Annotated in this window: 61 protein-coding genes, 1 tRNA gene and 1 riboswitch (1 of these 63 running past the window's edge); of the genes, 23 read left to right on the forward strand and 39 right to left on the reverse strand. The window is 47.8% G+C overall.

Annotated elements, in window-relative coordinates:
* Nucleotides 1–169 precede the first annotated feature (169 nt).
* Together M3630_RS21480 and M3630_RS21485 are read right to left on the reverse strand one after the other, a co-directional pair.
* Nucleotides 170–245 (reverse strand) — tRNA-Thr (locus M3630_RS21480).
* A gap of 176 nt (nucleotides 246–421) precedes the next feature.
* Entirely contained in the window at nucleotides 422–1291 is an 870-nt protein-coding gene (locus tag M3630_RS21485; RefSeq protein ID WP_221868006.1) for a YitT family protein, read from the reverse strand.
* Nucleotides 1292–1532: 241 nt separating this feature from the next.
* Between M3630_RS21485 and M3630_RS21490 the strand changes: the two genes are divergently transcribed.
* Complete coding sequence (locus M3630_RS21490; RefSeq protein WP_221868005.1) at nucleotides 1533–1829, forward strand: Fur family transcriptional regulator; 297 nt, start codon at nucleotides 1533–1535, stop codon at nucleotides 1827–1829.
* 70 nt (nucleotides 1830–1899) lie between these two features.
* On the opposite strand, the gene M3630_RS21495 is transcribed toward M3630_RS21490, so the two are convergent.
* Nucleotides 1900–2742 (reverse strand): aldo/keto reductase, encoded by an 843-nt coding sequence (locus M3630_RS21495; RefSeq protein WP_173610231.1) that lies wholly within the window; start codon nucleotides 2740–2742, stop codon nucleotides 1900–1902.
* A 174-nt stretch (nucleotides 2743–2916) separates the two neighbouring features.
* On the opposite strand from M3630_RS21495, the gene M3630_RS21500 reads away from it, so the two are divergent.
* Together M3630_RS21500 and M3630_RS21505 are read left to right on the forward strand one after the other, a co-directional pair.
* Complete coding sequence (locus M3630_RS21500) at nucleotides 2917–3276, forward strand: winged helix-turn-helix transcriptional regulator (RefSeq protein WP_173610230.1); 360 nt, start codon at nucleotides 2917–2919, stop codon at nucleotides 3274–3276.
* 75 nt (nucleotides 3277–3351) lie between these two features.
* Nucleotides 3352–4296: an aldo/keto reductase gene (locus M3630_RS21505; RefSeq protein WP_251253597.1), complete on the forward strand. Its 945-nt coding sequence runs from the start codon at nucleotides 3352–3354 to the stop codon at nucleotides 4294–4296.
* A gap of 13 nt (nucleotides 4297–4309) precedes the next feature.
* Here the strand turns inward: M3630_RS21505 and M3630_RS21510 are convergent, their stop codons facing one another.
* Entirely contained in the window at nucleotides 4310–5116 is an 807-nt protein-coding gene (locus tag M3630_RS21510) for a serine hydrolase (protein WP_251253453.1), read from the reverse strand.
* Nucleotides 5117–5282: 166 nt separating this feature from the next.
* Between M3630_RS21510 and M3630_RS21515 the strand changes: the two genes are divergently transcribed.
* Entirely contained in the window at nucleotides 5283–6395 is a 1113-nt protein-coding gene (locus M3630_RS21515; RefSeq protein ID WP_251253454.1) for a GerAB/ArcD/ProY family transporter, read from the forward strand.
* Between the two features lie 20 nt (nucleotides 6396–6415).
* Here M3630_RS21515 and M3630_RS21520 read toward each other — a convergent pair whose 3' ends face one another.
* Nucleotides 6416–7096 (reverse strand): copper homeostasis protein CutC, encoded by a 681-nt coding sequence (locus M3630_RS21520; RefSeq protein WP_251253455.1) that lies wholly within the window; start codon nucleotides 7094–7096, stop codon nucleotides 6416–6418.
* Between the two features lie 18 nt (nucleotides 7097–7114).
* Complete coding sequence (locus tag M3630_RS21525) at nucleotides 7115–8122, reverse strand: asparaginase (protein WP_251253598.1); 1008 nt, start codon at nucleotides 8120–8122, stop codon at nucleotides 7115–7117.
* A 172-nt stretch (nucleotides 8123–8294) separates the two neighbouring features.
* Nucleotides 8295–8338, forward strand: a riboswitch (PreQ1 riboswitch).
* 95 nt (nucleotides 8339–8433) lie between these two features.
* Between M3630_RS21525 and queC the strand changes: the two genes are divergently transcribed.
* The 10 genes from queC to M3630_RS21575 all read left to right on the forward strand — a co-directional run bounded on the left by queC (nucleotide 8434) and on the right by M3630_RS21575 (nucleotide 13944).
* Entirely contained in the window at nucleotides 8434–9102 is a 669-nt protein-coding gene (gene queC / locus M3630_RS21530) for a 7-cyano-7-deazaguanine synthase QueC (RefSeq protein ID WP_173610257.1), read from the forward strand.
* Nucleotides 9102–9590 (forward strand): 6-carboxytetrahydropterin synthase QueD, encoded by a 489-nt coding sequence (queD, locus tag M3630_RS21535; RefSeq protein WP_251253456.1) that lies wholly within the window; start codon nucleotides 9102–9104, stop codon nucleotides 9588–9590. The genes queC and queD overlap by 1 nt, the downstream gene beginning before the upstream one ends.
* Nucleotides 9587–10306, forward strand: coding sequence for a 7-carboxy-7-deazaguanine synthase QueE (gene queE / locus M3630_RS21540; RefSeq protein WP_251253457.1), 720 nt, complete (start codon nucleotides 9587–9589; stop codon nucleotides 10304–10306). The genes queD and queE overlap by 4 nt, the downstream gene beginning before the upstream one ends.
* Nucleotides 10307–10345: 39 nt before the next feature.
* Entirely contained in the window at nucleotides 10346–10843 is a 498-nt protein-coding gene (gene queF, locus M3630_RS21545; protein WP_007729714.1) for a preQ(1) synthase, read from the forward strand.
* A 138-nt stretch (nucleotides 10844–10981) separates the two neighbouring features.
* Nucleotides 10982–11185, forward strand: coding sequence for a hypothetical protein (locus tag M3630_RS21550; RefSeq protein ID WP_016738696.1), 204 nt, complete (start codon nucleotides 10982–10984; stop codon nucleotides 11183–11185).
* Between the two features lie 131 nt (nucleotides 11186–11316).
* Nucleotides 11317–11682, forward strand: a complete 366-nt coding sequence (locus tag M3630_RS21555; protein ID WP_251253458.1) for an HsmA family protein — start codon at nucleotides 11317–11319, stop codon at nucleotides 11680–11682.
* Nucleotides 11683–11911: 229 nt separating this feature from the next.
* A complete protein-coding gene (locus M3630_RS21560; protein ID WP_251253459.1) occupies nucleotides 11912–12589 on the forward strand; it encodes a hypothetical protein in 678 nt (225 codons plus the stop codon).
* A 142-nt stretch (nucleotides 12590–12731) separates the two neighbouring features.
* Nucleotides 12732–13088 (forward strand): group I truncated hemoglobin, encoded by a 357-nt coding sequence (locus tag M3630_RS21565; protein WP_251253460.1) that lies wholly within the window; start codon nucleotides 12732–12734, stop codon nucleotides 13086–13088.
* A 179-nt stretch (nucleotides 13089–13267) separates the two neighbouring features.
* A complete protein-coding gene (locus M3630_RS21570) occupies nucleotides 13268–13447 on the forward strand; it encodes a hypothetical protein (protein ID WP_173610220.1) in 180 nt (59 codons plus the stop codon).
* Nucleotides 13448–13473: 26 nt separating this feature from the next.
* Nucleotides 13474–13944 carry a GNAT family N-acetyltransferase gene (locus tag M3630_RS21575; protein WP_251253599.1) on the forward strand — a complete coding sequence of 157 codons (471 nt, stop codon included), beginning with the start codon at nucleotides 13474–13476 and terminating at the stop codon, nucleotides 13942–13944.
* A 233-nt stretch (nucleotides 13945–14177) separates the two neighbouring features.
* On the opposite strand, the gene M3630_RS21580 is transcribed toward M3630_RS21575, so the two are convergent.
* On the reverse strand, nucleotides 14178–14318 hold the full coding sequence (locus M3630_RS21580) for a hypothetical protein (protein WP_251253461.1): 141 nt from the start codon (nucleotides 14316–14318) through the stop codon (nucleotides 14178–14180).
* A gap of 87 nt (nucleotides 14319–14405) precedes the next feature.
* Here M3630_RS21580 and lepB point away from each other — a divergent pair, with 87 nt between their 5' ends.
* Entirely contained in the window at nucleotides 14406–14969 is a 564-nt protein-coding gene (lepB, locus tag M3630_RS21585) for a signal peptidase I (RefSeq protein ID WP_251253462.1), read from the forward strand.
* 125 nt (nucleotides 14970–15094) lie between these two features.
* On the forward strand, nucleotides 15095–15433 hold the full coding sequence (locus tag M3630_RS21590; RefSeq protein WP_251253463.1) for a YmaF family protein: 339 nt from the start codon (nucleotides 15095–15097) through the stop codon (nucleotides 15431–15433).
* A gap of 44 nt (nucleotides 15434–15477) precedes the next feature.
* On the opposite strand, the gene cydC is transcribed toward M3630_RS21590, so the two are convergent.
* From cydC to M3630_RS21620, 6 genes are all read right to left on the reverse strand, one after another.
* Nucleotides 15478–17235 carry a thiol reductant ABC exporter subunit CydC gene (gene cydC, locus M3630_RS21595; protein ID WP_251253464.1) on the reverse strand — a complete coding sequence of 586 codons (1758 nt, stop codon included), beginning with the start codon at nucleotides 17233–17235 and terminating at the stop codon, nucleotides 15478–15480.
* Nucleotides 17232–18977: a thiol reductant ABC exporter subunit CydD gene (gene cydD / locus M3630_RS21600; protein ID WP_251253465.1), complete on the reverse strand. Its 1746-nt coding sequence runs from the start codon at nucleotides 18975–18977 to the stop codon at nucleotides 17232–17234. The genes cydC and cydD overlap by 4 nt, the downstream gene beginning before the upstream one ends.
* Nucleotides 18977–19990 (reverse strand): cytochrome d ubiquinol oxidase subunit II, encoded by a 1014-nt coding sequence (gene cydB / locus M3630_RS21605; RefSeq protein ID WP_251253466.1) that lies wholly within the window; start codon nucleotides 19988–19990, stop codon nucleotides 18977–18979. Before cydB ends, cydD begins: the two co-directional genes overlap by 1 nt.
* Nucleotides 19980–21395, reverse strand: coding sequence for a cytochrome ubiquinol oxidase subunit I (locus M3630_RS21610; RefSeq protein ID WP_251253467.1), 1416 nt, complete (start codon nucleotides 21393–21395; stop codon nucleotides 19980–19982). The genes cydB and M3630_RS21610 overlap by 11 nt, the downstream gene beginning before the upstream one ends.
* 392 nt (nucleotides 21396–21787) lie before the next feature.
* Nucleotides 21788–22543 carry a hypothetical protein gene (locus tag M3630_RS21615; protein WP_251253468.1) on the reverse strand — a complete coding sequence of 252 codons (756 nt, stop codon included), beginning with the start codon at nucleotides 22541–22543 and terminating at the stop codon, nucleotides 21788–21790.
* Nucleotides 22533–23117 (reverse strand): sigma-70 family RNA polymerase sigma factor, encoded by a 585-nt coding sequence (locus M3630_RS21620; RefSeq protein WP_232774633.1) that lies wholly within the window; start codon nucleotides 23115–23117, stop codon nucleotides 22533–22535. Before M3630_RS21620 ends, M3630_RS21615 begins: the two co-directional genes overlap by 11 nt.
* Before the next feature lie 219 nt (nucleotides 23118–23336).
* Between M3630_RS21620 and M3630_RS21625 the strand changes: the two genes are divergently transcribed.
* The gene (locus M3630_RS21625) at nucleotides 23337–23666 is read left to right on the forward strand and encodes a hypothetical protein (RefSeq protein WP_251253469.1); all 330 of its coding nucleotides are present in this window, start codon (nucleotides 23337–23339) and stop codon (nucleotides 23664–23666) included.
* Nucleotides 23667–23710: 44 nt separating this feature from the next.
* Here M3630_RS21625 and M3630_RS21630 read toward each other — a convergent pair whose 3' ends face one another.
* From M3630_RS21630 to M3630_RS21640, 3 genes are all read right to left on the reverse strand, one after another.
* Entirely contained in the window at nucleotides 23711–24577 is an 867-nt protein-coding gene (locus M3630_RS21630) for a pentapeptide repeat-containing protein (protein ID WP_251253470.1), read from the reverse strand.
* 75 nt (nucleotides 24578–24652) lie between these two features.
* Nucleotides 24653–26389 (reverse strand): stage II sporulation protein P, encoded by a 1737-nt coding sequence (gene spoIIP / locus M3630_RS21635; RefSeq protein WP_251253471.1) that lies wholly within the window; start codon nucleotides 26387–26389, stop codon nucleotides 24653–24655.
* Between the two features lie 222 nt (nucleotides 26390–26611).
* Entirely contained in the window at nucleotides 26612–27556 is a 945-nt protein-coding gene (locus M3630_RS21640) for a GNAT family N-acetyltransferase (protein ID WP_251253472.1), read from the reverse strand.
* A 490-nt stretch (nucleotides 27557–28046) separates the two neighbouring features.
* Between M3630_RS21640 and M3630_RS21645 the strand changes: the two genes are divergently transcribed.
* Nucleotides 28047–28580, forward strand: coding sequence for an acyl-CoA thioesterase (locus tag M3630_RS21645; protein WP_221867989.1), 534 nt, complete (start codon nucleotides 28047–28049; stop codon nucleotides 28578–28580).
* Between the two features lie 85 nt (nucleotides 28581–28665).
* On the opposite strand, the gene M3630_RS21650 is transcribed toward M3630_RS21645, so the two are convergent.
* On the reverse strand, nucleotides 28666–29163 hold the full coding sequence (locus tag M3630_RS21650) for a GNAT family N-acetyltransferase (RefSeq protein ID WP_251253473.1): 498 nt from the start codon (nucleotides 29161–29163) through the stop codon (nucleotides 28666–28668).
* A gap of 37 nt (nucleotides 29164–29200) precedes the next feature.
* Between M3630_RS21650 and M3630_RS21655 the strand changes: the two genes are divergently transcribed.
* Entirely contained in the window at nucleotides 29201–29383 is a 183-nt protein-coding gene (locus tag M3630_RS21655) for a hypothetical protein (RefSeq protein WP_016740334.1), read from the forward strand.
* Nucleotides 29384–29434: 51 nt separating this feature from the next.
* Here M3630_RS21655 and M3630_RS21660 read toward each other — a convergent pair whose 3' ends face one another.
* The gene (locus M3630_RS21660; protein WP_251253474.1) at nucleotides 29435–32347 is read right to left on the reverse strand and encodes a WG repeat-containing protein; all 2913 of its coding nucleotides are present in this window, start codon (nucleotides 32345–32347) and stop codon (nucleotides 29435–29437) included.
* Nucleotides 32348–32550: 203 nt separating this feature from the next.
* Here M3630_RS21660 and M3630_RS21665 point away from each other — a divergent pair, with 203 nt between their 5' ends.
* Entirely contained in the window at nucleotides 32551–33612 is a 1062-nt protein-coding gene (locus M3630_RS21665) for an AI-2E family transporter (protein ID WP_251253475.1), read from the forward strand.
* 48 nt (nucleotides 33613–33660) lie between these two features.
* Here the strand turns inward: M3630_RS21665 and M3630_RS21670 are convergent, their stop codons facing one another.
* The gene (locus M3630_RS21670) at nucleotides 33661–34545 is read right to left on the reverse strand and encodes an NAD(P)-dependent oxidoreductase (protein WP_251253476.1); all 885 of its coding nucleotides are present in this window, start codon (nucleotides 34543–34545) and stop codon (nucleotides 33661–33663) included.
* A 191-nt stretch (nucleotides 34546–34736) separates the two neighbouring features.
* Here M3630_RS21670 and M3630_RS21675 point away from each other — a divergent pair, with 191 nt between their 5' ends.
* Both M3630_RS21675 and M3630_RS21680 read left to right on the forward strand, forming a co-directional pair.
* Nucleotides 34737–35138 (forward strand): cyclic nucleotide-binding domain-containing protein, encoded by a 402-nt coding sequence (locus M3630_RS21675; protein WP_251253477.1) that lies wholly within the window; start codon nucleotides 34737–34739, stop codon nucleotides 35136–35138.
* A 23-nt stretch (nucleotides 35139–35161) separates the two neighbouring features.
* Nucleotides 35162–35590: a DMT family transporter gene (locus M3630_RS21680; RefSeq protein ID WP_251253478.1), complete on the forward strand. Its 429-nt coding sequence runs from the start codon at nucleotides 35162–35164 to the stop codon at nucleotides 35588–35590.
* A gap of 25 nt (nucleotides 35591–35615) precedes the next feature.
* Here the strand turns inward: M3630_RS21680 and M3630_RS21685 are convergent, their stop codons facing one another.
* The 12 genes from M3630_RS21685 to M3630_RS21740 form a co-directional block, all read right to left on the reverse strand.
* Complete coding sequence (locus tag M3630_RS21685; RefSeq protein ID WP_173610202.1) at nucleotides 35616–36728, reverse strand: aminopeptidase; 1113 nt, start codon at nucleotides 36726–36728, stop codon at nucleotides 35616–35618.
* 579 nt (nucleotides 36729–37307) lie between these two features.
* Complete coding sequence (locus tag M3630_RS21690; protein ID WP_173610201.1) at nucleotides 37308–37781, reverse strand: MgtC/SapB family protein; 474 nt, start codon at nucleotides 37779–37781, stop codon at nucleotides 37308–37310.
* Between the two features lie 74 nt (nucleotides 37782–37855).
* Complete coding sequence (locus tag M3630_RS21695; RefSeq protein ID WP_251253479.1) at nucleotides 37856–39544, reverse strand: DUF4127 family protein; 1689 nt, start codon at nucleotides 39542–39544, stop codon at nucleotides 37856–37858.
* 30 nt (nucleotides 39545–39574) lie between these two features.
* Entirely contained in the window at nucleotides 39575–40918 is a 1344-nt protein-coding gene (locus M3630_RS21700; RefSeq protein WP_251253480.1) for an FAD-dependent oxidoreductase, read from the reverse strand.
* 44 nt (nucleotides 40919–40962) lie between these two features.
* Nucleotides 40963–41820: a carbohydrate ABC transporter permease gene (locus tag M3630_RS21705; protein ID WP_064203104.1), complete on the reverse strand. Its 858-nt coding sequence runs from the start codon at nucleotides 41818–41820 to the stop codon at nucleotides 40963–40965.
* Nucleotides 41810–42748 carry a carbohydrate ABC transporter permease gene (locus tag M3630_RS21710; protein ID WP_221867981.1) on the reverse strand — a complete coding sequence of 313 codons (939 nt, stop codon included), beginning with the start codon at nucleotides 42746–42748 and terminating at the stop codon, nucleotides 41810–41812. The genes M3630_RS21705 and M3630_RS21710 overlap by 11 nt, the downstream gene beginning before the upstream one ends.
* An 11-nt stretch (nucleotides 42749–42759) precedes the next feature.
* Nucleotides 42760–43446, reverse strand: a complete 687-nt coding sequence (locus tag M3630_RS21715; RefSeq protein ID WP_251253481.1) for a hypothetical protein — start codon at nucleotides 43444–43446, stop codon at nucleotides 42760–42762.
* A 58-nt stretch (nucleotides 43447–43504) separates the two neighbouring features.
* Nucleotides 43505–44797, reverse strand: coding sequence for an ABC transporter substrate-binding protein (locus M3630_RS21720; protein WP_221867979.1), 1293 nt, complete (start codon nucleotides 44795–44797; stop codon nucleotides 43505–43507).
* A 91-nt stretch (nucleotides 44798–44888) separates the two neighbouring features.
* A complete protein-coding gene (locus M3630_RS21725; protein ID WP_173610194.1) occupies nucleotides 44889–45647 on the reverse strand; it encodes a response regulator transcription factor in 759 nt (252 codons plus the stop codon).
* On the reverse strand, nucleotides 45619–47475 hold the full coding sequence (locus tag M3630_RS21730; protein ID WP_251253482.1) for a cache domain-containing sensor histidine kinase: 1857 nt from the start codon (nucleotides 47473–47475) through the stop codon (nucleotides 45619–45621). The genes M3630_RS21725 and M3630_RS21730 overlap by 29 nt, the downstream gene beginning before the upstream one ends.
* Nucleotides 47476–47559: 84 nt before the next feature.
* On the reverse strand, nucleotides 47560–48096 hold the full coding sequence (locus M3630_RS21735; RefSeq protein WP_251253483.1) for a GNAT family N-acetyltransferase: 537 nt from the start codon (nucleotides 48094–48096) through the stop codon (nucleotides 47560–47562).
* A 91-nt stretch (nucleotides 48097–48187) separates the two neighbouring features.
* Nucleotides 48188–48580, reverse strand: coding sequence for a hypothetical protein (locus M3630_RS21740; protein WP_197238071.1), 393 nt, complete (start codon nucleotides 48578–48580; stop codon nucleotides 48188–48190).
* Nucleotides 48581–48766: 186 nt separating this feature from the next.
* On the opposite strand from M3630_RS21740, the gene M3630_RS21745 reads away from it, so the two are divergent.
* Nucleotides 48767–49735 carry an MraY family glycosyltransferase gene (locus M3630_RS21745; RefSeq protein WP_047074138.1) on the forward strand — a complete coding sequence of 323 codons (969 nt, stop codon included), beginning with the start codon at nucleotides 48767–48769 and terminating at the stop codon, nucleotides 49733–49735.
* Nucleotides 49736–49800: 65 nt separating this feature from the next.
* Here M3630_RS21745 and M3630_RS21750 read toward each other — a convergent pair whose 3' ends face one another.
* The 8 genes from M3630_RS21750 to M3630_RS21785 form a co-directional block, all read right to left on the reverse strand.
* Nucleotides 49801–50664, reverse strand: coding sequence for a GNAT family N-acetyltransferase (locus M3630_RS21750; protein ID WP_251253484.1), 864 nt, complete (start codon nucleotides 50662–50664; stop codon nucleotides 49801–49803).
* Between the two features lie 27 nt (nucleotides 50665–50691).
* On the reverse strand, nucleotides 50692–51411 hold the full coding sequence (locus tag M3630_RS21755; RefSeq protein WP_173610190.1) for a 3'-5' exonuclease: 720 nt from the start codon (nucleotides 51409–51411) through the stop codon (nucleotides 50692–50694).
* Between the two features lie 135 nt (nucleotides 51412–51546).
* A complete protein-coding gene (locus M3630_RS21760) occupies nucleotides 51547–52971 on the reverse strand; it encodes a serine hydrolase (RefSeq protein ID WP_251253485.1) in 1425 nt (474 codons plus the stop codon).
* Between the two features lie 5 nt (nucleotides 52972–52976).
* Nucleotides 52977–53867, reverse strand: coding sequence for a serine hydrolase (locus M3630_RS21765; protein ID WP_251253486.1), 891 nt, complete (start codon nucleotides 53865–53867; stop codon nucleotides 52977–52979).
* Between the two features lie 69 nt (nucleotides 53868–53936).
* Nucleotides 53937–55580, reverse strand: coding sequence for a peptide ABC transporter substrate-binding protein (locus M3630_RS21770; RefSeq protein ID WP_251253487.1), 1644 nt, complete (start codon nucleotides 55578–55580; stop codon nucleotides 53937–53939).
* 221 nt (nucleotides 55581–55801) lie between these two features.
* Nucleotides 55802–56083: a DUF2325 domain-containing protein gene (locus M3630_RS21775; RefSeq protein ID WP_237899129.1), complete on the reverse strand. Its 282-nt coding sequence runs from the start codon at nucleotides 56081–56083 to the stop codon at nucleotides 55802–55804.
* Nucleotides 56084–56119: 36 nt separating this feature from the next.
* Nucleotides 56120–56314 (reverse strand): YezD family protein, encoded by a 195-nt coding sequence (locus M3630_RS21780; RefSeq protein ID WP_251253488.1) that lies wholly within the window; start codon nucleotides 56312–56314, stop codon nucleotides 56120–56122.
* Nucleotides 56315–56650: 336 nt separating this feature from the next.
* Nucleotides 56651–57494, reverse strand: the 3' portion of a protein-coding gene (locus tag M3630_RS21785) for an ABC transporter ATP-binding protein (protein ID WP_353057255.1). The gene runs 122 nt beyond the window's last position; 844 of the gene's 966 nt are visible here — the last part of the coding sequence; its start codon lies beyond the right edge, outside the window; its stop codon occupies nucleotides 56651–56653.

The raw sequence follows: 57494 nt of genomic DNA on the forward strand, positions 1-57494 counted from the left end.
CGCCGCCAGCGTTCGTCCTGAGCCAGGATCAAACTCTCCAATAAAGTTTGTTACTGGTTCAAAGCTGGCAAATCATTTAATGATAGACTCATTAACGCTTTCGCTGTTCAGTTTTCAAAGAGCATTTCGCGCTATCAAGCGCTCCGTTTCCAACTACATAATTTTGTAGTGGTGCCGGCGATAGGACTTGAACCCACAACCCCCTGATTACAAGTCAGGTGCTCTACCAATTGAGCTACACCGGCATTTGATTCATTCGTTTTCGTTGTGTGCGTTTCGTGTGTGTCCCGCTCACGAAATTTAATATAGCACGTATAAAATTTAAATGCAATAGAAAATCTAAAATAATTTCATTCAAAATAAAAATCGAACAAAAAAAGAGCAGTGGGATCGATTCCCCACTGCTCTTTTCTTCTATATATTATCCCGCTCGAAAACCCTCTCCCAACACTTCCTGAGCAGGGCACAAAATAATGAATGCATCGGGATCCACCGAACGCACCATAATTTTCAGCTTGCTTACTTCACTTTGGCTGACAACTGCCATGAGCACCTTGCGCGCGTCTCCGGTATATCCACCTGCACCATCCAGCAAAGTGACACCACGGTCCAAATCGTACAAGATGGTTTCTCTCAGCGTATCTGTTTCATTCGAAATGATATAAGCGACTTTGGAGGTATTCCACCCCATCTGAACAATATCAATCGTCTTGCTGGTCACAAACAACGCAATAAGTGCATACAATGCTTTTTCCGGATCGAATACAATCCCCGCAAACAAGATCACTAGCCCATCAAACACAGCTACACATGCGCCTAAGCTAATTCCTGAGTATTTGTGGAGGATTTGCGATGCAATTGAAAAGCCACCCGTTGATCCTCTCCCCCGAAACACGATACCAATCCCTAGCCCAACCCCGATTCCTCCATAAATACTTGCAAGCAGAAGATTTGTGGTTAACGGTTGCAGGTGACTGGTCAGCATGACACACAAAGGGAGAACAATCGAACCAACCGCCGCCTTCATACTGTATTGCCGATCGAGAAGTCTGAAGCCTAATAGAAACAAAGGAATATTCAATGCCCATTGCACTACTGCTGGAGAAAACCCAAACAAGTTATGCAAAATCGTAGACAGCCCAGAAACTCCACCAGAAGCAATTTGGTTTGGATTCAGAAACAAATTGAAGCTAGTTGCCAATACAAGCGATCCTAGAACCAGCATGCCGTATTCGAGTATTTTTCGCTGAGGACTGTTCATTTGGATTGCGGTTCGTCTTTTTCGTGCCACATGGTTCCACTCCTGACATTATCACGTAAGCAAAATCCGCACATACACTACCATGTTTTGGTGGAAAAGAAAACCCCTATTTCCTCATCCCTTCTATGTAAGATTTACGCATCCCCCAGAAACATGCACCCTCAAACCATGAGCCGGATAAGATATGGAAAGAAAAAGTTGACTGCACACAAAATAAAAAAGATAATTACAATATAGTAATTATTACAAACTAAGAACGGGGTGACCTGTAATGGATCATCATATTGTCAGTGTCACACAACAAGCCAAGCATCTAGGAAAAAGATTGACCGTCCAAAGAAGAGCCGTACTCCTTCTTATGCTTACTACTCAGAAATACTATACAGCCAAAGACGTTTATCATGCTTTGAAAAACGAAATGCCAAACATCACACTCTCAACCGTTTACACCAGCCTGCGCTTTTTCGTGAAAATGGGTATTCTCAAGGAGCATGTTCACCACGACTCCCCCAATCAATTTGAATGTGTGGTAACGATGGACGACATTCAGTTGCCAGAAGTCATTTGATTCCTATTCCTTTTCCACAACGCAAAAAACTCCTGAAGTCATCAGGAGTTTTTTTGTATGCCGTCAGCTATTAAAAATCAAAGTTATCCGGGTCTGGACCAACTCGGTGATTTTGGTTCAACGCATGAATCATTTCCATGTCCTCTTTCGACAGTTCGAAATCAAATACGGATGCATTCTCGACGATTCGATGCTCTTTGGTCGACTTTGGAATAGTTACGACGCCATTTTGCAAATCCCAGCGAATAATGATTTGGGCAATGGACTTCCCGTATTTTTCTGCAATTCCTTTTAGTACTGGATTGTCCAATAGTTGGCCTTGCATAAGCGGAGACCATGCTTCAAATTGAATCCCTTGATCCTTGCAGAAAGCACGCAGTTCATCTTGGGACAAGCGCGGATGGAATTCCACTTGGTTGACCATCGGCTTAATTTCAGCGTCTTTAAGCAGTTCCTCTAAATGATGAACGTGGAAATTACTTACCCCGATTGCTTTTACCAACCCTTTTTTGTACAGCGCCTCTAATGCTCTCCATGCTTCTTTGAACTTTCCTTCTACCGGCCAGTGAATGAGGTACAAGTCCAAGTATTCCAGTCCGAGTTTTTTTAGGCTCGTCTCATATGCTTGCAACGTGGATTCATACCCCAAATCCGCATTCCATACTTTCGAGGTAACAAAAAGATCTTCTCGAGTGATGCCCGCTTCCTGCAAACCTGCACGGATTCCACGGCCAACACCTTCTTCATTATTATAAATAGCAGCTGTATCGATACTGCGGTAGCCATGCTTGATTGCTGTTTTTACCGCTTGCTCGAGCTCCTGGCCTTCCTCTACTTTAAAAACACCCAGACCCAACCAAGGCATTTTTACTCCATTGTACAGTGTAGTCGTATCTTGCAAATTTTTAGGCATAACTTGTCTCCTCCATTCTTGGACTCTATGTTAGTATGACTGTTTCCAGTCACCTAATGTGCTTCATGTCGTTTGACAAGTGTTATTATGAGATAGACTAACGAAAAGGAAAAGTACGCACTTTTTTGTGTGATAGGCACTAATAAGTACCTATCATTCAGGGGGAAATCAACAATGAAGAAGAAGTATAACATTTCAGTGGAAGCTACACTTGAGGTCATCGGCGGTAAATGGAAATGCGTTATTTTGTGTCACCTGACTCACGGAAAAAAACGTACAAGCGAGTTGAAACGACTAATGCCGGGCATTACGCAGAAGATGCTGACGCAGCAACTTAGAGAGCTTGAAGAGGATGGCATCATCAACCGCATCATTTACAATCAAGTTCCGCCAAAAGTGGAATATGAGCTCAGCGAGTACGGCTGGACCTTGAAAAGTATTCTCGATTCGCTCTGCTTATGGGGCGAAAAGCATATCATTAAGGAATACGGCGATAAGTATGCTGTATTGGAAGAAAGTATCTTAAATCGTTAATCGAACGGGAGTAGGTGGAGTGCCTTGGGAGCAATCGAAACGCCTGTCTTGCGAAAATTGGGAAGCTCAGACCTGATGCTTTCTCCTCTCGGCCTCGGCTGCTGGCAGTTCAGCAATGGACACGGAATGGTGGGGAAGTTTTGGCCTGTCATTGGACCTGACGATGTTTTAAAAATTGTGCAGACGAGTTTGCATGGGGGCATTAACTGGTTTGATACGGCAGAAGTATACGGCAAAGGTCAATCAGAACAGATGCTGGCAAAAGCATTAAACGACACCGGCCCACTAGCCGATTTCGCTCATATTGCGACGAAATGGTGGCCTGTACTGCGCACCGCCAAAAGCATCGGGAACACAATCGACGAGCGCATTCGTTTGCTCGACAACCGTACCATCCATTTGCATCAAGTCCACCAGCCCTACTCCTTGTCCTCGGTTGCAAGCGAAATGAATGAAATGGCCAAGCTCGTCAAGCAAGGCAAGATTCAGAACGTGGGCGTCAGCAATTTTTCCGCCAAAAGCATGCGAGAAGCCGATCGCGTATTGCGCGAGCATGGTCTCCGTCTCATCTCCAATCAAGTGAAATACAGCCTGCTGGACAGACGAATCGAACAAAACGGGATTCTGGATACAGCAAAAGAGTTGGGTATTGCAATTATCGCCTATTCTCCGCTTGAGCAAGGGATTCTAAGCGGCAAGTTTCATAAAAATCCTGCCCTTGTCCAGTCCATTACAGGACCCCGAAAATGGACAGCCCCCTTTCGTTCCGCCGGACTCAAAAAATCCCAGCCGCTTATCACGGTCTTGGAGGAGCTTGCACGCAAATACGATGCATCCGCTACACAAATTGCTTTGAACTGGTTGATCCACGCTCATGACGAAACGGTCTTTGCGATTCCAGGCGCGTCCAAAGTCCATCATGCAAAGGAAAATGTCAAAGCCATGCGATTTTCTTTGACCTCATCAGAATTGCAAGAGATCGATGAGGTTTCCAAACAAGTTCTGTCCTTCAACAAGTAAAAAAGCTGCCGATCTAATCGACAGCCAAAATGGTGTAGTCATACACAGCTCTTCCCAGTAATCCTAGTGTGTTCAGAGCGGATTGAGCGGTTACATCTTTGGATAAGGCCGTAATGGAAAAGCAGCGATTGTTCGTATACAGCAAGCCTACATCATGCTGTCTTCCGGTATCCCAGCCCGATTTACACGGCATTTCCCATGCAGGATAATTGGATTCTTTCTCATTTGGCAATTGGGACGGCAGACCATTACGGACTTGCTGCTTTTTCATAATGGCAATCATCTCTTTGCAGGCACGCTGAGACAGATAACTACCCGTTGCCAAATGACCTAGCATACTCGCAACATCCCCAGCGGTTATCTTATTGTTTTCTGTGATATCAAGTGGATAAATCATGAGTTTTCGTGAATAGCAGCTTTGGCGCATGCCCAAATCAATCATGGTCTGATCAATCTGCGCTTTTCCTACCAAATCAATCAGCATGTTTGTCGCCGTATTGTCGCTCTGAATAATCATGAGGGTCACCAAGTCGCGAATCGAAAGCTTCAAGCCTGGAGATAGCACGTACAACACCCCCGATCCCCCCACCAGATCCTCTTGGCGTAAAACAAGCTGATCATCCAATTGAAAATGCCCCTGCTCACTTGCTGCGTAAACGGCAGCCATGATCGGCACTTTAATGACACTCTCCGCAATAAACAGCTCGTCCGGTGCATATTCAAAACGGATTCCTTTAGCTGAACCCTGTTCCTCCACAACGACGCCCCAAGTACCCTCCGCTTGTCCGATAATGGCCGACAACCTTTTTTCCAGCTCCACAGCTTTTCTTCCCTTCTCCCGTTGCTCGTAGTTTCTTGACGCTTCCCTATTATCATACTATTGCGAAAACAATTCGAACAAGAGACGGTACCAGCTTGCGGTTCGTTTATCCATCCTGAATTTGGAAATAATACGTAAGATAAACCTACGGACAAGGTGAGGCATCATGCAGAACTCCGATAAGATTGGCAGCCGTCAATTTGTCATTCTCGTCACATTCATCACCATAGGAGACTCCATCTTGATCTTGCCTTCCGTACCTGCGACTGAAGCGAGTCACGATGGATGGCTATCAGGATTAATCGGCATGGTGCTGGGGCTGGCCATCGTATACTTGTTTTGTGTAGTCGGTCGCATCTACCCCGAACAAACGCTAATTGAAAAGAACAAGCTCATATTTGGACGGTGGATCGGCGTGTTCTTTTCTCTCTTCTTTTTGGGAGCTATATTAATAAACGGCGCTGTCTATATACGGACGATCGGAGAATTCATGACCACACACATAATGAAAGCAACCCCCATCCACGCTGTCATGTTTTTACTCGTTGCCTGCGCCATATACGCCGTTCGATTAGGTCTTGAAGCTTTTGCGCGTACCAGCGAAATCTTTTTCCTCTGGTTTGTCCTTACGTTCGTTACATTTTTTCTTTTGTTAAGCCCTCAGTTTCAATTCGAGAATCTTTTCCCCTTCTTGGAAAATGGCTTTAAGCCCGTCATAAGAGGTGTATTATCCGTGACCGCTTTTCCCTTCTCGGAGCTGGTTATTATCCTCATGATTACTCCACTCCTGGATGCAAAGCAAAAGCTCACGTCTGCTTTTTTGCGAGGAGCTATATACGGTGGAGTTTGTCTGCTTGCCATCATCTTTTTATCACTATTGGTACTCGGCCCGGAATTGGTTTCTCGTGAGACTTTTCCGAGCTACTCCCTCGCCAAACGAGTCCAAGTAGGAGAGTTCTTTCAAAGGCAGGAAGCGATGATGGCTCTCATGTGGTTTGTCTCCATTTATTTCAAAGTCGTACTGTATATGTATGGTTTCTGTGTAGGTATAAAGCAGCTTCTCCATTTAAAGGAGCATCAGCCGCTCACCTTGCCCATATGCATCTTATTTGTCGCCATCGCGATTATCATCGTTCCAAACGAAGCTTTTTTATACGAAACGTATACGTACTGGCCGTTCTTTGATTTAACAATAGGGTTCTTGTATCCGCTGATTCTCCTCGTCGGTTACTGGATACGAAAGCAAATGAACAACAAGCCGACTCCCCTCCAGAAGTAAGGTGTCGGCTTGTTTTATGCTTACAGTAGTTGTTTGATGGCTGCCACCCGCTCTGCATCGACGTATCGGAGAGCCTGTCCTTCTTCTCGTACTGCTGATCCAAAATGAACCTCTTTGACACCCGTACGTTTCACGAGGTCTCCCACGTTAGCCAGCGACAATCCGGTTCCTGCCAAAATCGTGAGTTGTGTGTTCTCTGTCAGCTTGACGAGCTGCTCGATGCAATCAGCTCCCTCAACAGCCGTTTTTTTGCCCCCAGAAGTAAGAATGGTACGGACTTGGGGATATTCCATGAGAATACGCGCTGCTTCGATTTGATCCACAGCATCATCAAACGCACGATGGAACGTCACATTCAACGCACCTGACTCTCCAAGCAACAGCTCCAACCCCCGCTGATCGAGCTTATATTCTGGAGTCAGCATGCCGAATACGACACCTGTAGCGCCAAGTTCACGGATGATACGTACATCCTGTCGCATGACCGCAAGTTCTTCTGCTGTATAGCAAAACGATTGGCTATGCGGTCGTACCATGACGTTTACCGGGATAGAAACCGCCTTGACCACTGCCTCAATCAATCCCCAGCTCGGAGTAATACCTCCCTCCAAAATTCCCGAGATGAGCTCCAATCTGTCAGCCCCGCCTTGCTCTGCACGCTTTGCATCCTCAACTGAAGTCGCAATCACTTCCACTAGCATGATTCTTCGCCTCCGTTTTTAGCATTTGTTCAAAACAAAAACTGGTCGTTTCTCCCCAACCACCAACTGATTGTCGTTTTTAATGGCTTTTGGCGCCAGCGCATGCAGTCGGTCGATGGTTTCCAGATTTTCATACTGAATCTGCTCCAAGATCGATGCGATAATAAGCGGCCATACTAATTCAGAGCCATTCAGTACCTTAAGCGAGAAGCTGAGTCTCTCTTTTTTCAAAGCAAAGCCGTATACGCCCATCGCTCCGCCTTTGGCGATTATATTTTCATCCATTAAAAGCGCTGTACAGACGAAGTTGTGACTGGCTATGATCTCGGGACTGCTAGTCATCCAACCCGTGACTCTCTCTACTGCCTCACGCGTCTCGTGATCCTCGATCAGATCCGGGCACGCCAGCTTTAGATATGCGATCGCCAGGTTCTTGAGCGGCAGCGCAAAAACCGGGAAGCCACAGCCGTCTACGCTTAGCTGAACCTGCTCTTTCGGATAGTCAGCCAGGTCGGCAAACACCTTCAATGCCTCCTGTTGCGCTGGATGCTCTGCCTTGAAGTAATCATAAGTGGAATATCCTTGATCCTTCGACAATGCCAAGTACCCCAAATGCTTTCCCGCACAGTTATGAAAGAGCCTACGCTTTTCTATGCCTTGGGACAAGCAATTAGACTTCGGCTCCTCGTTGAGCGGATATGTCGGGCAAGTTAGCAATTCGTCTTCCTGAATGCCGGTCTTTCGTAAAATCGACTCCAAGCCTTCCATATGATAGACTTCACCACGATGTGAGGCCGCAAAGAGTGCTGCTTCGCTGTTATTCAGTCCGAATTTTTCATCAATTTTACGTTTGGCAATGGGAATGGCTTGAAAGGGCTTAGCTGCTGAGCGCAATAAGGTGATATGATTCACGTCGCCCGCCCGATAAGCCACCTCTCCTTTTTCATTCACGCCACACACGATGCCGTTATGTACGTTCTCCAGAATGCCACCGCGATATTCTTCCACTAATGGGACGTCTCTCATCAAAATTACCCGCTCCACTCCATGTTGATCGATTATGAAAAAAACACTAGCAGTAGCACCCTCCATCCGTCAATCTTTTTCCAATCGATAATCCCCCACTTCGGCGCTGATTGTTGTATAATGTCTCAAGGCACCCACTTGGGCTGCACAAATAAGAAATCCGTGCATCTGCACGGGAGAGGTTCGCGAACTCCCTCTATAAAAAACTAAGCCGGATAACAGTACCTTTCTTTGGTATTGTTATTGTTTTTTTGCAGGAAAGTTCAAGAACTCTCTTTCTTCGATACTTCAAAAGGAGATGGAGAGCAATGATGAAAAAGGAAAAAGCCGTTGTCGTCTTTAGCGGAGGTCAGGACAGCACTACCTGCCTGTTTTGGGCGAAAGAGCAATTCGGCGAAGTAGAAACCCTCACGTTTGACTACGGGCAGCGACACAAGCTGGAGATCGAGTGCGCCCAGCAAATTGCCGCAGAACTCGGCGTCAAAAACTCCGTATTGGACATGAGCCTGTTAAACCAGCTCGCGCCCAATGCACTCACCCGCACAGATATTGACATTACCCAGGAAGAAGGCCAATTGCCATCCACGTTCGTTGACGGACGCAACCTGTTGTTCCTTTCCTTTGCGGGCGTTTTCGCCAAGCAACGAGGAGCACGTCACTTGATTACCGGTGTATGCGAAACGGATTTTAGCGGTTATCCCGACTGCCGTGACGCCTTTATCAAATCACTCAATGTGACATTGAATTTGTCGATGGACTATCCGTTTGTGATTCATACGCCGCTGATGTGGCTGAACAAAGCACAAACGTGGAAACTGGCGGACGATCTGGGTGCCTTCTCTTATATTCGCGAAAATACCCTCACCTGCTATAACGGCATCAAAGGAGACGGCTGCGGCGAATGCCCTGCCTGCCACCTGCGAAAAGCCGGACTAGACACGTATCTTTCCGAGAAAAATCAACCTGGAGAACAAGCCTGATGAGCGCGAACTTTGATTTTCGTATCGTCGATCGCATGCAGGCACTGGGTACCCATATTCAAAAATCACAGCTTCGCTACCATAATAAACGCGTTTTGGTAAGCAAGGAATTTACTTTTGACGCTGCACATCATCTGCACGCCTATGAAGGAAAGTGTAAAAATCTCCACGGCCATACGTACACGGTCGTCTTCGGCATTAGCGGTTTTCCGGATGAGATTGGACTCGTGATCGACTTCGGCGACATCAAGCAAATCTGGAAAGAGCACATCGAAATCTATTTGGATCACCGCTATCTGAATGAAATGCTCCCACCGATGAATACCACTGCCGAAAACATGGTCGTGTGGATTTTTGAAGAGATGGAAAAGCAATTGCAGTCAGATGCCTACCACGACCGCTACAATGGCGCTCGTGTGGAGTTCGTTCGCCTGTTCGAGACACCGACCAGCTATGCTGAGGCAAGACGGGAGTGGATGACGGAATGATCCCGGTCTTGGAAATATTCGGCCCTACGATTCAGGGCGAAGGAATGGTTATCGGACAAAAAACGATGTTTGTGCGAATAGCTGGCTGTGACTATCGTTGCAACTGGTGCGACTCCGCTTTTACATGGGATGGATCTGCCCGTGATGAAATCCGGCAAATGTCGCCCGAGGCGGTCTGGGAGGAGCTCACTCGCTTAGGCGGGGACCGTTTTTCTCATGTCACGATCTCTGGGGGAAATCCTGCGCTTTTGGCTGGCATCGGTGACTTAATCGCCCTTTTGAAAGAGCATGGCATTCGCACAGCAGTCGAAACACAAGGCAGCAAGTGGCAAGCGTGGCTTCCTCAGATAGACGACATTACGATTTCACCGAAGCCGCCCAGTTCCGGGATGGAAACAGATTTTCAGGCGCTTGATCGAATTGTACACGAGCTTTTGGAACAAAAACATCCAGGACTTAGCCTGAAAGTGGTGGTTTTCGACGACGCCGACTTTGCCTATGCACGCACTATTCATCAGCGTTTTCCAGAGGTTCCCTTCTACTTGCAGCCAGGAAACAATGATCTGACGGACGTTGATACGCCTCGGCTTCGGGATAAGCTTTTGGAGAGTTTTGAATGGCTGATCGATCAGGCGATGGCGACACCTGACATGAATGACGCGAAGGTTCTGCCCCAACTGCATGCGCTTGTCTGGGGCAATAAACGAGGCGTTTAAACGATATTTTACTATCTAAGAAAAGAGGACTGTACTCATATGGCACATCAACAAGAACGCGATTTATCCTCCCTCACTCTTTTGGGGAATCAAGGGACAACGTACAACTACTCCTATGACCCGAGCGTATTGGAGTCTTTTGACAACAAGCATCCGTACCGCGATTATTTTGTAAAATTCAACTGCCCGGAATTCACTAGCCTGTGCCCGATTACCGGACAACCAGACTTTGCGACAATCTATATCAGCTACATTCCTGACATCAAAATGGTAGAGAGCAAATCGCTCAAGCTGTACTTGTTCAGCTTCCGCAATCACGGCGATTTCCACGAGGATTGCGTCAACGTTATCATGAACGATTTGATCAAGCTGATGGACCCGCGCTACATCGAGGTATGGGGCAAGTTCACTCCGCGCGGCGGCATCTCGATCGATCCGTATTGCAACTACGGGAAACCGGGGACGAAGTACGAGGAGATGGCGAGCCATCGGATGATGAATCATGATATGTATCCGGAGAAAGTCGACAATCGGTAGAGAGTGATTGCTGTGAACACAGAAAAACCCTTATTTACAATAAGGGTTTTTTCCATTTCCAATAGGTAATTAAGGTCTTGATCGTTGGTGTGATTCTACTCCTTCTGCTACGTTTTAGTGCGGAAGGAGGTGATTACCATGACCAAGCATCTGTATTTCTATGCGAGTTTCGAAGATGCAGCGCGACTCAATCGGGAGTTGATTCAGCTCGGCTACAGGAATTACTATCTGGAGCCACATGAACATCTGGTTGCTTTTGTTTTTGAACCAGTGACCGAAGTGAGTCAAGCGATCTTGAGACACTTGTTTCATGCAGATGGTCCATCGCACCTAGACAACTAGCTTTGCAGTACTGGTGCTCCTCATGTGAGGGGCATCGGTACCTCCATCTACACGGTCGTTCATCTTATGTTCATGTTCAACGATTACACTTACAAGCGTAGTCAAAAGAAATGAACAGGAGATGATCTTACTTGTTAGCAGCAGCCGTGATTTTTATAAATCTTGCTCTCATTGCCTATACGATTGGGGTATGGAGCGAAAAACGTTCAGGAGAGCTAAAGTTAAGACACCTTATCTTTTTCGGTCTTGGCTTAGCATTCGATACGATCGGAACTACGTTTATGAAATTGCTTGCTGAGAATTCCAGTTTAAATTTGCATGGCATTACTGGGTTGATCGCTCTGATCTTGATGTTTTTCCATACAGTGTGGGCCTGTGTCGTCCTATGGAAAAAGAAAGAACATCAAATCAAGCAGTTTCATAAATTTAGCTTGATCGTATGGATTTTATGGCTAGTACCTTATTCTATCGGCGTCGCTTTAAGCTTTATGAAATAGGGATACTCTCAATTACGCTCCAAGGTCGAACAATCTAACCTTCCTCAACCCTCTCAACCGATGAGAGGGTCTTTTGCTTTTCTACCATTCGACAATATCTCCTAGAGTAATCGGAACGATAATCGTATAAAATGTAATAAATTAGTATTTTTAGAAATATACACCTTTTAACTATGGCTCGATGATCGTTTTCTAAACAACATTCACCATTTCAGAAAGGTTGATGATCATGTTTAAAAAAGCACTTATTATCCTGTCATTAAGTTCAGTCGTCGTAGTCCCCTCTCTAGCCACACAAGTCCAAGGGGCAGCGCTCCCTACACAGGAAAAGGTAACCACCTACGCTTCCAATAAAAAAATCAGAAACGCCATATCTGGTGAAGAAATCTGGGTGTCGCTTACCTCACCTATTCCAGCCGGATGGGTTATCGTTAGAACTTTAGGAACGCAGAACCTGATCAAGAATATGAACGGTGCTTCTTATGGCACGGAGGTAGAGGTGCTGCTAGCTTCGCCTATCCCAAAAGGATGGGTCATGGTTCGAGCCTTTCGAGGATCGAATGTAATCAAGAATATGAACGGTGCTTCTTATGGTACGGAGATAGAGGTGATGCTCGCCTCGCCTATTCCTGAAGGATGGGTCATGGTTCGAGCCTTTGGAGGATCGAATGTAATCAGAAATGTTAATGGTGCTTCGTACGGCACGGAGGTAGAAGTGATGCTCGCTTCTCCTATCCCAAAAGGATGGATCATGGTTCGAACCTATGGAGGATCGAATGTGATCAGAAATATCAATGGTGCTCCTAACGGAACACAGATTGAGGTACTCCAAGCCTCGCCTGTTCCTGAAGGATGGATCATTATCAGTTCGGGTGGAAATAGGAAAGTGATCAGGAAAGTGGGCTAAAACAAAGCGCACAGGGCATATATCTAGTCCGCAGGCTGACGTCGAAATGCAATCGGCATCAGCTTGTGGGCTTTTCTTTACTCATAAGTTTCCATCAATGGAGGAATATATAAGAGAAGCAAACGTCCTAAGGAGGCCAATAATGAGCACGTTTTACGAGAAATATGGTGGCGAAGATACGGTCGCAAAAGTAGTGGACTACTTTTATGATTTGGTCTTAGCTGATGACACCGTGAACCACTTTTTCAAAGACACCGATATGGAAAAACAGCGTAAACACCAAACAAAGTTCATCAGCTATGCCCTCGGTGGTCCGAATCAATATTCTGGCCAGTCCATGGCAAAGGCTCACGAAGGAATGAATCTGCAACCCGTTCATTTTGATGCTATCGTTGGGCATCTGCGTGAGGCCTTGACTCACTTTGGTGTAAGCGAAGAAGATATTGCCGATGCTCTCGGCAAAGTAGGATCACTACGGGATGATATTTTGTATAAATAACCGCGTATCAAAGCGCCTGATGCAATGGTTCAGGGACCCCCTTCCGTTCCCGGATCAGTTCCTCTCAGTGGCCCTCGTTTTCGAGTGGCCATTTTTAGTTTGTTCATACACATTTTGTAAAACTCTTAGCAACTCTATATAATAGGAGCAATATTTCAACAATGGAGGCAGATTCGCAAATGGAAGATCAATATTTTGTTGGTTGGGGTACATTGGCCCTCATCAACGCTGGACTAGCTCAAGGAAAAAACCGTAGCGGTCTTAACTGGTTTTTTCTCTCTTTATTTATTGGCCCTATCGCAACGTTAATCATTGTAGTCTGGGAAAAACTGCCTGAGCAGAAAGACTTGTCTCAGTGAGGCATATTGATTAGGAGGCAATCATGTTGCAAATTCGAAATGTGCAAGAGCAAGACTACCTCAAAGTTATTACGGTCCTCAACGATTGGTGGGGTGGGCGACAAATGTCTGATATGTTACCCAAGCTGTTTTTTATCCATTTCCAGTCAACGAGCTTTATTGTTGAAGAGAATGGAGAAGTCATCGCTTTCCTCATCGGCTTCTTGTCCCAGACGTTGCCCGGCGAAGCTTACATTCACTTCGTTGGTGTGCATCCCGACAAGCGAAAAGATGGATGGGGGCGCGAATTATACCACCATTTCTTTCAAACCGTAAAACAAAAAGGATGCGATACGATTCGATGTATTACTTCTCCTGTTAATAAAGGCTCAATCTCCTTCCACACCAAGCTAGGTTTTGCAGTTGAAAAAGGAGATAGCATGGTGGATGGGATCGATGTCACTTCTAATTACGATGGAAAAGGAAACGACCGGGTTACTTTTGTTAAGAAGATTTAATCTCATTGAAACCTTTTTACCTTTTTCACGTAATTACAGTTAAATTATCCCAAAAACAGCAGGTGGTTCTCATTCTTAAAGCACTTGGTTTTGGCACGGCTTTGCAGATTCTATGTTTGATCATAGCGATAACGACTGGGAACATCGATCAAGCGGGCAATTATGCCGAGTACCTTGCATTTGGTCTCCTTACACTAGCTGGACTAATGGTTTATAACGCCCTTAGCTCCCCTTCAGCCTATTACAAAGAACATGAAGTGCAAGATTATAAAAGCAGATGGAAATGGACCTTTTATTTCCTGCTCGCCTCTGTTCCCAGTGGCATTTTTGCTGTCATCTTTTTCAGCTTTTTTGCTTAATTCCTTTTGTTTCACAAGCTTCTCTCTTCATTTACGTAACCAAAAAGCACCGTTTCACGTACTAACCAATAGCCACACCAAAGTAATCTTTCACGTGGAAGGATGCGGTCTGATTTGAAAAGCGCAAAAGAAATATGGGGCTGGACCAAAACATTGGGTATCTCCCTTTCACTCGCGATGCTAGTTAACATATTTGTCCTCCAACCTTTTAAAGTGAATGGACAATCGATGGAGCCTACACTGCAAAACGACGAACGCATATACGTGTCGAAATTGTCCCACACATTCTCTTATCTCCCTGAGTACAACGACATTGTCGTGATCGACAGCCGTGTAAACCGAGATCGTACGTTAAAAGATGACGTTCTTGAAAATCCTCTGCTCATGCTCGCCATGGGGAAAAAAGAAGCCAAAACATTCTGGGTAAAAAGGGTCATCGGCAAACCTGGTGATACTTTGGAGTTTAAGAACGAGAGCCTATATCGGAATGGACAGCCGTTAAACGAGCCGTACATAAAAGAAAAAATGGTCGATGTACCTGATGCCAAAATCGTCATACCAGAAAATCATGTGTTTGTGATGGGAGATAATCGTAACAATAGCGATGATAGTAGAGTCATTGGCGTGATTCCACTCGACCATATCATGGGGAAAAAACTGTTTTAATCAGACGAGAGCCTTTTTCAATGAGGAAGGCTCTCGTTCTTTTTCAACGCATAGACGAATGTCCGTTTCGAAACGCCTGACAAACGCATTTACTAGTGATAAATGCATACAAAGGGGCGTTTATTGTGAGCTCTCGGCACTCTCATTCATTACGCTTTATTCGATTTGCCGATCGGCCCGGGCATTTTCACGGGTATGACACACTAACAAGCATTTCGGATCATCATCGTCACCGAATACGTGGCAGAACATCGCCCCCAGAAGGAATGAGAGATCGGCACGTCCATTACTACGAAGGTACCACCACGTTTGATGATGGACATGTGCATCACTACAGGGGATGGACGAGTCCGCCTATTCCGTTGCCAGACGGAAGTCATTACCACGAGTTTTCAGGGCAAACCACTTATGATGACCGGCACACTCATTATTACCGGGGTGTAACCAGTGAGGCCCTATCTTAAGCGAAAAAGGCTGTCCTTCTCCGGAACAGCCTCTCTTCCTCTTCTTATTTTTCCAACACGGACGCCAATGGACAGTCCAATATATACAGGTTGCGATACCTTGGATTGTCCTCATACAACTGCTCATGTGTCCCTCGCATCGAGATGAGTCCCTGCTCTATAAAAATGACCTCGTCCATTTCCTCTACACCGCTCAAGTGGTGAGTCACCCAAATCAAGGTTTTCCCTTGTAAGACACGGAAGATCGTTGCCATCAAATCGCGTTCGGTCAACGGATCTAAACCCACTGTCGGCTCGTCAAGGAGAACAATCGGCTTGTTTTGCAGCAAAATACGGGCAAGGGCTATGCGCTGCCTTTCTCCGCCAGAAAAGCGAAGACCGGTTTCCTGCATCCGTGTTTGATAACTGTCCGGCAGGGATTCAATTAGCTGATCCAAACCGACTTGAGCTGTCACAGAACGCACTTCTTCATCGGACGCATTGGGTCGACCGAGCCTGAAGTTATTGGCTACAGTTGTGTCAAACAAATACGGCTGCTGATTCAATACGGAAAACAAACAAGCAGAAGCCTCCTCTGACTGGACAGGCTGCCCATTTATGGTCACCTGACCTGCCTCCGGCTGTATGGCACCTCGAATCAAGTTCAGTATCGTCGATTTACCCGCTCCGCTGCGACCGAGCAACGCCATTTTGCCCCCTTGAGCCACCTCAAAAGACACGTCCTGCACACTCCAACCGCTGGCTTGCGGGTAACGAAAATGAACATGATCGAGCTTCAAGCTGCCCCCAGCTTGATCAGGCACCTTTTCCTTCTGGACTTCCACAATGGATGGACGACCGCTCTCGATCTCCCGAAGCCGCCCCAGAGACTCCTTGTATTCTGGCATTCGCACAACTGCGTCAGAAATACGGGCAAACGCATCCATCAAAGGAAATGCGACCAGCCCAATCGCAGCAATCAACGTAACAGGAATCTGATTCGCAGCGGCAAGTCCGCCCGCCCAGATGACCAGTAAGACTATGGCTCCACCGATTGCACACTGCGACATCCACTGTATTCGCCATTCTCCGCGGCGAATGGCGTTTTCGATCTGGGAAGCTGTCATTTGCCGTCTTGTAAACGACTGGAGAAACTCCTGCGTACGACCACTGAGAATCCAGTCACTCATGCCAAAAACAGCATCAGTCAGCACTCTGTATGCGGCCTGTCTCTCCTGCTTGAACCGACGACTCTTGGCAATGGTTGACCATAAGACTACTGCCGGTGCAACAAACAGCAGAAAACCACAGTACAACGCCATCAAGAGCGCGAACATCCCGTCCATTCTCCCCAATGCCACAATACCTGCCCCGTAGAGGAGGACCGCCGAGACGGCTGGCAGCACAAAGCGCAGATAAACATTCTGTAGTTGCTCGATGTCATCCGCCAGTACACCAAGCAAATCTCCCGTACGAAAACGAGTGCGGAGAAGCTGCGCTTGCGGTTCGATGGCCTGGTACAATCGCACACGCATACGCGACAATACACGCAAAGCTGCATCGTGTCCGACCAAACGCTCCAGGTACTGAATGACTGCTTTGCTAAAGCCAAAAGCCCGGACAAGTACGATGGGAACATAGACCATTAAGACGTTTTCGGGCTTGAGTGCGGAGCGAGAAATCAGATACCCGGACGTATACAGCAGAGCACCCGCACATGCCACTGCCAAGGTTCCCAGCAAAGCCGCTGCAGCAATCTGCCAGAAAAACTGGCGAAAGTATGGAAAAAACCACCCCTGATTGCCTTCTCGCGCTTCCTTCATCCTTTCTCCCCCTTGGCACCAGCTGTCAACAACCGATAAAATACGCTTTTTTGTGCAACGAGCTGTTCAAAGGTGCCCGCTTCTACCAGTCGACCCCGATCGATTACCCAAATCCAATCCATGTCTCGCATCCAATGCAAACGATGCGTGGCCAAAAATACGCGCCTGTCCCCCAACACGGACAACATGGTCTGTTTGAGCTCCCATTCCGTTTCAATATCCAAGTGAGCGGTCGGCTCGTCGAGCAAAATCACTGGTCGGTTGCCAAGCAGCGCACGTCCCAACGCAACCCGCTGTGCCTGTCCGCCACTTAACATGCGCCCCCCTTCGCCAATGATTTCGTCACAGCCATTTGGCAAGCTGTCCACCAGCTCTCCCAGACCGACAGCACGAATCACCTGCTCCACCTGTTCCTGGGTCGCTTCCGGTTCATAGAAAAGAATGTTATCCGCCAACGATTGATTGAATAAATACGGATGCTGCGGAATGTAAGCGATTTGCCGCTGCCACTCCCGCTTCGCATTCCCCGTAATGGGTTGCCCATCTACGTGTATCACGCCAGCTTCGGGATCAGAAAAACCGCCTAGCACTCCGAGAAGGGTTGATTTTCCTGCCCCGCTCGCCCCTACAATGCCCACTCTTCTCATGTTGCTGCCCAGTTCCGCAGATATCTCACCCAGTACCTGTCTGCCATCCTCACCGACGACCCGAATATCGGACAAGGTAATCGTTCCATTCCATACACCTTTCAGAGACGTCTGACTATCTGATGCTTGTGGTTCCGCCTTATGATCATCAGTGGCGGCATGATAGATAATGGTACGAATCGTCCCTAGCGCTTCCTTTCCATCCAATGAGGCGTGGTAATCCGATCCAAGCATCCGTACTGGCAAAAAGTACTCCGGTGCAAGAATCAGGATGACCAATGCCGTTTCAAAGCCAAAGCTCCCTTCAATCAGCCGCAATCCAAGACCAACCGCCACAAACGCGACAGACAGCATGCTAAAGAAGTCGAGTGCCAAAGAAGACAAGAAGGCCACGCGCAACGTGCGCATCGTAGCGGATCGATATTGATCGCTCACTCTTCCTACAGTCTCCCCATGGTCTTTGCTGCGTCCCAAAAACCGGAGCGTCGCAAGCCCGCGAAGTGAATCGGTGAAATGATGGGACAGCATTCGATACGAACACCATTGCTTGTCTGCCTGCTTACGCGCCGCCAGACCGAGAACGATAAAAAATCCGATGAGAACTGGCATCGTCACCGTAAGGATCAGTCCAGAAATAACATCTTGCGTGTAGACAAATGCCAGAAGCGGAAACGTAACAAAAACCATATCCAGCGTACGCGGAACAGACAACTCCAGGTAGGTACGTACACGATCTACACCTTCCAGGACAAGCGTAACAAGCTTTCCGCTTCCTTCACTGGCTGCAAAACGTGGACCACGCTCGAACAATCGGGATAAAACTCGCCCTTGCAAAGACTCACTGGAGGCTTCAGCAAAACGACCAGCGATTTTCTTTTGCAGCCAAACGATGGTATGACGAGCGGCTATCATGACCAAAAACAGGGCAAGCGACTGATACGCCATCTGAACCGCTTGACCTTCAAACAAGATCGAGATCGACTTCGCCAAAAACACTGCCTGGCCGATAATCGCCGCACTTTGCAGGAGGGAAAGACCGGCTAGCAGCAGCATAACCGGTCGGATTCCTTGTAATCGGAACAATTCCTTGTCCATTAGTACTCCAAATGATCCTTTTCAGTGACTCGTTTGTGGAAAACGAAGTAGCTCCAAGCCTGATAGGCTAGCACGAACGGTAAAAGCACTGCTGCAACAATGGTCATTGCTTTTAACGTGTATGGACTCGAAGCTGCATTATAAAGGGTCAAATCAAACGCGCTATCAATCGTGCTGACCATCACCCGTGGGAACAAACCGATAAACATCGAGACGAATGTCAACAGGATCATCGCGCCTGTCATCCCGAAAGCCCAACCTTCCCTGCCTTGTCTCAGGTAGTGACGAGCCAGTACAAAGGCGATAACACCTAAGAGTGTGGCTGCTGTCAACAATACACCCTGACGTTCAAACAGATCGGTTACCATGAATGTCCACCCTACAAGCACTGCCATGAGAACCGCTTGCACAGGCAACAGCTTTGCTGCCAGTACACGTGATTTTTCACGCAGCTCGCCTACTATGCGCAGCGAGATAAAGTTCAGACCGTGCAGCAAGCATAGTCCTGTAACTGTCACACCTGCCCACAACGAGTATCCATTCACAATATCAGAGAAGTCCGCAGTCATTTCCATATTTTGATCAATCGGCACACCCTTCACCAGGCTGGCAAACACCATTCCAAACAACATCGGCGGTACAAAGCTTCCAATCAGAATCGCTGCGTCCCACGTCTTTTTCCAAGCCTCGCCTTTCCCTTTGCCTCTAAATTCAAATGCTACCCCTCGCCCAATCAACGCAAGCAGAATTAGCGTAAGCACGAGATAATAGCCGCTAAACATCGTGGAATACCACTCTGGGAACGCTGCGAACATCGCACCAGCGGCTGTAATCAGCCACACTTCATTGGCATCCCAGAACGGGCCAATCGTATTGATCAGAACCCGGGTTTGCAAATCATTTCGTGAGAGCAGGCGCGTCGCCATGCCGACACCAAAGTCGAAGCCTTCGAGAAAGAAAAATCCGGTAAACAGAACGGCAATGAGCAGGAACCACAGTTCATTAAGCTCCATAACGTTCACTCCTTACACGATCAAATGGATCTTGAAGCTGTACATTCTCTACTTCCTCATGACTATCCAATTCCGGCCCTTTTTTGGCCACACGAGCAAACAGATAAGCCAAGAGGCACAGCAGGATGAGATAAATCGTCGTGAAGGCGATGAGAGAGAACCATACCGCTCCTGTGCTAATGCTTGGGGAAACCGAATCTTCAACACGCAACAGACCGAATACCGTCCATGGCTGACGACCTACCTCCGTCATGATCCACCCAGCCGAGTTTGCGATGAATGGCAACGAGATACCCGCAACCATCAACTGCATGAACCGCTTGTTTGGCTGTTCCAGCTTTTTGCGCAAAGCGAGATATGCCCCGTACAAAGCCAGCAAAATCATGGCACTACCGCCCGCTACCATGATGCGGAAGCTCCAGAAGGTCGTCCGAACTGGGGGAATGTAGTTTCCTGGACCGTAAGTTTTCTCATACTCCGCCTGCAACTCCAACATGCCCGGGACAGAACCTGAAAGTGAGTTGTACGTCAGAACGCTAAGCAAATATGGAATTTTTATTTCAAAGCCGTTTTCTTGTTTTTCTGGATCAATCGTTGCAAAAACCGTCCAAGGAGCCGGGTCCGCGCTTGTTTCCCACAGCCCTTCACTCGCTGCCATTTTCATCGGTTGGGTAGCAACCAAATACTGTGCCTGACCATGACCAAATTGAGCTATAGCAACCGAGGAAACCAATGCTACCACGATCGCAATTTTGAAAGATTGCACAAAGAATGGAACATCTTGTTTTTTCAACAGCTTCCAAGCACTGATACCTGCTACCAGAAAGGCTCCTGTCGCAAATGCCGCAAATACGGTATGCGGGAATTCATATAGTAATTGTCCATTGGTAAGGAGAGCGAAGAAATCGACCATCTCTGCTCGTCCGTTATTAATAGCGAAGCCGACTGGCTGCTGCATGAACGAGTTGGCTGCAAGAATCCAAAGAGCCGAAAGAATCGTTCCAATGGATACGAGCCAAATACATGCGAGATGCACACCTTTGGACAAGCGATCCCAACCGAATACCCATAGTCCAATAAAAGTCGATTCGAGGAAGAATGCCAAGAGAGCCTCAATCGCTAGCGGTGTTCCAAATACGTCGCCGACGAATCGTGAGAAATCTGACCAGTTCATCCCAAATTGGAACTCCTGCATAATCCCTGTCACGATCCCGACAGCAAAATTTATGAGCAAAAAGGTTCCCCAAAACTTGGCCATTTTTTTGTACAAGTCATTCTTTTTTACCACATACATCGTTTCCATAATGGCTACTAATAAGGACAGCCCGATGGAAATCGGCACAAAAACAAAATGAAAGATCGTTGTTATCGCAAATTGAAGTCGTCCCAAATCCACTATATCCATGTACAAGATCCCTTTCTATTCGCGTTTTGGCCTTTATGTACCGGAATTATACCAGTGGGGAAATCCGCATTTATCACGACTTTGTGAAAAATATCACAAATATATGTGAAAAAATTCACAAATAATTCTCTCTCCTGTAACCCCCCTTTTCGCATTCACCTTCGTGAGAGAGTTTTTTGTTTTACCCTGTATATTTCCGGTCATGTGTAATTGTAGCAGGACTTTTGACCCTAGAGGGTGTCCGATTCGTTACATGATTTTTAACACTCTGTGACGGCACATACAAAAATGGGCCCCGTTACAAGGCCCATCATGAGTGGAATACCCAGATGATCCCCGACCTCGAAAAATCGAAGTCGGTGTGCCTGGGTACGTGGTTAAGTGACAACTGCTTATTTTTTGACGGATTTCGTTGACAAGGATTCGATGATGTTGCCGATAGTCGCAGCATCGAAGCTCTTCTCTGCCATCTGGTACAACTCGTACGTGAATCCTTCATGCTCCCAAATCACGATCCCGTTGGCGAAATACACCTTTTTCCCGCCAATGGTTTCGATCTTGACACCCTCTGTCGTGCTGATGCCGTTTTCACCACCGTTTGAAATCAGCAAGGAAATAAACTCTTTTCCTTTTTTATACTGAATCTCTACCATACTCTCGCCATGAACGACCGTGTTTTTATAGGAATAATTCTCTGACAACCATGTCGGTGCGGGAAAGTTCATTTTGCTGGCTGCGCGTGCTTCTTCCAATGTCATCTGTGGAGGGGCCTTGGGTTCTACAGGTATCTCGATTCCTTCGGTATTGGACTGTGTAGCAGGCTGTTCTTTATCGTATTGGGTAATTTCTATGTTCCCAACCTGAAAGCGTGCCAAGATCGTCTGGAGCATTTCTTGGGCAAACGATGTAGTCGAGAATGCACCTAACAGGCAAACAACAGCAACAGCACTAACTGAGACAGCTTTCCATTTATTCGTTTTCATAGAGATCCCGTCCTTTTTCCTATCATGTAATTGTATGTTTCCTGATTCCAATTTGAATTTCAGCCGATTGTATATTCTGGCTTTTGGAGTGGCGTCATCTAATTCCAGATCAGTAAGCAAGTCGGTGAGTTCACGAAAATCGTTTAGATCTTGCTCACTCTTCATAGCGGAAGCCCCCTTTTTGCAATTCCATTTGCAGCTTTTTCAAGCATCTGTAGAGAACGACGCCAATATTTGAACCACTGACACCAAGAAGTTCTGCAATTTCCGCGTTTTTAAGACCAGCCGCATATTTCATGGCGATGATATTGCGTTCCTTGTCACTCAGCTTGGCCAGTGCTTGAAATAAGGCTTGATGATTATCGTCGCGGATCACAATGTCCTCCGGTGACGACTTCGGCAAGACCAGATTCAGAATCGAATCCAATGAAAAGCTGATCCTTTTCTTCTGTAAGCGAAAGTAATCTGTTACTGCATTTCTGGCGATCGCAAACAACCAAACCTCAAAGTTTGATTTATCCGGCGAGAAGCTGCTGTATTTTGAAATCACCATTTCAAACACATGACTGCATATTTCTTCCGCTGTGTAGTGATTATTGATACGATAGCAAATATATTTGTAGACGCGCTTATAGTACGCACCATAAATTTGGGTAAAAGTTTCGGTCGACATGCTTTCCGCTTGCTTTTCGTGTTCTTCTTTATGGCAGATGCCTGTGTTCACTTGGGCAATCTCCAATTACTTCCCCTCCCTTCTGGATGGAATAAACAAATTGCGCAATTTGTTTGGTTGTGAGCCTCACGCTAGTTAATACGGCAAAAGTAGAATTGTATTAACAACCATTTTTAAAGAACGGAGGAAATGACATGTGGACACCCTATGAAGAAATAAGGAATCACCCCGCTGATTTTCCGAGTAAAATATCGATTTTACTCGGAAAATGAAGGCGGCAGAAAGGTGACACCGTTTCAAGGCTATCGAAGTGATTTTTCTTACGAGGGAGATGACATAAGCCTAACAGGCATCTTTGCCATCCATCCTGAATTTGAAGATGATCACGGAGAAATCATTTTACATAACACAAGCCCTGTTCCTACAGAAGGAACTGCACGCATGTGGATTCTTTTCCCCCACATGCGTAAAGAGGTCCACACAAAAAGAATGGAGCTTGGGGTGATCGGATATTTTATGGAAGGTTCGAGAAGAGTAGGAGTAGTCGAAGTAATAGAAATAGTTGGTTGCATTCCAATCCAGACTCGTAATCTTGGAGGGAACCATATAACTTGAGAAAAAGCAGGCTGTCAACGAATGACACCCTGCTTTTGGTTCTTTTATTTAGCCCAGTGCGGCGGACGCGTAAACAACGGTGGCAGCTTGGTGCTGGCATCACCCTTCGCCGCGTTGAGCTGAACCTGCGTGAGAAACAACGTTTCCGTCAAGTTCGCTCCACTCACATCTGTATCGCGAAAATCCGCACCAATGAGGTCGGCTCCCCGCAAATCCGCTCCCCTCAGATCAGCAGCAATCAAATAAGCCCCGCGTAATTGGGTGCCTCGTAAATCAGCGCCTTTGAGCTTGGCACCGATGAGATCAGCTCCTCGGCCATAGGATTTTCCTTGCTTGCCCCCTTTGTACTTGGCAACCGCGTCCTTGCGTACCAATTCACTTGTCTGTAGCAATAGTTCATTTACTTTTGCTCGATGAAGTGCGATGTCCAGCTTCAGGATATCCTCAGGACTCTGATCCGTCAGGCGCTGCGTCTCCTCCATTGCTTCCTTCAATGCAGGATGGAGCGGCTCGGCAGCTTGCTTGGTCAACGCATCCGTTATATACCAGAGCAGCTCGTGAAGCTGCCACATGATCGGAAATACTTCGTACATTTGCTTCGCTGATCCGGGTTCTTTCCGCCAATCTTGGCCGCCATAAGTGACTTGAGACACCTTTTGACCAGCTCCAAAGCAATCGTAGACCGTACAACCGCGAAAGCCGATGTCTCTCAGCTTTGTGTGAACACCGCACCGGAAGTCTGCCTGTAAGTTACTACAGGGCTTGCCTGCGTCTTTATTGATGGCAAAGTCAGAGGAAGCAGCAAAAGGCAATGCCACACAGCATAAGCCAAAGCAGCTTTCACAGTCACCTTGAAGATGACCGCGACTGTTATCGTTAGTCGATTGTATGTGTTCTTGATGCGTAGCCATATAAATGATCCTCCCGGAAAAAAACACGATTCTCTCGCGCGTGGCGAAAAGAATCGTGCTACTTTTATTAACCGTTTAATTGAATGCGATTTGAGATTCGATCAGGTAATTCCCGAAGACTTCGGCAAAGGCTTCTGCTGTATTATAGCCTTCTTCCAAGGTATTGTTCGTACCGCCGAATTCCAAAAGCAGGGCGCCCTCGGAAATGGACTGATTGTACACCCCGTTTCCTTGATTTGAACCTTTCAGGATAATCCCCCGCGACAATCCGGGATAAGAGGCTTCCAGACGGGCGTTCAGCTCTTCCGCCAGCTTTTTGTTCGCCAGATGGTTCGGGTTGGCTGTTCCGATTACAAACAGCATCCGGGAATAGGTTTTGCCATTGATCGTGATCGCTACCTTGCTGCGTGGCTCATCGCTGTCCCGATGAATATCGAAAATGTACTGCAAGTGCGGACTGGTTGCAGCCGCTGCCGCTACCGCCTTGTACGACTCGGTATAAGACATCGAGTAGCTTTTATTTTGTTCCCTCAATCTCTGAGCGAAATCGTCCTGGCTCGCCATTGCCGAAATGCCTCTTGCTTGGAGTAGTTCGCCCAGCCGTTTCCCAACAAGCGTGATGTTAATCTCTGGATCATCTACCGAGCTCCCTTGTTGGTTCCGTGCAACATTTCGCCAAGACTCACGGTTATGGGTGTGATAGATATACACTTTCTCGTTTCCAATCATCCCACTGTTGTACTCGTACGTTGCTCCTGTCGGTGGCAGAGTACCAGCTGGTTGAATCTTCTCTACGATCCACCCCGCGATGTAGGCAGTCGAATTGTCTGCCAGTCTGATGAGGTACCAGTCTCCTACTGTTTGCACAACCGGGAATACTTGTCCGGGTTGAACATTTCCAATTATGGCATGTTCGGTTGAGGGACCGTTGCGGATATTGGAATCAGGATTTTTGACACGAACCTGTAGTTCTTGTACAGAGGGCGGCGGTGTTGTTGGCAAAGTCGCTGGTACCCCCGGTGTTGAACTCGGCAGTGATGGAACTGTCCCCGTCTGTTCCATTGGTTTGAAAATATAGGCATAGGTACCGTTGAAGTTGATGGTATACCAACCATTTGCATATCCGTAATGGTTGATCGTCATCCCGCCATGGATTTGACCAATGACGGTACCAAGAATATCTGGCTGCGCATAAACTTCATAGCCTTCCGTCAATACGATTGTCCCTTGTTCAAATCCACTCCCTGTACTGGATGGGACTACAGGAGGGGGCGGTGCTGGAATTGTTGTCGGATCCGGGATTTGTGCTGGTACCTGTGGTGGTTTTGGTGGTGGTGGTGCCGCTGTCTCCGTCAAGTAATTGGCTTTCACCCAGCCGTTCTTTTGATCAGACAGCTTAATTTGTGCCCAATCCCCCTGCTTTCTCATTTGCAAAAACACACCGTTTTTGTCGATGATCTGCAAAATTTGTGCAGTGGCATTTGGTTCTGCCCGAACATTCAGCATATCCACATTGCTTTTGACATATTTGATCTGTGGAACTTCTATCATCTTCACATACTTATTATTGACCCATCCGGTATTGCCGTTCGGCAGCTTTACCTGGGTCCAATCTTTTTGCTGTTTGGTGATTGGCAACCGCGTCGCTTTTTTGAGGGTTGCGACGATCTGGGTAGTCGTACCTGGCTCGCTTCGAATATTTAACTGATCGACCGCCACTTCTACATGGGTGGCCGCTCGCGCAATGGACAGAGGCATCAGCAAAATCAGGAAGAAAACAGCTAGCAAGCTGACATTTACTCGTAAAAGCAAGTTCCTCGTTCCCCTCTGTTTTTCTCTTATTTTTGGAAAATCCAGCTAATAGAAAGAACTTCTCGATTCGTCCCCATATTCCTTCATGTTTTGACATCTTTTGCTGTCAAAACAGTAATAACGTCACGATTATTCTATCTCCTGAAAATATTGACGTTTTTGCTAGAAAAAAGTTACAGAAAAAAGGGATGAAGCGAAAAGCTTCACCCTTCTATTTCCTCCCTACCATTTCGCTGCCCAAGCTTCTATCTCCACTTTGAGCGAAGGGACTGCCAATGCCGGGACGTAAGACATGGTCATTGCTGGCGGTGTCCCCCCGTGGAACTTCTCCCATACCTGATTAAAATGTTTCCAATCCATTTTCTCGGTTGCCCATATATTGATTTTGATAATATGGTCCGCGCTAACTGATTCACTTTCAAAATTGCGCAGTATGTTCTGTAGCGTGTTTTCTACTTGTTCTTTCATATCTGTCGGCAACTCTCCATGAATGTCCATTCCTACCTGCCCAGAAAGCACGAGCAAATCGGCTCCTTTTGGAACGACCGTCAGATGTGTATAGGCTCCCATAGGCGGAGCAACTGATCCAGGATTTTTACGTTGAACCTGGGGCTTCACCTGGTCGGTTTGTTCTTCCTTGACGATCGCCAGTGTTTGATGATCTTCCCACCGACCATTGATTTTCACGTTTTTCTTGGCAATCCCTTCCTTGTGGAAACCAGCTTTTAGCAGCACCTTGATCGAACCTATATTATGCGGCATCACGCCTGCTTCCAAACGGTGAAGGCCTAATGTCTCGAAGGCATAGGCCACGACGAGTTTTACTGCTTCAGTCATGTAGCCTTTTCCATTATGCGCTTTGTCCAGGAAGTAACCGATCCAGCAGCTTTGCAGATTCTCCCTTACGACCTCCGAAAGGATCACTTCCCCAATGATTTCATCCTGTCCTTTTTTCACAATGACAAAAAAGTACCCTCTGTCCTCTTCTTTTAACGCCAACGCGCTCTTGATCCTGTCGATTTGTCCTTCCAGCGTGTAAAACGTCTCTTCTCTCGTCCCTGTGAAGTTTTGAAAGAAGTCTCTGTTTCTCATTTCAAGCGCCAAGAGGCTCTGTGCATCCGATTCTTGTACCAGTCTTACGTAAATGTTCTCTCCGTTTCCTTGCATACAATCCATCTCCCTTTCTCGAAATAAAAAAACACCACAGGAAATCCTGCGGTGCCCTAAAAAGAAAACCACAGGAATGCGACCTGTGGCGTTTTTCCACTGTACCCTGATGAATCCCACTACATCAAAGGATAGTCGCTATATCCGTTTTTGGACATACTTCTCCCGTGATGTAGCCAGATCAAAGAAAACAGCGGTGGAGTATCCAATTCCTTTTGGCAAGGACAGTAATGATCTTTTTTTCATGTGGATACCCTCCTTTCCACTGTTTTCTGTGCATACCATTTCGATATAGGGACGGTCGTAGCAACAACCGTTACATTTTTATCCATAAACTACTCCACAAGTATAGCGGCAAATGACATTCGTGGCAACAGCATCAGTGTCTCTTTTGGCAAGAGGAATAGATCCATTTTTTTGTGGAACAATGAAAGGAGAGAAGATTGTCACCATTCATAATCCGATTGCAAGAAAGAAGGGAGCTACCTGTATGACGATTCAACGTTTTGTTCGGGAGTCCCGCACGTTCAAGGCAAGCCATGTGCTGCCCCCGGATACGAACAATCACAATACGCTGTTCGGCGGCAGGCTGATGGCGCATATCGACGATGTTGCTGCGATCTCTGCCATGAAGCATGCCCGGGGGCCAGTTGTGACAGCCTCCACAGATTCCGTCGACTTTTTGCAGCCAATCCGGGTGGACAATGAGGTTGCACTCGAAGCCTTCGTCACTTGGACGCATAATACATCGATGGAGGTCTTCGTCAAAATTGTTGCGGAGGATTTGCTAACGGGCGTTCGATGCGTCTGTGCCACATCATTTCTCACGTTTGTAGCGATTGGCGAGGATGGGCGGCCTACCCCTGTACCCAAGGTCGTGCCGGAGACGGAAGAGGAAGTATTCCTGCATAATGGTGCTGACGAGCGAGCGGCGGCACGAAAAATCAGGCGGAAGGATAACAAGCATCTCGCGGATATGCTTGGAACGAGACGTCCGTGGGAGCCATTATTGAACACCCCGTAACGCCCAAAAGTCCCCTTACCTTTTACAGGCAGGGGACTTTTGGCTGTAACTGCCTAATTCCTTCGTGCCTCCAGCCACTAACTCTTTAGACAACGCTCAAGCGATAGTGAAGAAAGTCATCCGGTGTTTCCGACCTCATCTGATAGGGTTCGAATCCATTTTTCAGCAACACTTTTTGAGAGGAGATGTTATCCGGTGTTGTTTTCGCACAGATCATTCTGACATTCAAGTGGGGAGTATGCCCCTCCAAAAAGAGCTTCAGTGCCTGTGAAGCCACTCCTTTTCCAGCAGTAGCTTCCCCGACTCGATAGCCGAGATGTCCGATTCCTTCATCTTTTTCGATGTCTACCAAATTCATTCTGCCCAAAATGTCACCTTGGCTGTTTTTGATGAGGCCAAAAAACGAGATTCCTTGCGCCTGCTCGTCGAGCAAGGCTTGCAGACCTCGTAAAAAATGGTCATATTGGTAGTAAGCATCTCCCCGACTGGGAACCGATTTTTCAAAAAAGGCGCGATTGCGCACTTCAAATTGAAACAAGCTGGCTGCATCCTGTATGCTTAATTTTTCGACAGCAATCATCATGGGTACGTATCCTTTCTTGAATCGAGGTGGAATGAATATGGCAGTTGCTTATTTGGAAGAAGGCACGTTTATCGCCTTTATTGCCTTTACGATATTTTTCTTTGTCGCTTACAAGCTCGATCAGATTTCTTTTGTCTCGTTCATTGTATCCTTGGCGGTCTCGGCTTGCGTTCACGCTGCCTTCTATTGGTTAATTGTAAAATATTGGCCGTTTTTTTAATAGCGCAAAAAAGGCGCAGGATGGAACTCCCGCGCCTTTACGTTGATCTGCTCACAGCTTCGCTTCATAGGCTGCAAGCAATTGAGCTGCTTGCTTGTTGTACTGGTTGACCAAGCCTTGAATGGCTTTTTGCCACTCGGCTTGTGGGAGCGGCACTGGCAGTTGATTCGCCGGCTTGCCGTTCATGATCAGTGCTGTTGTGAGCATTTGCTGTTGTGCGTCACTGAGTGATGTCGTCGTTAACACCTTTGGCTTGAGCACTTTTTTTCCTTTCAGGGAACGCATGAGCTCTGTCATCAAGATGTGCTGATACTCCGCGTACAAATTCATCGTCATGTAGTAGCTCATTCCCTCTCGAAACGGTACAATTCCCCGCTTCTGTGCCCATTCCAATACCTGTGGCGTCGTCATCGCTTGACTAGTTTTGTCCGTCGCCATGAAATAAGCCACTCGGAACATATCTTCGTCGCTCATGACTGAACGATTCTCATCGGCTTTGATGATACCTTTGGACACCAATTCTGAAAGTACCGCCTGCTTACCTGCATCCTTCGGTAGATTCAAATAAAGCGCCAGGTTGGCAAAAAAATGGCTCTCGCTGTTGCCGCCAGCTGGCCAGCTATACGGTTTGCCGAAATCGATCAGCTCAAGTGGGCGTTGTCGCATTGTATCTGAGTAGGCCGTAAACGATTGGAACGTGATCAGACTATAGGAGACCACAGGTTTTTTCGTCAGGAATCTTGTCGCAAACTGCTCTTGCCCACCTTGATCGAGATAACCGAACTGGTCTTTGGTTGTGAATACATAAGGCGTCTGAACGTCTGCCTCGCTCCACACTTGTGGGAATACTTTGCTTGTTGGCAAAATCGCCTCGTATTTGGCCGCTGTCAGTACCTTTCCTTCCAGCGACATAAGGCCGTACAATCCCGTCTTCTTGTCCTGGTAGGCAATGGCACCCGTCTTGAGATCATATACGTGCATATACTTCATGGACTGATAATCGCCCGTGCTTAAGCGGAGCAACTGTGGTGAATAGACATCCCATCCTGTAGTTGACTGAATCAATACCCGATCAAAATAAGATTCCGTGTGAAAACCTTTCACGCTAGTGAGCTTGCTTACGAGCTGGTTCCCTTCTTGCGCCCATACATCCTGCGTGCCGTCCAACCGTGCTGTCATCACGATCTTTTGATTTTGTACTATCATTTGGTTTGCATCACGATACACAAAATCGCTCACGGCCTGGAGTTGCCCGTCATCGACCTTGATCATCGCCATTCCGACATTCCCCGCTCTCACACCCATCGTGTATACGGAATCAGCAACTTTGATCAAGGTAAGAGGCGGTCCGTCGTTGCCGGACTTCCACACCGCGACTTTGATCTCCGTAGTCAACAGCTTGCCATCAGGGGTATAAAGATCCGCCCAATCGTGATCCATTGCAACGATGAGATTGGTATCGGAATCCATGTAAACAGATTGGTAGAGCTTGCTGATTGGTTGGTTCGTCTTGCGGTCCACAATCATCTCGCCTTTTCCCGGCTCATACTTTTTCGTCAAATCATCGGACAACGTATTGGGATTGACAGCTTCTATTTGTTTCCCATTGATGCTGTATCGCAGCACCCTTCCATCCGGCTCTGTTACCAGCACCTCCCCCGTTACTCCCTCGTGGCGAATGATTCGATTCTCAACAGGAGACAGGATCAAGCCTTCATCTTCAGAATAAAGTCCGATTTTGTTTCCGTCCTTAATGCTAAGCATGCTGTAGCTGCCCAAGGTCACATACGAGTCGAACCAAAAATCTGGCTCCTTGACATCTTTTCCCCAGCCTGGGAGGATCGCTTTTTTCCCATCGCTGCGGACCAGCAAGCGCGCCGCTGGCGGACCTTCTGCCCGCGGATACGCAAAGGGGATGACCGTCCCTCCCCCGACTTGGAGGACACCGTACAGATTTGTTTTCGGGTCCTGTCCCAGCACGTAGCTGCCATGCAAGTACTGGGCTCCTTTTTTCAATGGATGCGACGTACCTTTGGACTTGGAATGATACGTGATGACATCTCCAGAAACCGTGTAGTACACATCCGGATTGTTATGCTCGAACCCGACTTCTTTGTAAATGGGCTCTGCCAGCATCCGTCCGTCCTTCCACAGCCCTTGTCCCTTGGGGCCGATCACCTGAAAGTATCCATTGTTCCAAATATAGAGCGCATTGTATTTCGGCTCGAGTACGTACTTGCCATTGCGATCAATCAAGCCTTCTTTTCCACCGGATCGCACCTTGAGATATGCAGTGTCAGGACCGCCTTCGTTTGGAATCAATTCTGCTTTTGGCAGTGCAAACAGCTTTTTGCCGGAAGCAGGATCGTACATGATGAGCTCTTTGGGAGTAGTCGCGACGAAATAACGCTTTTTCTCCGCCTCTTTATTTTCCGTCTGATCAGGAGCAACGAGTTGTACCATCGACAGCTTGCCTGCAACTGGCGGAATCAGCACCTTTCCATCTACATGGATCACCATCGATGATTTTCCTAAGAACATAATCGCTGTCCCTTGCTCATTGGATAAATAATACGGATGCGCCCCAGCAAACTTCATGGTCGACAGCTTGTTCGTCTTCAAATCGATATATTGGAACCAGCCGCCTTTTTGAACAATCGCAATATTTTTGGACTCCGGAATGTCAATATAATCCCAAATCGCGGTAGTTATTTCTTTCCCTGTCCGCGCGTCGAGAATTCCTTTTTTACCGCCCTTTGTTACGATCATGTTTTTGGAAGATCGCTCAAAATCATCATAAATGGCCTGTGTGACCAGCTTGTTACCGTCCGTAAAACCGATCTTATAGTCTGTTATATACGGCTGAATTTGGGAAAACGTAGCCGCATGAACAGAAGAAGTCCACGCACTTGCCCCGAGTATGAGCGCCGTAACCAGACTCACGGTTCTTGTTTTTATACTCATTGGTGATTAGCCTCCCTTGGCGAACATTCCCTTCCTTTGACGCTTCGTAGGGCGAAATAGTTTCGCTACACTTTTTCAAGCAACTGGAACCTTTTCTTTCCCTCCACTCGCTTTTAAGCGTGCTATAATTGTTCACACCGACGCAGTATAATCATCGTATACGGATGGGAGTGCTAAAAAGAGCACTTGGAAAGGATGTTCCCATGAATTTCTTTGCTGCCGCCTTGCAAAAGCCGGATGTAAGACGATTTGGGATTTTAGCGTTGTTTTGTTTGTTGCTTTACTCCTTGGGAAGTATGCTGAACATGGTTTTGCTGACCTTTTTAGTTACCTATTTAATGAATCGGCTGCATCAATACCTCACGCGTCTCACACACAAAGTCGCGCCGATCCATCCCAAGCTGATTCTCATTTTTCTCTATATGTTGTTGACGTTCTTTCTCGTTGTGGGTGGGATGAAAGCCATTCCGGCTCTGATTCATCAAACCGGACAATTGTTCCATTCCATCGAGCAAGTGTACCACCAAAATCAGGACAATGAGTTTGCCCCCTATCTTATGTCTATTGTTGGGAAGCTTGATATGAAGGGCATTGTTCAAGGCAGCCTTGATTTTCTCGCAGTAGTCAGAAATGTTGGGTTCAATGTCTTTCTGGCGATTATTTTGAGCCTGTTTTTCCTGCTCGGCAAAAACAATGTGGTTACGTTTACTGCTCAATTCCGCACGAGCAAATTATCCTGGCTATACAACGAAATCGCCTACTTTAGCCAAAAATTTATCCTGACCTTTGGCAAAGTAATCGAAACACAGCTGCTGATCGCCTTATTTAATACGACCTTCACCGTCATCGGTCTATGGATCATGGGCTTTCCGAATCTATTGGGACTCGCAATCATGGTCTTCATACTGGGGCTCATCCCGGTTGCAGGTGTCGCCATTTCACTGATTCCGCTCAGTGCCATCGCCTTTAGTGTCGGTGGTCTGGCAACTGTCATCTATTTGCTCATTTTCATCATGGTGATTCACGCGCTTGAAGCCTATGTGTTGAATCCTCGGTTGATGGCAACGAAGACTCACTTGCCGATTTTCTACACATTTGTCGTTCTGATCTTTTCCGAGCATTTCTTTGGAGTATGGGGTTTGATTGTCGGGATTCCGTCCTTTGTTTTCTTGCTGGACATCTTGGAAGTGAAGAAAATGGAACAGCCCCCAACCAAAAATAAAACCGTCCCAAAAGATGTACGAGATGTACCAGTCAACACGTGACGGATAGACATAGAGAAGGAGCCCTCGTGAAAAGGGCTCCTTTTGCCTTTACTTGCCTTCAAACCATTTGATTAAAGCTTGCGTGCCGCTATCTGCATCGCCGTTTGCTGCCAGTTCTTCATAAAGCGATTTGGAGAGTGCGAGTCCTGGTGTCATCAGCCCCATTTCCTCTGCTGCTTCCAATGCGATTCCCATGTCCTTGATAAAATGTTTGACGTAAAAGCCAGGGGCGAAGTTGCCCGCGATCATGCGTGGCGCCAGATTCGACAGCGACCAGCTGCCCGCGGCACCCGCTGCAATGCTCGTCAGCACTTTCTCCGGGTCCAGACCTGCTTTTTTCGCATACGCGATCGCTTCACATACACCAATCATGTTCGTCGCAATGCAAATCTGGTTGCACATTTTGGTATGCTGACCTGCACCTGGACCGCCCTGCAGCACGACGTTTGTCCCCATGATCCTAAACACAGGCTCCATCGCATCAAATACTTCCTGATCGCCACCAACCATGATGGTCAGTCGCGCTTCACGTGCGCCCACATCTCCACCGGAGACTGGAGCATCCAGGGAATGCAGCTCGTGCTTTTTGGCTTCCTCATAAATATTTTTCGCCAGCGACGGCTTCGATGTCGTCATATCGATCAAATAAGTGCCTGGCTTCGCATTTGCCACAATTCCGTCCGCACCGAGATACACTTCCTCAACATCGGATGGGTAGCCGACCATTGTGATGATGACGTTTGCCTCTTTTGCCAGCTCACTGATCTGTTCCTTCCAGATCGCACCGGCTGCCAGCAAGTCTGCTGCTTTTTCCTTTGTCCGCGTGTATACCAGCACTGTATATCCTGCTTGCAGAAAATGGTTTGCCATGCTTTTCCCCATGACACCCGTTCCTACAAATCCAATGATTCTTTCACTTACAGGCAAAGTCATGTGAACCACTCCTTCGTTTCTCTCTTTTCTATTATCTCGACAGTTGTACTTCTCGAATCTATCCGAATATTCCTGCTACGCGTCTTTTGTGTTTATATGGAAAAAAGGACATATGTCCTTTTTTTTCGCACGCAAATACCTTTTACTAAAGAGGGTATAACCTGCAAGCAAACGAGCAGGAGGCTTGATACATGAAGGAACTTCACGACCGCACCCTTTTGCATACGCTGGTGCAAAACAGTCCCTTGCCCGATATTTTTGATGCCGCTACTTTCCATGAAATGCGCCTGTATCAGGCTGAGAAGGGTGATATCCTCTGTTCGAAGGGCGATCAGCTTCACCATATGTTCTTCATTTTGAAGGGAAAAATCAAAACTTTCACGACGCTTCCTAATGGAAAATCGTTGTTGCTGCGCTTTAACAATCCACTCGCGATTATCGGAGACGAGCTGTTGGGTACTAGCTACCGACATTTGAACCGGGTCATCCGCAAGCTTTGCGCAGCATCCGTGATCGAACGCAAAAAAAGCGCACTGATTATCACAAATCGAGAAAAAATCAGTGAGCTTGCGAGCGGAAACATCTATGAGTAATCAACCATATAGGAGGTCATATTGTGCAAGGCATTCTCTTTTCGTTACTCGCTGGCGTTTTTATTTGTCTGCAAAGCGTGTTCAACGCGCAAGCCAGTACAAAGCTCGGACTGTGGCAAACCAATGCGATTGTTCATGCAGTAGGCTTTCTTGTATCGTTCTCGATCTTTCTCTACGTTCGTGATGGCGATTGGAAAAGCATCGGGGAAGTGAACAAAGTATATTTGCTTGGAGGCGTTTTCGGGGCGCTGATCGTTTTTAGTGTGATGAAAGGCATTACGTCCATCGGGCCTGCATATGCCGTATCGATTCTGCTCATCTCCCAATTGCTCGTCGCTCTGCTCATTGATTCACTCGGCCTGTTCGGTGTGCAGAAGGTCCCGATCACCTTGAACAAGATCATCGGAATCGGCATCATGATCGCAGGCGTAGTCGTTTTCAAACTCAAATAAAGGAGGAGGGCATTATCGCCCTCCTCTACAGAATCAATTGCTCCGGATTCAGCCCCAGCAGCGCCTCATGCACAAACCTTCCGTCTTTTCGAATGAGTACATCGTCAAACCAGATTTCGCCGCCACCGTATTCCGGACGCTGAATGCAGATCAGGTCCCAATGAATCGCGCTGCGGTTGCCGTTATCCGCCTGATCATAGGCACGACCCGGTGTGAGATGGAAGCTGCCAGCGATTTTTTCATCAAACAAAGTATCGCCCATCGGGTGCAAAATATACGGGTTAAACGCAATGGCGAATTCACCGATGTAGCGTGCCCCCTCATCCGTGTCCAATATTTCTATGAGCTTGTCTGTATGGTTCGCGTACGCCTCGACAATCTTTCCCTCCCGAAAAGTAAACCGGACGTTTTCAAACGTTGTTCCTTTGAAGTTGCTGGGCGTATTGTAGCTGATCGTCCCGTGAATCGAATCGCGCACGGGAGAGGTATACACTTCGCCATCGGGAATGTTTCGTTTGCCTACCGCTGTCCGCGTACCAATTCCTTTGATCGAAAACGTCAGGTCTGTCCCTGGTCCGACGATGCGCACCTTGTCCGTTTTGTCCATGAGATCGTACAACGGTTGGCACGCTTCGGCCATTTTCCGATAATCGAGTGAACATACATTGAAATAAAAATCTTCAAATGCTTCTGTCGTCATGTTGGCCTTTTGAGCAAGGGCCGAGGTTGGGTAGTTAATGCGCAGTCCTGTAATTTGATTGTCGACATAATGGAAAATAGAATCATACGCTTCTGCGTACAAGCGGTATTTTTCCTGCGGAACATCCTTCATCTCACTGTCATTTGTCTCGCCATGAATGCCGATATAGCCTTGTATGCCAAACCACAAGTCCTTTTCCCACTGAACGGTCTGGGCAAGCTGCTCATCCGTTACCCCTTTCAACCATTCCCGCTGGACCTTCGGCCGTACAAAGCGCAGGTGGGGATATGCTCCCTTCGCATACAGCCGCTTCACCAATTCCATTGCCAGCGCTTCTCCTTCATCCACGACCATGATCATAATATGCTGCTTAGCTTGCACATCCAGGCTGTACGAAATTAAGTTGTCTGCTATTTTTCCTAATCTTTCATCTCGCATCGCGCTCGCGTCCTTTCCAGATTTTTATTACTCTTCCAGCATACCGCGCGTTTGTCAGAGGAATATCATCTAAAAACAAGTGATCTCCACACTGTTGTGGCGGGAGAAGCCCTACCACATGTTTTCCAGTCGCCTATATCCTCTCTTCGTTCGGGCGGTCTCCTTCCAAACATGTGGCAGGGCTTTCGTACAGCAGTAAATTCCTTCGTGTTATTAAAACATTTTGCAAGTTAACGCAAGGAAGCTTGTGAAAGCCAATTCAGTTGAAATAGAACATCTTAGAACCTCTTTCAACGAATGAACGAATAGCTACGTAGGAAGAAGCGAATTTCCAGTCCAAGCGCCTCTGGAGCCCAACCTAGCGTAGGTATAAATGGCGGGGAATTTAAGGCTTCACTTATGAAATACTTCCTCGAAACTTCTACGTTTGAAGCGCTCCCGCCATTTATTCCGAAGCGGACAGTCTTACCTCCCCTTGCAGGGCGGAGGCCGAAGCGCAGACTGGAAATTCGCTTCTTCCTCCCACTACGGCTCCTGCAAAAAGTAAAAAGCGATGCTAATGCACCGCTTCTCCATGATTCACTTTCCTAACCGCTTGTGCTGGACATCCTCCACACGCTGACTGATCCGGGCAAGTACAAAGGAAATGATGACCGAGAATATCACAATGCCGTAAAATCCGGCTCCGATCCCTATGCCAATCCCTCCAGCGAAAAAGATCATGGCTGCGGAGGTCAGTCCTTTTACTTTCAAGCCGTCCTTCAAGATGACGCCTGCTCCCAAAAAGCCAAGACCTGTGACAATCTGTGCAGCCAAGCGCATCGGGTCCATCATCGTTCCGTTGCCAGGCGCACTGTATAGCTTTGTGCTGTAAATAGAAACCAGTGTAATCAGCGTGCAGGCTACGGACACGTACATATACGTTTTCAGCCCGGCAGGCTTGTTTCTGTGCGAGCGATCCCACCCGATGAACAAACCGAGAATCGCGCTCACCACTACCCGCACATACATTTCCAAGTCATACTGCACATACAACCAGTGTAGAGTCTCCATCCTCGTCACCTTCTTATAGCGATAGAGACATGATATGTGCAGAATCAAAAAAATAGACCGTCTTTTTCTAAAGCTTACTCCCTTTCTATCTTCACTTCCGGCCCGACAAAGACTTCAAACAACCGCTCCCAGGGAAGCCTGATCTTCCTATCCGTTAATTCGACGATTTCTCCTTCAAACGTATTCTTGCCTCTCTTTCCGATCACCAGCGATTGATTGGCAAAGTAGTTTTCGTACCATTCTTCCGCATGTGGTGTCAGTGCATCCCTCACAAAATCATTGACTTCGTCGTAGTCATCTCCGAGGTTCCATTCATTTCCGTTTAACTGTTTTACGAGGTCACGAGCTTCTGCCATGACTTCATTTCGGTAATGATGGTCATTTACAAACGAAGACAAGAGCAGATTGATATGGGTCTCTGCCGCATCTACTGTTAAGGGCACACCGAACTGATTTCCTTTTTCCAAAAAGGCTGATCGTTGCAACGCCTGTCCCAACGCGCTTCCCATATTATTTCCTGCCGTTCCCCATGCCGTGTATGCGAACAGCTCCGGCAGCTTTACCTCTTCTTGTAGTCGCTCGATCAGCTCAGGGTCAGCTTTGTTTGTAATCGTCACGTCTGTAATGGCGACCTGCTTTCCTTCCTCCAGAAGATCATTGATTTCTTCGACGAACTCATCCAGATCTTCGCGTCTCTCTGCGTTGCTCTGTCCTTTTTTCTTCGGCGAGTTGATCATGAGTACGATATCTGCGTCGTCTTCATCCCGAACGGGCTTGCCGCCTGCTGCGATGATATGCTTCTCGACATTCACATCAAAGGTCGTGTCTTCAAACGGCGCTGTCCATTCATCGCCGTCTATACCCGAATACTCGACGGCTACTTTTGGATGGATGCGCAGTTCGTTCAAGGCAAATCTGCTCAACAAAACGGTCCCTACTTCGTCCGCTCCGGGGAAAATCGCTACACGTTCTTCAACATCCAGCTCCTTTGCTTTTTTGACCAAGGTCTCCCGCTCTGCCCGGTGAAGACCATGAGGAGCAGCATCATCCTGAGCCAGCACTAAATAATCAATGGTCCCATCCTCTACCCAGTCGATCAACAGGGAGTTAATCTTGTGATTCCGCTCGCGGGCATTCAAGTAATCTTCCAGCACAGACTCGGGAATCTCCCTTTCCAACTGATCGAGTCGATCCTCTTTTTCCGACATGCCGAGGTTGTGCACCTCATCGTATAAAATCGCCCATTCTCTGATTTGCTCATAGTATTTCAATGTTTCAGGATCAGTCGCCGTCACCGCCAGGCGTTGAATCGTATCGAAGACGTAGATCGGCTTTTTGGAATGTTTGTCTCTCAGTCTCTTAATGGCTTCGATATTCGACAGGGCATCTTGATAGGACTGTTGATCGGTACGGGACGCAACCAGCCCGCCATATGCCAGCATGCTGACAGAGATAACCGAGCCGTCCACTTTGCTTGCCTGTTTGATCAGCCAATCGCCAATTTCTTCCCCATCGCCCGGGGTCATAAAGTGACCAAGTATGTCTTCATCCGGCATAATCGCCCCCACCCCGCCTGCCCGTGCTGTCATTTGCGGAAAATACGTATTGACCGGGCGATCATCGAGGGGGACAAGGGCGACTTTGGCAATTGGCTTGGGTGACGCTTTTTTCGCCGCAACTGCACTCGTCTGCGTAAATGGAACCATGCCTGTTACTAGTGCTGCCATAGCCAATGTCGAAATGACAACGCGCAACTTTTTCATAGATCCAATCTCCTTTCAAAATGAAAAGGTTTAATCGAGGACGGCATTCGCTAGACGCAATTGTTCCTGTAATTTACCCACGTGAATCAAACGCGGAATGGTCTTGTCGTGAAATGCGATAGCGGCTGCTGTACCTGCTGCTTGCCCTGTCGCCATACAGCTCGGGGTAAGCCTGGTCGTCGCCAGCGCTTCATGGGTCGTAGAGATACAACGCCCCGCCGCAAGCAAGTTGTCAATGGACGGAGGGATCAGACAGCGATACGGAATGTCATAAGCGCCCTCCCCTTCAATATCTGCTGCCACTACGCCTTTGCCAGAAGGATCGTGAATATCAACCGGATAGCCGCTACGTGCGATGACATCCGGAAAACGCCTGCCCGCGACCACATCTTCGATCGTCAAACTGTACTCTCCGACGATTCTGCGTGTCTCACGGATGCCAATTTGCGTTCCGACTGCGGAGACGGATGCTTTCGCGAAACCAGGAACTTTATTTTTCAAAAATTCAGATATCAACAAAACTTGACGTCTCCCTTCTTCCTCCGCTTCCGTCAAATCCTCGACGTCTGTTCCATCCAGCCCCTGCACCCGCGTGCAATTGATCAGAACTTCATCGCTCTCAGGCCCTGTGAAAAACAGAACTTGATCCCGATTAATCGGAACACCTGACATCTTCCAATGCGTATAAAAGCCTTGGACACCCGTCAGTGGAATGGACGGCAGCTGTGCAAACGGTGTCTTATGATAAAACTCATCTGGATGGTCAAGCATGTACTGCTTCACCTGCTCCAGATCGACGCCGCGCATGCGAAACTTCATGGTCATCGGCTGTGTCAGCCCATCTGCATCTCGCCCTTTGCTCGTCGGCGCTCCCGATAAATAAGCGATATCTGCATCTCCTGTCGCATCGACGAACACCTTGGCCTTGATCTCGTATTTGCCCGATTTGCTGGTGAGCGTAACCGAAGTAATCTCAGTTCCCTCTACCTTCACCTGATCGACAAAGCTGTGGAAAAACAGCTTGACGCCCGCTTCCTTGAGCATTTCCACAGCGACCAACTTGTAAATTTCCGGATGATACGGCGTGACTGTGCTCACGAATCCCACCGTATCCTGCAAATGTCCAGGCGATCCCCCCTTTTCTTGCAAGCGGTCGACGATTTCCTGTGCAATTCCTTTGATGACTTGCTCGCCTTTTTCCGTATGAAACGTCATCCACGGATAAACAAGCGCAATCGTCGACATCCCTCCGAGAAAGCCGTACCGCTCGATCAGGATTGTCTTGGCTCCCAATCGTCCGCTGGCAAGAGCGGCACTAATTCCTGCCGGGCCCCCGCCTACCACGACTACATCTGCTTCCACTACTCGATTCATCTGCACTCACTCCTTGTAGAACTTCCTTCCCATCCATGCTTCCTCTAGTCTTTGAGGCCCGTCATCGATACGCCCTCGATAAACTGCTTTTGGGCGAAAAAGAACACAATCAAAAGCGGCAAGGTTGCCATGACGGATGCACTCATCAAATGATGCCATGCTGTCCCTACTTCATCGGTAAACAAGGACAAAGCGAGCGGCAGCGTCATCAGCTCTCTGTCGTTGATGAAAATGAGCGGATCATAAAACTCGTTCCAGCTCGTCAAAAACGTAAAAATCGTCAGCGTTGCGATGGCTGGCTTCGCCAGTGGCAGCATGATGCTCCAATAAATCCGCCAACGCGAGCAGCCATCAATCATCGCCGCCTCCTCCAGTTCCTTTGGAATCCCGAGGAAAAACTGGCGCATGACGAACACGCCAAAAATTCCGCCTGCCCCGAAAATGGGAAGGACAATTAGCGGTACATGCGTATTGATAAATCCAAGCATGCGCATGAACAAAAACATTGGAATCGACGTCACTTCATGCGGGATCATCATTGTCGACAGCAGCACCAGAAAGACGATATTACGTCCCCGAAACGGGATTCTGGCAAACGCATAGCCTGCAATCGATGAAAATAAAACCGTTCCAACCGTGACCAGAATCGCAATGTACAGGCTGTTCCAATAGAACAGATGAAACGGCGTATTCGCCAAAACCTCTGTGTAATTCTCCAAGCGAATCGACGAAGGGATAAACTCTGGCGGAAAGACGAATATTTTGGCCGGCTCTTTTAATGATGTAGAAAGCATCCACAAAAAAGGCACCAGCATCAGTAGGGAGATCGCTCCTAACGCGACATAGTGACCGCCAATCCCCAATAACTTGCCCGCTTGTAATCCGTGGCGATTACTCTTCATGGAACACCCACCTTTTTCTAAACTGCCACTGCAAGAGCGTAAATACTAAAATGATAAAGAACAGCACAAAGGCAAGTGCAGACGCATAGCCGAATTCAAAGTTTTTGAAGGCACGCTCCCATATGTAATAGACAAGAACCTTTGTACTGTTATCAGGCCCCCCTTGGGTCATGACGTAAATCTGCCCAAACACCTTGAGCGAGCCGATGATCGTCAACAACGTGGTTAAAAACACCGTCGGACTGATCATCGGGATCGTAATCTGAAACAATTGACGCGTCCGACTGGCTCCATCAATGCGGGCCGCCTCGTATAAGTGAACAGGCACCTGCTGCAAGGCAGCGATGAACAGAACCATGTTCAAGCCCACATTTTTCAGGACACTCGTCACGATCACCACCGGCATCGCCAGCTTTGGATTGTACAGCCATGAAGGGCCTGTAATCCCAAACATCTGCAAGATCTGATTGATAAACCCCGTGTCTGTCGCAAACAAATACTTCCACACAATTGCCCAGACGATCAGCGATGTCATGACTGGCACAAAAATCGCTGTGCGGAATATCCCGATCCCCGGCAGCTTGCGCACGAGCAGTAAGGCCAACCCCAACGCCAACACGATGTTTAAGGGGACCAGTCCAGCCGAGAACGCAAATGTATTGCCCACGACCGTCCAAAATTCGGCATCTTGAAAAATCGCTCTGTAATTTTCCAACCCAATAAATTCGGCTTCCCCCAGTAATGGCCAATCCGTAAAGCTCATGTACAGCGCGAGTAAAAGCGGGCCTAACAACAGCACCACAAACCCGATAACCATTGGGCTGACAAACAGCCATCCTGCCAGATTCGCTTCTCGGTTGAAGGATTTTTTTCTTGTTCCACGTGTTCTCTTGTCAGGAGAGAGCGGGACATTCAACTTGCTCTCCATACGATCCCTCCTTAGTTGTCTATCGCATTCCGCAATGCATGGATGGAACGGCGTATTTCATCCTCGGTTCTCCCGATCGCCATCGCTCCAGCTAACAGGACGCGAACCCCCGTTTCACGTAGAGCTTCCACATCCTCCGCCACAATTTTTCGCTGTGTCGGGACGATGATGGGGATGCCTGCCTTCTCTACGATATACCGATAGGCGAGTAGATCGGCAAACGTAAGCCCCGTACCATACTCGTTCCCCGGAATAATCGACGCCTCTAATGCGGTCATGGAAAAATGCTTCACGGCTTCCAATCGGTTCAAATCGAACTGATCATCAATGGCAAACGTACTCGCCACTCCTTCTATTTTCAAAAGGGACGCTGGCAAATGATGACCATAGATGGAGATGAAGTCGATTCCCAGTGAATCGAACTGCCTGATTTCCTCGGGATTGAGCTCCTCCATTGACCCGCCAGGAACAATGCCAATCGGCCCTGCGAACTGGCTGCGTATCGTTTGGAGAAAATCCGTATATTCAGCCAGAGGCCCGAACCGGTTGCCACTGGCACGATGGTACACATTGATATGCATCTTCAAGCCATCAGCGCCTTCCTCTATCGCAGCTCTGGCCAAGGTCTCATCGTTATGCGGGAGACTGACCATGAGCAGAAACGGCTTCTCTTCCAGTGCCTGTCGAAAACGATTCATCGTAACCTCCCTCTCAATTCACAACGGCCTGTATCCCAGACCGTTGTGACGAGCTTGCTTACTTTTTCATGATCGGATTAACTTTCTCTTCCAGCGACTTCACAATATCCGCAGGCTGTGCCGTTTGCCCGAATAATTGATCAAAACCAGCCAGGATCGTCGTGTCGATTTTTTGCCAGTCCACATGACCTGGTTGCAGATGTGCCTTAGGCATTTCATCGATAACGGCCTGCTTGATGTGTGCAGGGTCAGGGTTGCCTGGAACATTCAAAAACGGATCGGAATTCAACACAGACAAGCGCGGCGGGACAAAGTAAGTCGAGGTCTCCTGGACACCCTGCTCACTCGCGAGGAACTTGAGGAACAGCTTGGTCTCCTCCAAATGCTTGGTTCCTTTGAAAATCGAATACCCTGCCTGACCGAGCATCGGTGCCGAGCCTTGTGAACCCGCTGGCATCGGAGCAATGTCCCACTTGAAATCCTTGATCGTCCGCGCCTTCGAAACGTAGCTGTACACATCAAAGAACATGCCAATTTTGCCTGATTCAAAGCTGACCTGTTCACCTGCCTTCGGATGTGACCCATCTGTAAACATCATCCGTTGGAGCATGCTGAGTGTCTCCACTCCGTATTGGTCATTCCACGTAAACTGATTCATCTCTTTGTTGAACGGGCCGCTGCCATTTGACCATGAATAGGAAGACAGGATGATCCACGTTTTCCAATCGCGGAAGAAGTTAGCCCCGTAGATTTTGCTCGCCCCGGTTCCGCTCGAGATCGCCTGCGCTGACTTTTCGAATTCCTCCCACGTCCATTTTCCTTCCTTCGCTAGGTCGTTCGGCGATTTCAAGCCAGCCTTGTCAAACAAGTCTTTGTTGTAGAACATCACGGTAGGTGGGGTAGAAAACGGCAGTCCGTACAATTTGTCGTCTTTTTGGAACAGCTCAAGCGTCGACGGGATAAAGTCATCCAGCTTAAATGCAGCGTCGTTCTTTACATCCGAGACATCTTCCAATATCCCATTCTCCATAAACTGCGGCACCATTCGCTCAGACACCCAACCGATGTCAGGCAGCTCCTGACCAGCAGCCAGCACCGTCACCTTTTGCTGGTAATCGGGGAATGGCACAGATTCCAGCTTCACCTTGATGGTCGGGTTTTGTTGCGTAAATTTTTCAGAGAGCTTCGTATACAGGTCCAAGTGTGCTTGGTTGCCCCATGTCAAAAACGTAAGCTCGACTGCTTCTTTCTTGCCCGTTGCGGAGTCACCGGGAGTCGTCGCGGTGTTGCTGCACCCAAATGTAAACGCTGTCAAAGCAGTAGACAATGCTAACAGGATTGCCTTTTTCATGGCGTACCTCCTTATCTGTTTTTCCTGTCACCAGTATAAAATTGAGTGAATAGTAAGATAAATCACGCGTGATTTAGATTTGGTATGAGATTTAAAGATCTTTACTGCCGACGAGATCTCGGTAGCTCCCAGGTGTCATCCCGACTTCCTTTTTAAATACCAGCATGAAATGCTTCGCGCTCTGATACCCCACTAAGCGCGCGATATCATATACCTTCAGGCTCGTCTCGTGTAACAGCTGCTTGGCACGGTTCATCCTCACCTGCGTGATGTAGTCAGAGACATTTTCCCCCGTCTCGGTCTTGAACAATTGACTCAAATAAATCGGATTCAAATGAACACATTCCGCTAGTGTCTGGAGTCTCAGATCGCCGTCCAAATGATCGTGAATGAATGCTTTTACCTTGCGAATGATTTGTCTTTCTTCTCTATGGCTGCCGTCGACGGTGTTTTGTTCTTCCCGGACTTTCTTTTTGCGATCCAGCACCTCCCTGATTTTTGCGAGCGTGCTCACCAGTTCTACTCGATCAATAGGCTTCAAAAGGTAGTCGGAGACTTTGTACTTCAATGCTTTCTGTGCGTAGTGAAAATCACCATAGCCACTAATAATCACAATGGGCAGCTCCTCGTACATCTCCCGAATTTTCCCGATCAGCGCCAAGCCATCCACTTCCCGCATGCGGATATCTGTCACAACCAAATCAGGCATTTCCGTGCGCAGATATTGCAAGGCGTCCTTTCCATTTTCCGCTTCTGCCATGACGGCAAAACCAGATGTTCCTTTTTCAATTAACGTTCTCAAGCCTTCCCGAATCATTCGTTCATCTTCCACCAGCAATACTTTGTACATGGCGTGATTCTCCCTTCTGAAAATCGAGTGGAATCTTCATCGTAATTTCCGTGCCCTGATCCGGTCTGCTCACAATCGTTAGCCCATACTCATCCCCGAACAATAAGGTCAGCCGCTGGGAAATGTTTCGCAGGGCTGTCCCATTGTGTGCGTTTCCTGTCATCTCATGCTGCTGCATAGGCGTACGCAGACTTGCGAGCAGACGACTCAAAGTTTGCTCGGACATTCCCTTGCCATTGTCTCTCACACTAATCTGCATCACACCCTCCTGACAAAGCGCCGTGAGCCATATCGTCCCTCCCTGTTCCTGATGCTCAATCCCGTGTGCAATCGCATTTTCAAGCAATGGCTGTAGCAGCAGCTTCGGGATACGCTGATCCGACAGGCTCTCTTCTACGTCCATAAACACCTGAAGGCGCTCTCCCAGACGAATCTTTTGAATACGGACGTAGGATTCTAACGACATCAGTTCTTTCGTCAGCGTAACCTGCCCATCCTCTCGCGCGACCGTATAGCGCATGAGTTTTCCGAGCGAAGCAACCATATCGGACACATCGTAATTACCCGAGCGGATCGCCATCATATTGATCGATTCGAGTGTGTTGTAAATAAAATGCGGATTGATCTGACTCTGCAAGGCCGCCAGCTCCGCCTCCCGCTCACGCAAGCTGCTAAGATACACCTCATTGACAAGGCGGTTGATTTCCTCGACCATCTGATTAAATTGCTCGCTCAGCTTCCCGAGCTCGTCTTGGGAATCGACAGGAACTCGTTCATGGAAGTTTCCCCGCTTTACTTGCATCATTTTCTCTTTCAACTGAACGAGCGGCTTGCTGAGTGAATAGGAAAAATAAATCGCAAGTCCGCCAGCGACGAGCAAAAACATCGCCGCAATCAACATCGTAAAACTGCGCAAGCTATTGGATTCTGCGAGCAGGATATCGAGCGAAATCAGACTAATCACCACAAGCCCCGTCTCGTTTGATTGATGATCCACGAAGAGATATGGCTGTCCCTGAATCACCTTCTGATTCGCATCCCCACGATTGATCGCAGGGGTTTCTTGCAGCAAAGTACGATAACCCGGCGAGCCTTCGCTCTCCCTCTTTTCATAAAACAGCTCGTTTCCCTCGTTGACGATGATCAAGCTCCCATCCTTGGTAAAAGGCATATCAGACAAGATCTGGTCAAACATGTCCATTTTCATATCGATTTTCATGATTCCAAGCGGCACTTTCGTATACGGCTCACGCAATAACCGAGCCACTGACATATAGCGCTCCCCAGAGGCATCCAAATAATAGCTGGGTCGATGCTGTGGAATAATGACGGCTGCTCCCTGTTCCTTGATCACGCGCGAATACCATCCCTCTTCTGCCAAATCTCCCTTGCTCTTCATGACAGAGGGGTCCAGATTGGAAAAAATCATGCCATTTCCCGCGATGATTTGAATACCTTTTACTTCCGGTCGGCTATAGGAAAGACTGGAGATAAACAGCGTCATCTTCTCCCTTTTTTCCATGGAGAGAAAAGAAGTAGCCGACGTATTTGTCTGAATTTCTTTTAAAATGGACAGGACTTCCGGATCGTAGAGCGGCATGAGTGATAAACGCTTCATCTCCCGTATATTGCGCTCCAGGTTGCGGTTGATCTGCCCCACAATCTGCCCCGTGTATTCAGCCGTTCTCAATTCCGTTGAAGCCGTAAACTTGCTGTACGTGATGACCCCTTGCAAGCTCAACGGGATTGCGATCAAGCAGAGAAAAAGTGTGAGAATCTTCGCACGCAGTGTTCCGTTTAAAAAAAGCGTCGAGACTTTCCTTTTCATGATGGCCCCTTTCCACTTGTTTGAATAATCAGTATTTTACTCATCAAAAAATCCGTCAGGTCCAAAATCCTGACGGTCTGTCCCTCAGTCTATTTCGATGCCCATGTAGAGACAATCGTAGAATGTATCCCCAATCAAAAATTCTCTCGTCAACGTACCCATTTCCTTGAAGCCCAGCTTTTTGTACAAATGAATAGCAGAATCGTTGTCTGAACGGACTTTCAGATTGATTTTTCGTATGACTTTTGATTGCTTGGCCCATTCCAGCAAGGATTCGAGTAGAAGTCTCCCAACCCCTGATCCCCAAAATTCTTTCAAGACGCTAATCCCAAATTCACCTACATGCTGCGTCCGCGATCGGATGCCCCCTCGAAAAGTCATGTTCCCTACAATTCTCCCGTCAACCTCTGCAATCAAGCAAAGTTGATTATGAGCTTCCAGACATCTTTGGATGTTTTCTTTTTGCTCATCAGGGGTGACTGTCCATTCTTGCGGTCCAAATGACAAATTATCCGTCTCTCCTGATACGCAATGTATGAACGCAACCAAGGCTTCAGCATCTGCCAGCTCCGCTGATCGAATGATGACATTTTGCCCAGACTTCAATTTGGATTCCTTCATAAAAACCTCCTCGCATTGGAAACTTTTCATACTATTTAAACAGAAAAACGGACGCCTGTTAACCGTCCGCTTGTAACTGCATTCTAGGTTTTTAAGGTCGATATCCGTACATACTGAAAACAAACAGCAAGCATAGATAGATAATCGCCGCGGGTACAATGGTTAGAGAAATGAAAAACCGTTTCTTCACACTGTTGGCATCTCGAAACAGCCAAAAGTAGATGAACAACAGGATGAGGAGAAATGGGACAAAATAAAAACCGAGCATGAGTCCCACCCAATCCGAGTTGGTTTTCCAGAACTGCTCCGGCACGGGCAGCCGATGATATTCACTATATATCTGTTCTTTACGAGAGATAAATAGGTAAGATAGCACGAGGTAGTAACCGAATATAACGAATTTCAGCCAAGGCTTAATCTGTTTCGCTGCGAGTGTTATGGAAAAGATGATCCCTAATATAAACCATAATGCCATGTATTCCATCTGGATCCCTCCTACGAAGGATTATAGGGATCGGATCTGTTGGAGATAAGTACCAACTTTTTTTGGTACCTCACCCTCACGTGATTGCAAGAGTCGACAAAATTTGGAATACTTCCTATAATAGACTTGTCAAACAACACGGTATGCGAGTATCTTTGCATATAGAAAGCTCACTACCTGTAGGAGATGGTCACGATAACGTACGCTCTTTCGTTTTTACTGTCGTTTTGTATCGTTATGGTGCTGATTCCGCCTCTGGCTAAATTGGCATTTCGCCTTGATTTTGTGGACAAGCCACGTAAAGACGTGGAAAGAAAAATTCACCGGGAGCCTATCCCATTGACAGCCAGCTACGCTATTTTTGTCGGCTTTGCTGCATCGTTTTTGCTCTTCTCGAAAGAATCGACCGGGCAAACGATCGCAGTACTTTCAGGTTCACTACTGCTGTTGATTATCGGTACCATTGATGACTGGTACAAGACGCAAGGCAAGGATTTTTCCGCCCTGCCCAAGCTGATCGTCCAAGTATCTGCCGCCGTCATTGTCTATCTGTCGGGTATTACTTTTTCCGGCTTTTACAATCCATTGAGTGGCGAATACATCTTGCTCCCGCAATGGTTGCAGTTCATCCTGACCATCTTGTGGATTTTCGGAGTAACGACGGTCATCAACTTTTCGGATGGCATGGACGGTTTGGCTGGAGGACTTTCTGCGATCTCCGCAGGCACACTCTTCGTAGTCGCTTTGGTAAAAGGACAAAGCACATCTGCGATTATGGCGATCAGTCTGATCGGTGTTGCCTTGGCTTATCTGCGGTACAACAAACCGCCGGCAAAAATTTTCATGGGAGATGCAGGCGCGACCTTCCTCGGCTTTATCTTGGCCGTTATCGCGTTGGATGGTGCCTTTAAACAGGCAACGGTTCTCTCCTTGTTCATTCCGATTTTAGCACTCGGTGTGCCGATTTTTGATAATCTGTTTGTGGTGACCAAACGCTTCCTGCAAGGAAAGCCGATCTACCAAGCAGATGCCAGTCAGGTTCATTATCGCCTGCTGCGTTCTGGACTCAATCCGAAGCAGGTCGTCACCTTCCTGTGCTTGATCAGTGTTTGCTTTAGTCTGACGTCTATTATCCTGCTCCTGCTCGGAGTATAGTTATTATCGATCACAATGAAAAATGCCGCTTGGGTCTAGTCCCTGCGGCATTTTTTTATGAGTGATCATGTGAGGTCTCTCTTCGCTGTCGTGGTCGTCTGAAACGTCTGGAAGCCTGTCCGTTCGTACAACGCAATCGCGGGTTCGTTGTGAGTACCTGTGACGAGATACGGCTGCAAGCCCTTTTCCAGCGTCTGGTTCACAAAAAAGCGGACAAGCTCTTTGCCGTAGCCTTTCCCTTGATGCACGGGATCTACGAATACATCGTAGACTGCACCATGTCCTGTGATGATCAGGGAGCCTACGAATACTCCCTCATGCTCGAACAAATAAATGTCCTCCCTCATCTCACCCAGCAGCCAGCTTTTCCATGCGTTCATCGTTTTCTCAGGATAATCCGCCAAACGGTATGGCTGAAGATCGATGCCTTTGCGTACCTCATAGTAAGCGTCACTCTGCGATTGGATGTACATATCCATATCGGACTCGGTGAATTTTCGTACGTCGAGTGTCGGTGCAGGTCCAATCTCTCCCGTGTATTTCATGAGATGATGTCCCCAGATAGAAGCAAAGCCTCTCTTGGCAAAAAAATCAGCACCTTGCCCGTGGTCAGCCCGATAGGTAGCCATGACTGCCCTCGGCTTCTCCGCGTGCTGTTGCAGTTCCAGCCACAGCTGATCGAACAGCCGGGAGCCGATTCCTCGCTTTCGATGGTCTGGTCGTGTATAGACGTATATTTCTGCTGTCTCGTCTTCTCCAGAGGAGTTCAAATCATATGTGCCACAGCCGATGATTTGATCGTTTTCCTCCCAGATGAAAACCGTTGCTTTTTCCACGATATCAACAATTTCTTCGACCCTCCAAAACATGCCCTCGCCAATCATCGTCACGATTGTCTCTTTGTCATTGGATTGTGCTTGTCGTATCATCTACGTACTCCTCCGCTCCCTCTCCCGCTAGCTCTGTTGGACGGTTGCTGCTTCTGCGGCATTTTCCAGCTTCTTGCGATGTTGCAGGCAAGCCTCGCACCTTCTGCTTTTTCGCCCAAAAGCCGTGTAGTATTTGCTTTTTTTGCAAGACCGGCACGTAATGTACAACGAGCTCGACAAGTTGTAGTTCTCCACTGGCGTGTTTTCTTTGAGGTGCACCGTCTTGTTGTATTTCATGAGCAAATGAGCTGTGTGGATGGCATCGACCAAGGCCGAGTGCAGCCTGCCCTCCTGGATGATTCCTGCCGTGTCGATCGCTTCTTTCAGACTCATCTGTTTGCGATCAGCCAAAAGCATGCTAATTGGCGGTTGGATGTCATTGTAATTGCGCATCCAGTTGAAGTCCAAACCGAACCGCGCACAATGCTCGATCATCAGCCGCTTGTCGTCTTGCCCCCATGTGCACAGGTAGTATTCAGAATCGTTGCCGATCCACTTCATAAATTCTGCGAACGCCCGGCGAAACGGGATAAAGGTTGGCATGTTCTCTTTATCGAGACCGATGAACTTGCGCGTTCTCTCCGAGATTCTGCGTTCAATAGCTGGAAAGGTATAGCGCTGAAATGTGTCGACCTCCACGCCATTTTTTCCGGGTACGACTTTTGCCGCTCCGATCTCAATAATTTCCGGAATCTTGTCTCTCTGATATGTCAGTGTCGTTTCAAGGTCAAAAACAATGATCTGCAAGCGTAATCACATCCTGTATGTATTGTCTCTATTATGGCTCGAATCGGGCATAGAAAGCAAAACAAAGACCAAAGCGGCTGTGATTGAAACGAAAAAGGATAAGAACCCATCGGATTCCTATCCTTGTTTATTGGTTTAGTCTGGTGATTTTGTCGATTCCCTCGTCAATTGACGCAATCCATAGCTCATCCTCGCTATTTGTCCGTCTTCATCCCGGAAAAATTCAATCCAGGGGATGGAGTCTCTTTTTTGGAAAATGAAGCTGTCTTTTTGTACCGGGATCAGCGGAAACGAGAGACCATCCACCTCCAGGAATAGCTTCCCTTCGCTTTTGGCAATCGATGCGCTTACCCATTCCTGCGAAGAGTAGCGACCCTCGTACAATGATAACTGCTCATCTGTGACCTCGTATGGATCATAGGCATAAACCGGGGCTTCAGCGGGCCTTGCAAAATAACTGTTCAAAAAGCCGAGGACCAACTCTCGGACGCTCACGCCATCGAGATTGACCAGAATCACGCCCGTAATCCCTTGAGCCGGAACCGAAAAAATGTGCGAGCTGATTCCCTTCAACGATCCGCCATGCTCTACCAGCAAGCCATCCGGAAAGGCAGGCGAGACCATCAGACCATAGCCGTAGGAGCGATGCCCGTCCACACGAGCAAAGGGGGTGAGCATTTGCCGGACGCTATCGGCAGACATAATAGGTGTCGGGTTTCCCGTTGCCCCCAAACGAAAGACTTCCAAATAAGCGAGTAGATCATTCACAGTCGATTTGAGGAAACCGGCCGCCCGCATCGGTGGAGCGTCGTGCCAGATGGGTGCTGCAATGATTTGATTTTCGTCATCAATTTTTTTGTTGGTATACAAGATCGTGACGTCAGCCTGGTCAGCCAACTCATCCACAGAAAAAACGGTTCTATTCATACCCAGTGGCTGCAAAATATGCGTCGCCATGTATTGCTCATACGTCTGGTTGCTGACCCGTTCAATGATCGCCCCCAAAAGCCCGTATGCATCGTTGTTGTAGCTAAAGGCACCCCCTGGCTCTGAGAGTGGCTTCCCTTCGAATCCAGCAATAGCTTCCATGACTTCTTCGTACGTATCCAGGTAAGGCACTGTCTTTAGTTCTTCCTCTGCCTTGGTTCCAATGACAGCAGGATCATTCTCCATACTCCGCCTCATTGCACCATCTAAGTAAGGCATGGGCGCTATTCCGGGCGTATGTGTCATGAAATGATGGATCGTCATGCGTGCTGTCAGTTCGTGATCGCCCGCCCGAAACTCAGGCAAATATTTCACGACGGGATCATGAACAGACAGCTTGCCTGCCTCCTGCAACTGCATGATCGCAACGCAGGTAAACGATTTGGTGATGGATGCGATGCCAAAAACGGTGTCGAGGGAAAGGGGCTGTTGCTGTTCTCTGTCACGAAACCCGAACGTCCCCTCGTACAAAAGCTCACCTTCACGTGCAACAGCAATAGCTGCACCCGGAGCATTCGCCTCGTCCAGCAGCTGCTGTGCATACGCCTGGAACTGTTCCTTCCATGCCGTCATTTTCATCAACTCCCTATCGCTTGCTCATAAATCGCTTTTGCAACACGGGCGATAGTATGCTCTGCGGCTTCTTTGTCAGTCACACCGCGTGATAGTGCCGTGATCGCAATCACTCCTTTTCCTTCGGGCAAATAAATGATGCCAGCATCATTGACGACAGCATTGACGGTCCCGGTCTTATGTGCGACCTTTGTTCCTTCTGGCAGCATGTACGGCAGACGGCTGTTGTAATGCTGACGTCGCATGATGTCCAGCATCAGCTCGCAGGAGGGCTCCGTGAGAATTTGTTTTCGCGCAATCATAACGAGCAGGCGGTTCAGCTCGGCAGGTGTCGCTACGTTATTATCAAGGGTAGGCATCGAGACATCGTGGATCAATTCGTAATTGCCTGACTCTTCCCGTCGCATGAACTCATCGAACCCTGCCTCCGATGGTGCAGGCTCATTCATACCCACACAGTGGTTGAGGAGCTCCCAGCAATTATGCCGCAAATGAATCTGCGAAAGCCCCAGCTCATGCATGTGCTCATTCACCTTGTTGATTCCGCCGATCAGCTCGAGAATTTGGTCTGTCGCATAGTTATCACTGACAATCGTCATCAGTGTCGCCAAGTCTTTGACCGTTAAAGCTGCTCCGGCATCCAGCTCTTGCAAAATGCCCGACCCCGGCACGCGATCCTCCCATTTCAGTGTCACACGCTGATCGAGGCGGATTCGTCCTGCTTCCACCTCGCGCATCAAGGTGACCATGATCGGGATTTTGAATGCACTCGCCAGTTGAAACAACTCTTCCTCCAGATGTCCTGCTGTCTCTCCTGTTTCCAAATGCACAGCTGCGATTCCAAAAATACCGGGCGCTTCCTTCAATACGTTTTCTACAGCTTGTTGCCATGTCATCAAAATTCCTCCCCCATCTCGCGAAACGGCCCACACATGTATTTTCGTGTCGGCCATTTCTTTTTAGCGCTATTGTTCTTTGTATCCCCACTTGAAGTCGATGTAGCCCAATGGATCGACCGTGATGCCTTTTACTTTTTCATTTTGTACCCATGAATTGACGCTGGAATACACACCAGTGACCGGCATTTCTTCCATCAAGATGCTCTCCGCTTCGACCAGATACTGATTGCGCTTGGCCTCGTCCGGCTCGGCGTACGCCTTTTTCACCAGCTCTACGTATTTCTCGCTAAACCAGAAGGTAGAGTTATTGGAGCTGTACTTCTCCATCATCAGCTCCAGGAAGTTGACAGAGTCGTTGTAATCTCCTGTCCAGCCTGTTCGGGAAATCATGTACTTCCCTTGCTCCTGATCGTCAAACATGACCTTCAATTCTTTGTTGATCAGCTTGACGTCCACACCGAGAGCTTGCTTCCATTGAGCCTGCAATGCTTCGGCAATCTTCTTGTTGAGGTCGGAGGTATTGTAAAGATAGGTGATTTCGGGCAGCTTGGTGATACCAAGCTCCTTCATTCCTTCTGCCAATAACTGTTTCGCCGCCTCCACATCGTTATCCTTGAAATATCCTTCCGGCTTTAGAGAAGCGGAAAGCGGGACGAAGCCCATCAAGGGAGTCTGTCCGGCTTGACCGATGTTTTCTGCGATGTCACTGCGGTTGATCGCGTAGGCAAACGCTTTGCGGATTTTGCTATTCGTAAATGGCGGCTTCTGTGTCTGGAACAAGAGATAGTAGTTGGTGGCACGTTTCATGGTTTGCAGCTTGCCTTCATCACGTAACGGTCCAATGGCATCTGCAGGCAGACCGCTAATCGGGCCGCCAGCCCAATCCAGCTCGCCGCTATTGAATAGCTCCAGCTCGGTATTCGTATCTTCTATCATGGAAAACTCGATTTCGTTAAACTTCACAACGTCTTTGTCCCAATAGTGCTCGTTTTTGACCAGCTCAATCTTGTTTTTATGCTCCCAATTTACGAGCTTGAACGGCCCATTGGTCACGATGGACTCGGGCTTTTTCGCCCAATCGGGATTGGCTTCTACTACCTTTTGGTTGACCGGATAGTAGAAGGTCGCAAGTGTCAGGAAGTATGGAGTCGGGTTTTCCAAGGTGACTTGCAGGGTCTTGTCATTGACGACCTTGATGCCGACATCCTCCGCTTTCGCCTTCCCTTCATAAAAGGCACGGGCATTTTTGATCGGATAATACTTGTAGGCGGACCCGCTGGCTGTCTTCGGATTGAGTACACGCATCCAGCCGTAGGCGAAGTCTTGAGCCGTAACCGGGTCGCCATTGCTCCACTTGCTGTCGCGTAATGTAAAGGTGTACACCTTTTTGTCCTCCGATACTTGAATGTCGGAGGCAACGGAATTGACTGGCTTGCCATCCTTGTCCAAACGAACGAGCCCGTCGTACAGCGAACGGATGAAAGCACCGGAAATCACATCGTTGGACATGCCTGAATCAAGTGTTTCGGGCTCTGCGGCATTCATGTGCAACGTCTGCTCGGCCGCAGTCTGCATAGTTGCCTGCTGCGCTGGCGCGGTTTGCTGCTGGTTGTCTGGTGCGGTTTGAGTCGGCGTATTGCCGCTGCTACAGCCTGCAAATAGTCCACTAAGCAAAACGAAGAGACTTGTCATGACAACTGGTCTTTTCATGCTGTACCCCCTGTTTGAGTCGGATATCTAATTATTGAATAAATATTCTGCAAATTTTATGCCATTCGTATTTTCCGTTGTTCTTTAGTTGATTTTATTCCCTGCTGAATACATTTACCCGGGTCGGTCCGACAAGTTTCTACCAGTAGTCTCTGTCACGCAAAAAAGAAGTATTCATCCTTGAATACTTCTATTCATTCGCACATATGGGGCTGTCCTCTCTAGCTTATTGCTGGTTCATACATAGCTACCGCATCACATGACCGTCGGCAAAAAACGATCGGGACGTGCTTTTGCTTCGCCAGCTTCTTTATATTTTTACACAAGCTGTGACTCACGAAGTTAATAAAGACAAGAACAAGTTCCGTATCAGAAGGAATCGTCGCCTTCACATCGGATTTTTTGCGACCAGATACGTGATAGACATTGTGGAACCCTTTGTTCTGCAACAAGCTCTCGATTTCTCCTACCCGATCTCCTCCTACCACAAGAACGCCTGCCATAGTCCTTCCTCCTCGCTTTTTTCCACGCCTTTTCTTCTATTTTCCGGTGCGCGATTGCGAAATCTTTGCCTCAGGTTTTTCCGCCGGGAGTCTGTATTTTTCCGTTCGCTCAATCTGAACGACCTGTGAATCGTGAACCACAATATGTATGGAGCCGTATTCCAAACCGTCCAGTGCGCGTGCGATTTTCTCTAATAAGAGATCGTCCAGGGGAATCTCATTCTTTGCCATGGGGATCACACTCCTGTTTCATCAAATTTAATGTATATTATTCCTACCTATTTAGTATGTTTTGTGACCTGATAATACCTCTTGAGCCCGATTGCTGTCAATGTCAAACAGTTTGGGCATCAAGAGGCTTCTCTCACCTCATTTTCCTTCGATTGACGAAAAGCTCCCTGCGCAACTAGACAGCTTGGTTGTCTTTGTCCTCGCGGGAGCTTTCGGTCGACCGATCAGCTAATCATATAAAAACCGATGCATTTACTCTGATACAAAAATATTACCATACAATTCTGTCATCGGTCAATGCCCCGCGTAATTGTTCATTCCCTCCATTGTTTCCCGTTACACCAAGTGACAGGCGACAAATCTGTCGGTACTGACTTCGCGGAAAGCAGGCACTTCCTGTCGGCAAATGTCTTTCACATACGGGCAGCGCGTGTGGAATTTGCACCCTGCCGGAGGATTCGCTGGACTTGGCATGTCTCCTTGCAGGACGATGCGTTCGCGCTTTTTCTTTGGGATCGGAAGCGGCACAGAGGAGAGCAATGCTTTGGTGTACGGATGGAGCGGCTCCAAAAACAATTCATCCCGAGGTGCCAGCTCCAGCAATGACCCCAGATACATGACCCCAATCCTCGTGCACAGATGCTCCACGACGCTCAAATCATGCGAAATAAATAAGTACGTCAGCTTCCTTTGCTCCTGCAACTCTGCGAACAAATTGATAATTTGCGCTTGGATTGACACATCCAGAGCAGATACTGGCTCATCCGCGACGATAAAATCAGGGTTCATCATAATGGCCCGTGCGATACCGATCCGTTGACGTTGACCACCCGAGAATTCATGCGGATACCGATCGACATGATACGATGCCAATCCACATAAAGCCATGACCTCTAAGACTCTTTCTCTGACCTCCGCTTGTGGGAGCAGCCCGTGATCAAGCAGCGCTTCACCCAGTGCTTCTCCGATTCGGACGCGCGGATTCAATGAGCTGTACGGGTCTTGAAAAATATATTGCATCCGGGGGCGCAAAGCTCGGAGCTCTTGGCGATTCAAGGCGTGCACATCGATACCCTGGAAACGGACTTCTCCCTCTGTTTTTTCCAAAAGGCGCAAGATCGTGCGACCTGTCGTGCTTTTCCCGCTGCCGGATTCACCGACCAATCCGAACGTCTCTCCT

The sequence above is a fragment of the Brevibacillus sp. MER 51 genome, from assembly GCF_023714195.1.
In the GTDB taxonomy this organism is placed as follows: Bacteria; Bacillota; Bacilli; order Brevibacillales; family Brevibacillaceae; genus Brevibacillus.

Coding starts and splice junctions, on each gene's coding strand:
- M3630_RS21550 (WP_016738696.1), top strand. CDS start 10,982: ATGACCAAGCATCTGTATTTCTATGCGAGTTTCGAAGATGCAGCGCGA.
- M3630_RS21710 (WP_221867981.1), bottom strand. CDS start 42,748: ATGGAGAGCAAGTTGAATGTCCCGCTCTCTCCTGACAAGAGAACACGT.
- queE (WP_251253457.1), top strand. CDS start 9,587: ATGATCCCGGTCTTGGAAATATTCGGCCCTACGATTCAGGGCGAAGGA.
- queD (WP_251253456.1), top strand. CDS start 9,102: ATGAGCGCGAACTTTGATTTTCGTATCGTCGATCGCATGCAGGCACTG.
- M3630_RS21495 (WP_173610231.1), bottom strand. CDS start 2,742: ATGCCTAAAAATTTGCAAGATACGACTACACTGTACAATGGAGTAAAA.
- M3630_RS21660 (WP_251253474.1), bottom strand. CDS start 32,347: ATGAGTATAAAAACAAGAACCGTGAGTCTGGTTACGGCGCTCATACTC.
- M3630_RS21780 (WP_251253488.1), bottom strand. CDS start 56,314: ATGGCAAAGAATGAGATTCCCCTGGACGATCTCTTATTAGAGAAAATC.
- M3630_RS21655 (WP_016740334.1), top strand. CDS start 29,201: ATGGCAGTTGCTTATTTGGAAGAAGGCACGTTTATCGCCTTTATTGCC.
- M3630_RS21570 (WP_173610220.1), top strand. CDS start 13,268: ATGGAAGATCAATATTTTGTTGGTTGGGGTACATTGGCCCTCATCAAC.
- M3630_RS21520 (WP_251253455.1), bottom strand. CDS start 7,096: ATGCTAGTGGAAGTGATTGCGACTTCAGTTGAGGATGCAAAGCGTGCA.
- M3630_RS21640 (WP_251253472.1), bottom strand. CDS start 27,556: ATGCAAGGAAACGGAGAGAACATTTACGTAAGACTGGTACAAGAATCG.
- M3630_RS21695 (WP_251253479.1), bottom strand. CDS start 39,544: ATGAAAAAGTTGCGCGTTGTCATTTCGACATTGGCTATGGCAGCACTA.
- M3630_RS21775 (WP_237899129.1), bottom strand. CDS start 56,083: ATGGCAGGCGTTCTTGTGGTAGGAGGAGATCGGGTAGGAGAAATCGAG.
- M3630_RS21630 (WP_251253470.1), bottom strand. CDS start 24,577: ATGGCTACGCATCAAGAACACATACAATCGACTAACGATAACAGTCGC.
- M3630_RS21715 (WP_251253481.1), bottom strand. CDS start 43,446: ATGAATCGTTTTCGACAGGCACTGGAAGAGAAGCCGTTTCTGCTCATG.
- M3630_RS21670 (WP_251253476.1), bottom strand. CDS start 34,545: ATGACTTTGCCTGTAAGTGAAAGAATCATTGGATTTGTAGGAACGGGT.
- M3630_RS21760 (WP_251253485.1), bottom strand. CDS start 52,971: ATGACGGCATGGAAGGAACAGTTCCAGGCGTATGCACAGCAGCTGCTG.
- M3630_RS21725 (WP_173610194.1), bottom strand. CDS start 45,647: ATGTACAAAGTATTGCTGGTGGAAGATGAACGAATGATTCGGGAAGGC.
- M3630_RS21500 (WP_173610230.1), top strand. CDS start 2,917: ATGAAGAAGAAGTATAACATTTCAGTGGAAGCTACACTTGAGGTCATC.
- M3630_RS21745 (WP_047074138.1), top strand. CDS start 48,767: ATGGTCACGATAACGTACGCTCTTTCGTTTTTACTGTCGTTTTGTATC.
- M3630_RS21730 (WP_251253482.1), bottom strand. CDS start 47,475: ATGAAAAGGAAAGTCTCGACGCTTTTTTTAAACGGAACACTGCGTGCG.
- M3630_RS21650 (WP_251253473.1), bottom strand. CDS start 29,163: ATGATGATTGCTGTCGAAAAATTAAGCATACAGGATGCAGCCAGCTTG.
- queC (WP_173610257.1), top strand. CDS start 8,434: ATGAAAAAGGAAAAAGCCGTTGTCGTCTTTAGCGGAGGTCAGGACAGC.
- M3630_RS21615 (WP_251253468.1), bottom strand. CDS start 22,543: ATGAAGAGTGAGCAAGATCTAAACGATTTTCGTGAACTCACCGACTTG.
- M3630_RS21675 (WP_251253477.1), top strand. CDS start 34,737: ATGAAGGAACTTCACGACCGCACCCTTTTGCATACGCTGGTGCAAAAC.
- lepB (WP_251253462.1), top strand. CDS start 14,406: ATGCGGTCTGATTTGAAAAGCGCAAAAGAAATATGGGGCTGGACCAAA.
- M3630_RS21685 (WP_173610202.1), bottom strand. CDS start 36,728: ATGCGAGATGAAAGATTAGGAAAAATAGCAGACAACTTAATTTCGTAC.
- M3630_RS21740 (WP_197238071.1), bottom strand. CDS start 48,580: ATGGAATACATGGCATTATGGTTTATATTAGGGATCATCTTTTCCATA.
- M3630_RS21505 (WP_251253597.1), top strand. CDS start 3,352: ATGCTTTCTCCTCTCGGCCTCGGCTGCTGGCAGTTCAGCAATGGACAC.
- M3630_RS21765 (WP_251253486.1), bottom strand. CDS start 53,867: ATGACATGGCAACAAGCTGTAGAAAACGTATTGAAGGAAGCGCCCGGT.
- M3630_RS21610 (WP_251253467.1), bottom strand. CDS start 21,395: ATGGATATAGTGGATTTGGGACGACTTCAATTTGCGATAACAACGATC.
- cydB (WP_251253466.1), bottom strand. CDS start 19,990: ATGGAGCTTAATGAACTGTGGTTCCTGCTCATTGCCGTTCTGTTTACC.
- cydC (WP_251253464.1), bottom strand. CDS start 17,235: ATGAAGGAAGCGCGAGAAGGCAATCAGGGGTGGTTTTTTCCATACTTT.
- M3630_RS21525 (WP_251253598.1), bottom strand. CDS start 8,122: ATGAGAGACGTCCCATTAGTGGAAGAATATCGCGGTGGCATTCTGGAG.
- M3630_RS21515 (WP_251253454.1), top strand. CDS start 5,283: ATGCAGAACTCCGATAAGATTGGCAGCCGTCAATTTGTCATTCTCGTC.
- M3630_RS21565 (WP_251253460.1), top strand. CDS start 12,732: ATGAGCACGTTTTACGAGAAATATGGTGGCGAAGATACGGTCGCAAAA.
- M3630_RS21705 (WP_064203104.1), bottom strand. CDS start 41,820: ATGAAGAGTAATCGCCACGGATTACAAGCGGGCAAGTTATTGGGGATT.
- M3630_RS21735 (WP_251253483.1), bottom strand. CDS start 48,096: ATGAAGGAATCCAAATTGAAGTCTGGGCAAAATGTCATCATTCGATCA.
- M3630_RS21750 (WP_251253484.1), bottom strand. CDS start 50,664: ATGATACGACAAGCACAATCCAATGACAAAGAGACAATCGTGACGATG.
- queF (WP_007729714.1), top strand. CDS start 10,346: ATGGCACATCAACAAGAACGCGATTTATCCTCCCTCACTCTTTTGGGG.
- M3630_RS21645 (WP_221867989.1), top strand. CDS start 28,047: ATGACGATTCAACGTTTTGTTCGGGAGTCCCGCACGTTCAAGGCAAGC.
- M3630_RS21720 (WP_221867979.1), bottom strand. CDS start 44,797: ATGAAAAAGGCAATCCTGTTAGCATTGTCTACTGCTTTGACAGCGTTT.
- M3630_RS21700 (WP_251253480.1), bottom strand. CDS start 40,918: ATGAATCGAGTAGTGGAAGCAGATGTAGTCGTGGTAGGCGGGGGCCCG.
- cydD (WP_251253465.1), bottom strand. CDS start 18,977: ATGGACAAGGAATTGTTCCGATTACAAGGAATCCGACCGGTTATGCTG.
- M3630_RS21770 (WP_251253487.1), bottom strand. CDS start 55,580: ATGAAAAGACCAGTTGTCATGACAAGTCTCTTCGTTTTGCTTAGTGGA.
- M3630_RS21690 (WP_173610201.1), bottom strand. CDS start 37,781: ATGGAGACTCTACACTGGTTGTATGTGCAGTATGACTTGGAAATGTAT.
- M3630_RS21490 (WP_221868005.1), top strand. CDS start 1,533: ATGGATCATCATATTGTCAGTGTCACACAACAAGCCAAGCATCTAGGA.
- M3630_RS21665 (WP_251253475.1), top strand. CDS start 32,551: ATGAATTTCTTTGCTGCCGCCTTGCAAAAGCCGGATGTAAGACGATTT.
- M3630_RS21560 (WP_251253459.1), top strand. CDS start 11,912: ATGTTTAAAAAAGCACTTATTATCCTGTCATTAAGTTCAGTCGTCGTA.